This is a genomic window from Micromonospora sp. CB01531, from assembly GCF_001905095.1.
In the GTDB taxonomy this organism is placed as follows: Bacteria; Actinomycetota; Actinomycetes; order Mycobacteriales; family Micromonosporaceae; genus Micromonospora.
The window spans coordinates 57,672-98,903 of record NZ_LWLS01000059.1 but is presented as its reverse complement, the minus strand read 5'-3'; the positions used below and the strand labels follow the sequence as shown (position 1 = coordinate 98,903).

Below are 41,232 nucleotides of genomic sequence, written 5' to 3'. Positions count from 1 at the left end.
CGACAAGAATGACCATGACTCGCTGGGCCTGTTCCAGCAGCGCCCGAGCTCGGGTTGGGGTACGCCGGAGCAGATCACGGACCCGGAGTACGCGACCCTGGCGTTTGAGAAGGGTCTGAAGCAGGTCGACGGGTGGCAGGACATGCCGCTGACCAAGGCCGCGCAGACGGTGCAGGTGTCGGCCTACCCGGACGCCTACGCCCAGTGGGAGCAGCAGGCCGCTGACCTGGTCGCCCAGCACTGGAACAGCTGACCCAAACAGCCGAGCACCACAGCTGACAACCGAACAAGCACCAACGCCGCTGGCCGGCACCCCAAGACGGGTGCCGGCCAGCAGCGTCTCTGCATGCTGGTGTCTCCGGATCTTGGACTGTTGCCGTCAGCAGCAGAACAGAACACTGCCCAAGATCAGCATTCACTGCGGTGCGTACCAAAGGAAGACCGCGACGCACGGGCGGCCAGGGCGCACGACGGGGCTGGGGGCGACCGTGCCCGGCGGAGGGATCAAGCCTGACCGCCCGGAGCCGGGCACGGTCGCCCCCCAGCCCCCAACCGGAAGCACGGATCAAACCCCGGAGCCGGGCACGCTCGCCCCCAGCCCACAACCGGAACATGGGGCCGCCCACAGCCGTCAACCGCAGCCCTCAGCGGCCGGCTCAGGCCACCCAGGCGTAGCGGCGTTCAGGCCGGCCGGCCGCGCCGTACTTCAGGGTCACCTCGGCCCGCCCCGTCCCGGAGAAGTGCTCCAGGTAGCGACGGGCGCTGACCCGGGAGATGCCGACCCGGTCGGCGCACTCGCTGGCGGAGAGGGTCCCGGTGTGCCCGCGGAGGGCGCGTTCCACCAGCTCGGCGGTTTCCGGGCTGAGTCCGCGCGGCAGCGCCGGAGTGGTGGCCGTCGAGCCGCTGCGGGAGAGTACCCGGTCGACGTCGGCCTGGTCGGCGACCACCGCCGTACGCAGGGCGGCGCGGCGGGCGGCGTACTGCGCCAGCCGGGTGCGCAGCTCGTCGAAGCCGAACGGCTTGAGCAGGTAGTTAACCGCGCCGTAGCGGACGGCCCGGCGTACCGCCTCGGCCTCGCGGGCGGCGCTGATCACCAGGACGTCGCAGTCGTGCCGGGCGGCCCGGATCCGGGTCACCACGTCGAGGCCGAACATGTCGGGCAGGTAGAGGTCGAGCAGGACCAGGTCGGGCCGGAGCTCCTCGACCGCCGCCACCGCCTGCTCGCCGGTGCTGGCGGTGCCGACCACCCGGAAGCCGTCGATCCGTTCGACGAACCCGCGATGGATCCGGGCCACCATGAAGTCGTCGTCGACGACGAGCACGTCGATCATCGCGCCTCCTCCAACATGCTGGCCAGCACCGACATCCGCGCGGTGAACATGGCGCCCTCGGCGGTGTTCGTCACCGCCACCTCGCCGCCGCGACGGTGGCACACCAGGCGGGTGAGCGCCAGGCCGATGCCCCGCTCGCCGCTGTGGGCCGCCTTGGTGGTGAAGCCGTGGGTGAAGACCTCCTGCGCCAGTTCCGGCGCGACGCCGGGGCCGCAGTCGCGGACGACGATCTCCACCGAGGAGGCGTCCTGCCGCAGCTCGACCTCCACCCAGGCGGGCTGCTCCGCCGGGTCGCCGGCCGCCTCCCGGCCGCCCGCCACCGCCTCGACCGCGTTGTCGACCAGGTTGCCGAGCACCGTGGCGACGTCCGCCGACAGTTCCGCCGGCAGCCGGTCCAGCCCGGTCTGCTCGGAGATCCGCAGCTCCACCCGGCGTTCCGCGGCCACCGCCGACTTCGCCATGAGCAGCGCCGCGATCGCCGTGTCGTGGATCCGGCTGGTGACCGTCAGGTCGAGTGACGCCCGGTGACGGCTCAGCGCGTCCACGTACCGGACCACCTCGTCGTGCTCGCCGATCTGGATCAGCCCGGAGATGGTGTGCAACTGGTTGGCGAACTCGTGGGTCTGCGCCCGCAGCAGCTCGGTGGTGCTGCGGAACGAGCCGAGCTCCTGCTCAAGCCGGGCCAGCTCGGTACGGTCCCGCAGCGTGGTGACCGAGCCCAGCCGGCGGCCGTCCTTGCGGACCGTCATCCGGTTCATCACCAGCACCCGGCCGCGCCGGACCACCACCTGGTCCCGGGCGTCCGGGCCGCTGCCGGGTCCGGCCAGCACGTCCCGCAGCCGGCCGTTGATGCGCAGCTCGCGGAGGCTGCGGCCGAGGCACTCCTCGGGTAGGTCGAGCAGCCGCCGGCCCACCGCGTTCACCAGGGTGACGCGCTGCTGCGGGTCCAGCGCGATCACCCCCTCGGCGATGCCGTGCAGCAGCGCCTCCCGGTGCTCGGCCAGCCCGGCGATCTCCCGGGGCTCCAGGCCGAGGGTCTGCCGCTTGATCCGCCGGGCCAGCAGCCACGACCCGATCACCCCGAGCCCACAGGCGATGCCCAGGTAGGTGAGCAGGTACGAGGAGGCCCCGACCAGTCGTTCGGACCAGCTCGGCGACTTCTCACCGACGACCACCACGCCCAGGTACCGCCCGAGGTTTTCCTGCTTCCGGTCCCCGAGCACCGGCACCTGGGCCACCAGCTGCCGCGTGCCGTCGACCTCCAGTTCGCCGAACCAGCTACGCCCCTCCTGTGCCACCCGGGGGTCGCCGAGCACCACGGGGCTGCCGACCAGCGTCGGGTCCGTCGAGCTGACCACCCGGCCCCGCTCGTTGGCCACGGTCACGTGGGTCACCCCGGACCGGATCAGCGTGTTCTGCAGCAGCGGCGCGATCGCCTCGCCGGGTGCGGGCTGGTTGAGCCAGCCCCGGAGCAGGGTGTTGCCGGCCAGCTCTTCGCCGAGCGCGGCGACCCGGCGCCCCTCGACCCGGTTGAAGGTGGCCGCGGACTGGGCCAGCGAGACAGCGGCCACCGCCACCAGCACCACGACGATGATCGCGAGCTGGAGGACGAGCAACTGCCCGGCGAGCGTACGGCGCCGGGACGTGACCGCGACCACAAAGACCTCAACTTCCGCTGGTGACACAACGCAGACAGCTTGCCTGCTCGGAGGCCACCATCTTGCCGCCGGACTCATTCGAAACGGAAGAGAAACATGATGGCAACTAGGAGAAACGTGCTGGTCATGGGCGTGGCCGCCGCTACGGCGCTCGCCCTGGGGGCATGCGGTGCCACCGCCGACAAGGGTGGGGCCGGTGCCGCCGACGACGGCAAGCCGGTCAGCGGGCTGCGGATCATGGTCCCGAACACCCCCGGTGGCGGATACGACACCACGGCCCGTACCGCCGCGAAGGTGATGGAGGACGCCAAGATTGCCACCGGCGTGCAGGTGTTCAACCTGCCGGGCGCGGGCGGCACGGTCGGCCTCCAGCGGACCGTGAACGAGAAGGGCAACGGCAAGCTCGCCATGCAGATGGGGCTGGGCGTGGTCGGTGCCTCGTACACGTCGAAGTCGGCGGCGACGCTGACCCAGACCACGCCGCTGGCCAAGATGATCGAGGAGGCCGGCGCCATCGTGGTGCCGAAGGACTCCCCGTACAAGACCATCAACGACCTGGTCGCGGCGTGGAAGGCCAACCCGAAGGGCATCGCCGTCGGCGGCGGCTCCTCGCCCGGTGGCCCTGACCACCTGCTGCCCATGCAGCTCGCCAAGACCGTCGGCATCGACCCGCGCCAGGTCAACTTCGTCTCGTACGACGGCGGCGGCGAGCTGCTGCCGGCCGTGCTCGGTGGCAAGGTGGCCTTCGGCGCCAGCGGCTTCGGCGAGTTCCTCGACCAGGTCGAGGCCGGTCAGATCCGGGTCCTCGCGGTGACCAGCGAGGCGCCGATCGAGGCGCTCAAGGACGTGCCGACCCTGAAGTCCTCCGGCATCGACCTGGTCTTCACCAACTGGCGGGGCATCGTCGCGCCGCCTGGCATCAGCGACGCCGACAAGAAGGTCTGGATCGACGTGCTGACCAAGATGCACGACTCGGAGGAGTGGAAGGCCGAGCTGAAGAAGCGTGGCTGGACCGACGCGTTCATCACCGGTGACGAGTTCGGCACCTTCCTGACCGAGCAGGACAAGGCCGTGGCCGACGTGCTCAAGCAGCTCGGGCTGGCATGACCGGCATGACGACCCGACCGGACCGGGGCGGCGACCCGCCGTCCCGGCCGGCCGTACCCATCGTGCCGGACCAGGCGGCGCCGCCGGACCGGGAGACGGGCGCGCTGCCCCCCGCGCCCGCCCCGGTCGCGGACCCGCCGGCCGCCGACCCGGCGGGGCAACCCGCCGGGTCGGCGGCACCACCTGCGGACACCGGATCGGACGCCGACGGGACGGCGGCGGAGAGCCCAGCGCCCAAGCGGGACCGAGCGCAGTACGGCGTGTGCGCCTTCCTGGCACTGGTCGGCGGGCTGGTCATCTTCGACGCGACGACCCGGATCGGGAACGCGATCAACACGGCCGACCCCATCGGCCCCAAGGCGGTGCCGATCCTGCTCGGCGTGCTGCTGCTGATCATCGCGGCCATCTACGGGGTGGACGTGGCCCGCGGCGGCGCCGGCGAGCCGGAGGCCGGCGAGGACGTCGACCTGAGCACCCCGATCGACTGGCGCACGGTGCTGCTGCTGATCGGCGCGTTCCTGGTCAACGCCGTGCTCATCGACCGGCTCGGCTGGGTGATCAGCGGGACGATCCTCTTCTGGGGCTCGGCGTTCGCGCTCGGCAACCGCCACTACGTCCGGAACCTGCTGATCGCCGTCGCGATGTCGCTGATCACGTTCTACACCTTCGCCATCGGGCTCGGCGTCGACCTGCCCGCCGGCGTGCTGCAAGGGATCCTGTAGATGGACAACCTCGCCAACCTGCTCGACGGGTTCGCCAATGTGCTGACCCCGATGAACCTGCTGTTCGCGCTGCTCGGCGTGACCGTCGGCACCGCCGTGGGCGTGCTGCCCGGCATCGGTCCGGCGATGACCGTGGCGCTGCTGCTGCCGGTCACCTACGGGATGGAGCCGGCTCAGGCCTTCATCATGTTCGCCGGCATCTTCTACGGCGGCATGTACGGCGGATCGACCACCTCGATCCTGCTGAACACCCCCGGCGAGTCCTCGTCGGTGGTGACCGCGATCGAGGGCAACAAGATGGCCAAGGCGGGCCGGGCGGCGCAGGCCCTGGCCACCGCCGCGATCGGCTCGTTCGTCGCCGGCACCATCGCCACCGTGCTGTTGGTGGTGGTCACCCCGCCGGTGGTGCAGTTCGCGATCAGCCTCGGCGCGCCCGACTACTTCGCGCTGATGCTGCTGGCCTTCGTGTCCGTCACGGCGGTGCTCGGCGCGTCCCGGGTACGCGGCTTCGCGTCGCTGGTGCTCGGCCTGATGATCGGTGTGATCGGCATCGACCAGTCCGGTCAGCAGCGGCTCACCTTCGGGATCCCGCAGCTCGCCGACGGCATCGACGTGGTCGTGGTGGCGGTCGGCATCTTCGCCGTGGGCGAGGCGCTCTGGATCGCCGCGCACCTGCGTCGCAAGGCCGGCGAGGTGATCCCGGTGGGCCAGCCGTGGATGGGGAAGCAGGACTGGAAACGGTCCTGGAAGCCGTGGCTGCGCGGCACGGCGTTCGGGTTCCCGTTCGGCGCGGTGCCGGCCGGCGGGGCGGAGATCCCCACCTTCCTGTCGTACGTCACCGAGAAGAAGCTCTCGAAGCACAAGGAGGAGTTCGGCCGGGGCGCGATCGAGGGCGTCGCCGGGCCGGAGGCGGCCAACAACGCTTCGGCCGCCGGCACCCTGGTGCCGATGCTGGCCATCGGCCTGCCGACCAACGCCACCGCCGCGGTGATGCTGGCCGCCTTCCAGGGGTACGGCATCCAGCCCGGCCCGCTGCTCTTCACCCGGGAGTCCAGCCTGGTCTGGACGCTGATCGCCAGCCTCTTCATCGGCAACCTGCTGCTGCTGGTGCTCAACCTGCCGCTCGCCCCGGCCTGGGCGCGGCTGCTGCGGATCCCGCGCCCCTACCTCTACGCCGGGATCCTCTTCTTCGCCTCGATGGGCGCGTACGCGGTCAACGCCCAGCCGTTCGACCTGTACCTGCTGCTCGCGCTCGGCCTGCTCGGCTTCGGCATGCGGCGCTTCGGGCTGCCGATCCTGCCGCTGATCGTCGGCATCATCCTCGGCCCGCGTGCCGAGCTGCAGGGCCGGCGGGCGTTGCAGCTCTCCGGCGGTGAGCTGCACGGGCTGCTCGGCGGTTGGGTGTCCTGGCTGATCTACGCCGCGATCGCCGTGGTGCTCCTGTGGCCGCTGGTCGGCCGGTTCGTGGTCCGTCCGCTGCGTGGAAGGTTGGTGACCGGATGACCGTGCTGGTGGGCTACGTGCCGTCGCCGCTGGGCGAGGCGGCCCTGCGGGCGGCGATCGAGCAGGCGAGGTTCCGCGAGGAGCCGATCCTCGTGGTGAACACCTCCCGCGGCGACGCGTACGCCGACCCGCGCCTCGCGCAGGAGCCCGATCTGGAGCGGGTCACCCGCGAGCTGACCGCCGCCGGGGTGCCGCACAACGTGCGGCAACTCGTGCGGGGGCGGGACGCGGCCGAGGAGATCGAGGAGATCGTCGAGGCGGAGGACGTGTCGCTGGTGGTGATCGGCATCCGGCACCGCACCCCGGTGGGCAAGCTGATCATGGGGTCGACCGCGCAGGAGATCCTGCTCCGGGTGCCCTGCCCGGTCCTCGCCGTGAAGGCCGGCTGAGTGGCGCCCGGGAGCGTGACCGCTCCCGGGCGCGCCCAGACCGGCCTGCTGCTCGCGCACACCGTCGTGCTGCAGGCGGTGACCTTCATGCTCCGGCCAGCGTCCGCGTACCGGGCGTTGGAACTGGACGTGCCGGGGGCCTGGCTGGGCGTGCTCGGGGCCAGCTTCGCCGTCGTACCGCTGGTGCTGGCCGTGCCCAGCGGCCACGCGGTCGACCGGTTCGGCGAGCGTCGGGTGGCGCTCGCCGGGTCGGCCCTGCTCGCCGCCGCCGGACTCGGCTTCGTGCTGCTCGCCGGCTCGGTGGCCGGCCTGGTGCTGGCCAGCATGCTGCTCGGCACCGCGCATCTCTGCGCGGTGGTGGCCCAGCAGGCGCTGGTCGCCAACCGCACCCCGGCCAACCGGTACGACGCCGCCTTCGGCTACTACACCTTCGCCGCCTCCCTGGGGCAGGCGCTCGGACCCGGCCTGATCGTGGTCTTCGGTGGGGATCGGCCGATCCCGGACACCCGGGCCATCTTCCTCGGCGCCACCGTGCTGGCCGTGCCGCTCCTGGCCGCCGCCGCGTTCCTCCGCCCGTCCGCGCACCATCAGGCGGCGGCCGGGCCGGACGCCGGGGGGATGCGGGACCTGCTCCGCCAGCCCGGGCTGGTGCGCGCCCTCACGGTCAGCTGCGTGGTCCTGGCGGCGGTCGACATCACCCTGGTCTACCTGCCCGCCCTCGGCGCCGAGCGGAGCATCGCGGCCGGCGAGATCGGCGTACTGCTCGGGCTGCGCGCGGTCGCGTCGATGGTCTCGCGGCTGGGGCTCGGCCGGCTGGTCGCCGCGATCGGCCGGCGCTGGCTGCTGATCGGCACGGTCGCCCTCTCCGCCGCCGGGCTGGCGCTGCTGCTACCGCCGCTGCCGTTCTGGGCGATGGCCGTGGTCGTCACCGTCGCCGGCCTCGGGCTCGGCGCCGGGCAGCCACTCACCATGTCGTTCCTGGCCGAGTCGGCGCCGGCCGGGCTGCGCGGCCGGGCGATGTCGCTCCGACTCACCGGCAACCGGCTCGGCCAGGTGCTCATCCCCAGCGCCGCGGGCGTGCTGGCGGCCGGCGCTGGGGCGGCCGGCGTGCTCGCCTGCACCGCCGCGGGCCTGGCCGGCGCGGCTGTCGCCGCCACCGGCCTGCACCGTACTGATCCGAACCCCGACTGAAAGGACCACCATGGAGACGCCCACCACCGCCGACCTCTACGACCGGTACGGCGAGACCCTCGGCTCGTGCGACACCCAGCTGCGCCAGTTCGGCGGGGTGCCGGCCTTCGGCGGACCGGCCGTGACGGTGCGCTGCTTCGAGGACAACGCCCTGGTGAAGTCGATCGTCGCCGAACCGGGGGAGGGTCGCGTCCTGGTGGTGGACGGTGGCGGCTCGGTGCACACCGCCCTGATGGGTGACCTCATCGCCGGCACGGCTGCGGAAAACGGTTGGGCCGGCGTGGTGATCAACGGCGCGGTCCGGGACGTGGCCGCGCTGCGTACCCTCCCGATCGGCATCAAGGCGGTCGGCACGAACCCGCGCAAGAGCGCCAAGACCGGCGCGGGCGAGCGGGACGTGCCGGTGTTCTTCGGCAACTGCGTCTTCGCGCCGGGCGCGCACGTCTACAGCGACGACGACGGGGTGGTCGTCCTGCCCGTCGACGCGCCGGCGTAGCCGGGGTCAGCCCTCGCTGGCCGGATGGGGCGCGACCTGGCCCTGGCGCAGCCGGGCCGCGCACAGCTCCGCCAGCTTCGCGTACGCGGCTGCGCCGATCAGCGCGGTCAGCTCCGGGCCGTACGAGACGTACATCGGCTCGGCGCCGACGTGCGCGTCGGTGGAGGACGTGCACCACCAGTCCAGGTCGTGCCCGCCGGCGCCCCAGCCCCGCCGGTCGAACTCGGCGAGTGTGGAGATCAGCACCTTGGTGTTGTCCGGCCGCTTGTGCCAGTCCTGGTCCCGGCGGATGGGCAGCTGCCAGCAGACGTCCGGCTTGTATTCCAGCGGGTGCGCCCCGTCACGCAGCGCCTGGGCGTGCAGCGCGCAGCCGCCTCCGCCCGGGAAGTCAGCGTCGTTGAGGAACACGCACGGCGAGTCGGCGTCCCGGGTGGCGGTACGCCGGGCCGGGTTCTTCCCGTCGATGGTGTCGTTCTCGGTCCAGTTCTTGAAGCCCTTGCGGAAGTGCTGCCAGGTCTCCGGGGTGAGCCGCTTGACCGCGGCGCGGACCCGCTTCTCGTCGTCGGAGTCGGTGAAGAACGCCCCGTGCGAGCAGCAGCCGTCGGCGCCCCGGCCGGCGATGATGCCGTGGCAGCCCTTGCCGAAGATGCACGTCCAGCGGGAGAGCAGCCAGGTCAGGTCGGCGCGGACCACGTGCTTCTCGTCCGCCGGGTCGACGAACTCGATCCACTCGCGGGGGAAGTCCAGCTCCACCTCCCGGCTGCGCGGGTCGTCGGGGTCGTCCACCAGCACCTGCAGCTCGATCTGGCCTGTCACCCGGACCAGCGTACGCGTGGTCGGCCCGGCCGGCTGGCGAGCCGCCGAAACGTGTTGGCCCTAGGGTCGTCAGCATGCGACTGGGTGTCCTCGACGTCGGTTCGAACACGGTGCACCTGCTGGTGGTCGACGCCCACCACGGGGCGCACCCCTGGCCGGCGCACTCCGAGAAGGTGGTGCTCCGGCTGGCCGAGCAGATCGGCCCGGACGGCGCGCTGACCGAGGCGGGCGCGGACGCGCTGGTCAAGGCCGTCGGCATGGCTCGCGCGGCGGCGGCCGGGCTGGCGGTGGACGACCTGCTCGCCTTCGCCACCTCCGCGGTCCGGGAGGCCACCAACGCCGGCGATGTGCTGGCCCGGGTCCGCGACGAGACCGACGTACGGCTGGAGGTGCTCTCCGGCGCGGACGAGGCGCGGATGACCTTCCTCGCGGTCCGGCGGTGGTTCGGCTGGTCGGCCGGGCGGCTGCTGGTGCTGGACATCGGTGGCGGCTCGCTGGAGCTGGCGGCCGGCATCGACGAGGAGCCGGACGTGGCGGTGTCGCTGCCGCTCGGCGCCGGGCGGCTGAGCCGGGAACGGCTGCGGGTGGACCCGGCCGGGGCCGTGCCGCCGTCCGCCGAGGCGGTGGAGGAGCTGCGGGAGCACGTCCACACGCTGCTCGACCCGGTGGTGAAGCAGTTGGCCGAGGTGGGCTGGGAGCGGCCGGTCGCCACCTCGAAGACGTTCCGGACGCTGGCCCGGCTGGCCGGGGCCGCCCCGTCGGGCGCCGGGCTGTGGGCCCCGCGTAGCCTGACCCGGACCGGGCTGCGGCAGGTGCTCGGCTTCATCCGGCACATCCCGCCGGCCCAGCTGTCCGAGCTGGAGGGGGTGAGCGCGGGGCGGGCCCACCAGCTGCTGGCCGGCGCCGTGGTGGCCGAGGCGGTGCTGCGCCGGCTCGACGTGGACCGGTTGGACATCTGCCCGTGGGCGCTGCGGGAGGGGGTCATCCTCCGCCGGCTTGATCAGCTGGCACCGATGTGATCCGGGTCGTTCTGGGCGGTTTGCGGATGCTCGTCCTGATGGGCTGCGGCGGAGGCGGTTACCCTGAAGGGTGTGACAACCCGCGTGCCGGTGCTCCTCTCCAGTTCCTCGGTCTTCCCTGAGCGGACCGCGGCGGCGTTCCAGCTGGCCTCGGCGCTCGGGTACGACGGCGTCGAGGTGATGGTCTGGACCGACGTGGTGAGCCAGGACCCGGGCGCGCTGCGCGGCCTGGCCGACCACTACGGCGTCCCGGTCCTCTCGGTGCACGCCCCGTGCCTGCTGGTCACCCAGCGGGTGTGGAGCCCCGATCCGTGGGAGCGGCTGCGCAAGGCCGCCGAGCTGGCCGAGACGCTGGAGGCACCCACGGTCGTGGTGCACCCGCCGTTCACCTGGCAGCGGGACTACGCCCGCAACTTCGCCGACGGCCTCGACACGATCGCCGGGCAGTTCGGCGGGCTGCGCTTCGCGGTGGAGAACATGTATCCGGTGCGGATGGCCGGCCGGCAGTTCGTCCCGTACGTCCCGGGCTGGGACCCGACCGACACCGGCTACGCCGCGTACACCCTGGATCTCTCGCACTGCGCCGCCTCGCACACCGATGCCCTGACGATGGCCGACCGGATGGGGTCGGGCCTGGCCCACGTGCACCTGGGCGACGGCACCGGCGGGGGGCGCGACGAGCACCTGGTGCCCGGGCGTGGCGGCCAGCCCTGCGCGGAGCTGCTCCGTTCGCTGGCCGGCCGGGGCTTCACCGGCTCGGTGGCGGTGGAGGTCACCACCCGGGGCGCGAAGAGCCGCGCGGTGCGTGAGGCCGACCTCCGCGCGGCGCTCGAGTTCGCCCGCGCCAACCTCACCGCCCCGTCCCCGGTCGACGCCTGACCTTGGTGCGGGTCAGCTGACCGGGGCGAGCGGTTCCGACTGGGCCGGGACCGGCAGCTGGTCGCCGACGGCGGCCCGCTTCCGGGCCCGGTGGGCGGCCACATGCGAGCGGGTGGCGCAGCGTTCCGAGCAGAACCGCCGGCAGCAGTTCGACGAGGTGTCCAGGTAGACGTTGCCGCAGCGCTCGTCGGCGCAGACGCCGAACCGGGCGCTGCCGTACTCGCAGAGCCAGACCGACAGGCCCCAGACCGCGCCGGCCAGGTATTCCGACGAGACCGAGGCACCCCGGCTGGTCACGTGCATGTGCCAGTCGCTGGAGTCGTGGCCGGAGATGCGCGGCTGCACCGGGAACGCCTCCAGCAGCGTGTTCAGCTCCGCCACCGCCTCGGCGTCCCGGCCCGAGGTGCCGTACTCGAAGACGTCGCGCAGGCGCTTCTGCGCCCGCCGGAGGATCGCCAGGTCCCGCTCCGTGACCTCGTCGCGCATCCACGCGTTCTCGTCCGGGAAAAGGACCTGCAGGTCGTCGAGGTCGTCCAGACGGGTGTTGACGAGATCAACTCCGGTCCGGGCGTACGCGTCGAAGTTCACGAGACCAACGGTAGACGACTCACGGCGTTCGCGGCGCGTCGATGTAGTGGGGGAGGAACCGGGCGTAACTGTCGGTGATGAGGCTCGCGCTCTCGCGCACCCCGGCGCCGGCCGACTCGCCGTCGACGATCCAGCTTCCCAGCACCGTTCGATTGCCGGCGAAATCGGGCAACGCGCGGAACTCCTGGTAGCAGAAGCCCTCGTCGCCGTACCTTCCGGGATTGGTGATCTCGGTGCCTCGGGTGACGATGCGGACGGCCGCGCCCTCCCGGCCGAGCAGTGGCTTTGCCACGTACTCGGTCATCCCGCGCGGCGAGTCCAGGTATGCCGGCAGCAGGTACTCGTGGTCCAGGTACAGCTCCCAGAGCACCGCCAGCAGCGCCTTGTTCGACAGCAGCAGCTTCCACGCCGGCTCGATCCAGGTGGTCGGGGTGCCCGGTGCCAGCGCCGGCGGCCCGTACGGCTCGGCCAGCATCCACTCCCACGGGTAGAGCTTGAAACAGGTGGTGATCGGCCGGTCGGCGGCGTCCACGAAGCGCCGCCCGTCCCAGCCGATCTCCTGGATCGGCATGAGCGTGACGTCCAGCCCGGCCTGGCGGGCCGTCTCGGCGAGGTAGCCGGCGGTGATCTGGTCCTCGCCCGACTCCTCCTCCGCGGACCAGACCACGTGCACCCGCCGGTCGTGCAGGCCGGCACCGATCTTCGCCCACGCCCCGACCAGCCGCTCGTGCAGGCTGTTCCACTGGTCCGCTGCGGGCCGGATGTGCTCCAGCCAGTACCACTGGACGATGCTCGCCTCGACCAGCGCGGTCGGGGTGTCGGCGTTGTACTCCAGCAGCTTCGGCGGCCAGGACCCGTCGTACCAGAGGTCGAAGCGGCCGTAGAGGGTCGGCGGTGCCTCGCGCAGCGACCGGGCGACCGCCTCGGCGGCCCAGGCCGGGATGCCGAACTCCGCGTACCGGTTACGCGCCACCACGTGCTCGGCGGCGGCCACCGACATCCGGTGCAGCTCCTCGGTCGCCTCCTCCAGCCGGAGCACCTCGTCCAGCCCGAACGCGTACGCCGCGGTCTCATCCCAGTACGACATCACCCCGCCGTCGGGCAGCTCGGTGTCGACGTACACCAGACCTTGGGAGCGGATGGTGGCGTCCCAGCCGGGGCGCGGGACGCTGGCCTCGCGCCGCACCTCAGCCGCCGCAGGAGGCGAGGTGGGTGCCGAAGCCACCGCGCGCGGGCAGCGCCGCGGCGACCGGCGGGGACGTGTCCCGCGCGGCGGCGGGTGCCGGGGCCCGCAGTGCCAGCGCAACGTTGTCCCCGCCACCACCAGCCGGGCCGAGGGCGCAGTCGTCATCGTCGTCGGTCAGATTGCAGCCGGAGAGGGCGAGCGCCAGGGCGGTCAGCGCGCCGAGCTGCACGGTGGCCGACCGGAGGCGGCGTCGGGGGTGTCGTTCCACAAAATCCTTGTAGCCCATCCGCGCCAGCCCGTCTGCCCGGAGGGACCCCTTGACGCCGGGCGGCGACCGGGAGCCCTCGTTTCCCCTGGCCGGGACGGAGCGTGACGTAGGTGGCCGGCCCCGGGCGGGGGTCGGCGAGCGGGCGTTACGCTCAGCTCATGCTCCGTTCCGTCATCCTCGCCGCCTCCCGGTCATCCCAGGTCGAGCGGCTCGTTGCGACGGCCCCGTTCACCCGGGACGTCGTCCGCCGGTTCGTCGCCGGTGCCGGCACCGACGACGCGCTGCGCGCGACCCGCGTACTCGTCACCGACGGCCAGGCGGTCACCCTCGACTATCTCGGCGAGGACACCGTCACCCCCGAGCAGGCGAACGCCACCCGGGACGAATACCTCAAGCTGCTGCGGCTGCTCGCCGCCGCCGAGCTCACCCCGGCGGCCGAGGTGAGCGTGAAGCTGTCCGCCCTCGGGCAGAAGTTCGACGAGCAGCTCGCGTACGACAACGCGCGGGCGATCTGCGCGGCGGCCGACGCGGCGGGCACCACGGTCACCCTGGACATGGAGGACCACACCACCACCGACTCGACTCTGGAGATCCTCGCCAAGCTGCGCAAGGACTACCCGTCGACCGGCGCGGTGCTCCAGGCGTACCTGCGGCGTACCGAGTCGGACTGCCGGGAGCTGGCCGGTGCGGGGTCGCGGGTGCGGCTCTGCAAGGGCGCGTACAAGGAGCCGGAGTCGGTGGCCTACCAGTCCGCCCGCGAGGTGGACAAGTCGTACGTGCGGTGCCTGAACGTGCTGATGTCCGGGGACGGCTACCCGATGCTGGCCACCCACGATCCGCGGCTGATCGCCATCGGCGCGGACCGGGCCCGCTGGTTCGACCGCGAGCCGGAGCGTTTCGAGTTCCAGATGCTGTTCGGCATCCGCCCCGAGGAGCAGGCCCGCCTCGTCGGTGAGGGCTACACGGTGCGCACCTACGTGCCCTATGGCGACGAGTGGTACGGCTACCTGATGCGGCGGCTGGCCGAGCGCCCGGCCAACCTGATGTTCTTCGGGCGCGCACTGATCTCGAAGAAGTGAGCTGACCGACGGCGGAACGGGCCGGTGGGACCCCTGTCCCGCCGGCCGTTCCTCGTTCCTGGGCACCCTTGACGGTAGAAGCTAATGGTATTAGCTTCTTGGCTATGACTGTTAGCCAGGTGCCGCGGGACGGCGGAGCCATCGCGTACGAGGTGCACGGGGAGGGCCCGCTGGTGGTCCTCTCGCACGGTATGGGGGAGAACCGGGCGGCCTTCCGGCACCTGGTGCCCCGGCTGGTGGCTGCGGGCTACCGGGTGGCCTCGGTCGACGTCCGGGGGCACGGCGACTCCAGCGCCCGCTGGCCCACGTACGCCCCGGCGGAGGTGGGCGCCGACCTGCTCGCCGTGGTCCGGGCGCTCGGCGGCCCGGCCACCCTGGTCGGCAGCTCGTCCAGCGCGGCGGCCGTCGTCTTCGCCGCTGCCGACGCGCCCGAGCTGGTCAACGGCATCGTGCAGGTCAGCCCCTTCGTCGCCCCGCCGAACCCTAACCCGGTCATGCGCCTGGCGCAGGCGGTCGTCCTGCGCAGCCCCCGACTGTTCGGGATGTTCCACCGCACGCTCTTCCCGTGCGGGCGGCCGGACGACGACGCCGCGTACCGGAAGGAACTGGTCGCCAAGCTGCGCGGCCGGATGGCCGCGGTGCGCGGCGTGATCGCGTCGGTCGAGCCGCACTGGACCGCGCGGGCCCGGGACGTGTGGCAGCCGGTGCTGGTGCTGATGGGTACGAAGGACCCGGACTTCCCGGATCCGGGCACCGAGGCACGGGCCGCCCGGCGGCTGTTCGCCACCGCCGAGGCGCGCATGATCGCCGACTCCGGTCACTACCCGCATGCCGACCAGCCCGACGCCACCGCCGCCGATCTGGTCGAGTTCCTGGCGGTGACGTTCCGTGCCTAGGGCCGGCCTCACTCCGGCGGCCGTGGTCCGGGAAGCGGCCGTGCTCGCCGACGAGGTCGGCTACGACCGGCTCACCCTGGCCGCGCTCGCCGGCCGGCTCGGGGTCGCGCTGCCCAGCCTCTACAAGCACGTCAAGGGCGTGGACGACCTGCACCGGAAGCTGGCCGTGCTGGCGACCGCCGAGATCGCCACCGAGCTGACCGCCGCCGCCGCGGGCCGGGCCGGCGACGACGCGCTCCGCGCGGTGGCCACGGCGTACCGGGGGTACGCCCGCCGGCACCCCGGCCGCTACCCGGCCATCCAGCGGGCGCCGGATCCCGCCGACCCCGAGCATGTCGCCGCAGCCGAGCGGGCCGTGGGCGCGATCTACGCGATCCTGCGCGGGTACGACCTCACCGGCGACGCGGCCGTCGACGCCACCAGGATGTTCCGGGCCGCGGTGCACGGCTTCATCACCCTCGAGGCGGCCGGTGGGTTCGGCCTGCCCCGGGACGTCGACCGCTCCTTCGACCAGATGGTGGCCGCGCTGGACACCGCGTTCCGGGGCTGGCGGTCCTGATGAAGGCACCACTGCTGGCACTCCTCTTCCTGCTGGAGTTGGCGCTGCTCGTCGCCGCCGGCTGGTGGGGCTTCACCCGTGACGCCGGCTGGCCGACCCGGCTGCTCGCCGGCCTCGTCGCGCCGCTGCTGATTGCCGTGGTGTGGGGCCTGTTCTGCTCGCCGAAGGCCACCGTGTCGCTCCCCGCGGCGGCCAAGCTCACCGTGCAGGCCGCCTGCTTCGGCACCGGGGGGCTGCTGCTCGCGTCGGCCGGGCGGCCGGTACCCGGGGCCCTGCTGGTCGCCCTCTGGGCGGCGGACAAGGCGCTGCTCACGTTCTCCGGCGACCCGGTCTGAGCCGGCCCGCACGCTGCCCGCTGCCGGCGCGCCTCGCGGGCGGGCCCTGCGCCCGGCAGCACCATCGGCCCCGCACCGCGGTCTCGCGTGGTGGCTGGCTCGCGCCGAGCGGGGCGTGACCGAGCCGGCGGATGCCCGGCGGAGCGGGACGACACCTTCGGGTGCCTACAGAGTTGATGTCGAAAACGACTCACGCGCGGGTCCGTCGGGCGCGGTCACTCCGGCCGCGGGTGAATCGTCTGCGACATCAAGTTCGTAGGTGCCGGTGACACTTCGTTCGGGCGGACGGGAGTGGGGCGGAACCTTGCCGACGCACGGGCCTCTGGCCGGATCGCCCGATTGGTCGTACCCTTCGCCGGTGACCGACGGTGACGAGCAGGGCTCGGGCCCGGCGGCGAGCGGCGGCGACCAGCCCGACCCGGCCGTCGTGGCGAGCGGTGGCGCGCCGCGTCGTCGTCGGGGCTGGCCGCTCTGGACCGCGCTGGCGCTGGTGCTCGCCCTGGTGGCGTGCGGTGTTCCGGGCGTACTCCTGCTGGGGCTGGTGGGGGATGCGGCCGGGCGGCCGGCGGCGGGCCGGGACGACGATCCGGCCGCGGCGGCGGCGCGGCAGCTCGGCATGCGGATGACGGCGCAGCTCGACCGCCAGGCGAGCGCGCTGCTCGGCGGCGACCGGACGGGCTTCCTCGCCGTCGCCGAGCCGGCCGCCCGCCCCGACCTCAGCCGCCGGTACGCCGCGCTGCACGCGCTGCGGGTCACCGTGTGGCAGCCGGCGGCGGACGGGGTGCCGGCGGCGGTCGAGGGCCGACCGGGGGAGTGGCGGCTGGCGGTGACGGTCCGCTACTGCTTCGTGGTGCCCGGCTGCACCCCGAGCACCGTGGAGATCGGCACCCGGTGGCAGTTGGTCGGGGAGGAGCCCCGACTGCTCGCCGTCGAGGAGTCCCGGGCGAAGCCCGCCGGTGCCCGGCCCTGGGAGGTGAGTGACCTGGCCGTGGCGGTCGGGAAGCGGACCGTCGTCGCCACCACGCCGGCGCTGCGGGCCAAGCTTCCCGGGCTGCTCGCCCAGGCCGAGGCCGCCGCGACGGTCGCCGACCGGTACGCGGTCACCGGCACCACACCGGACCGCTATCTGGTCTTCTACGCCGGCCGGGCGGAGTGGCAGCGCTGGTACGGCGGTGGCCGCCCGAAGTGGACCGCCGGGTACGCGGTCGGCGTCGGCGGTGGACACCAGGACGTCGTGCTGAACGCGCAGAGCCTCACCTCGGCCGGGGTCGACGACCTGCTCCGGCACGAGTTGACCCACGCCGCGTCCCTGCCCGACCACGGCTACTCCGACCGGTCCCGCTGGTGGCTGGTGGAGGGGCTGGCCGAGTACGCGGGTGCGGACGGCCAGCCGGTGGGCCGCTACGAGGGCCTGGCCGAGGTGCGCACGCTCGTCCACGGTGGGTGGAACGGCCGGCTCGATTCGCTGGCCCCCGCCGACGACGCGGCCGACGACCGGGTCGGCGGCAGCTACGGCGTCGGCTACCTGGCCGTACGCCACCTGGTCGACCGGTACGGAGAGCAGCGGGTGCTCGACTTCTTCCGGGCGGTGGTGCACGAGCACCGCTCCCTGGGCGACGCCGCGGACCAGGTGTTCGGTGAGCGGTGGTCCGCCCTGCACGACGACTGCGTCGCCTACGTCCGCGCCGTGGCGGGTTGAGCGGCGGGTCGACGGTCGACGTCGGCTCGTAGCATGGGCCGGTGGCCCGCCCCGACCCGCCGCGGCTGCCCGCGGCCACCCGCCCCCGCCTCGTCACCGCCCTGCTCGCCGTCGTCGTCCTGACCGGCACCACCGCCGCCTCGTGCGGCGACGACAACTCCCCGATCGCGGTGGCCCAGGTGGGTCGGTCCCCGGTCGCCGAGGTGATCGACGCGCCGGCCACCGTGACCGCCCGGGCCGCCGCCACGCTCACCGCGCCCGCCGACGGCACCCTGGCCAGCCTGCGCGTCCAACCCGGGCAGCGGGTCCGCCGCGGCCAGGTGCTCGCCGTGATCGACTCGCCGTCCGCGCAGGACCGGCTCCGGCAGGCCCGCGCGGCGCTGCGCGCGGCGAAGCAGGCCGGCCGGGGCGTGGGCGTCGGTGACCTGGGCGGCAGCCGGCGCGGCACCGACCGCGCCGCCGCCGAGGCGTTCGACGCCGCGCGCCGGGCGGCCGGGAAGATCGGCGATCCGCAGCTGCGGTCCGCGCTGCTGCTTCAGGTCGAGTCCGCCCAGCGGCAGTACGAGTCGGCCGCCCGCGCCGCCGACCGGGCGGTCGCCGCCGTGCAGCGCGGGATGGCTGGGCTGAACAGCGCCGTCGGCGCCCTGTCGACCGCGCAGCGCCTCCAGGCCCAGCAGGCGTACGACCTGGCGAAGGCGACCGTCGACGCGTTGACGCTGCGTGCCCCGATCGCCGGGGTGGTGCAGCCGGGCGGCACCCGGACGGCGGCCCCGACCGACCTCACCGGCCTGCTCGGGGCGGCCGGAGGCGGCGCGGCGGGGATCGACCCGTCGGCGTTCGGGTCCGCCGGGCAGGGCGGCCCGCCGGCGGGCGTGGACGACGCGGTGCCGGCGGGCGGCCGGGTCACCGCCGGCACGCCGGTCCTCACCATCGTGGACACCGGGCAGCTCGGCCTGCTCGCCGAGGTCGACGAGACCGACGTGCTGCTGGTCCGGGCCGGTCTCACCGCCGCGGTGGAGCTGGACGCGGTCACCGGGGCGACGTACGACGCCACCGTCCGATCGGTGGATGTGCTCCCCACCAGCTCAGCCCGCGGCGGCGTCACCTACCGGGTCCGCCTCGGCCTCGGCGTCGGGCGGCTCGGCGAGGGCGAGTCGGCGCCCACGCCCCGCCCCGGCATGAACGCCGTGGTGCACCTCCGGGTCCGCGAGGCCGCCGACGCGGTGGCCGTACCCGCCTCGGCGGTCTTCTCCGCCGACGGCCGGGACGCGGTCTGGGTGCTGCGGGACGGCCGGGCCGACCGGGTGCCGGTGACCGTCGGCGTGCAGGGGCCGGATCTGGTGCAGATTGTCCGTGGGGTGCAGGCCGGCGACCGGATCGTGGTACGCGGGACCGACCAGGTCCGCGACGGCCAGGAACTGAAATGACCCTGCCCGTCGGGGTGCCGGCCATCGAGGCGGTCGACGTGTCCAGGACGTACCAGCTCGACGGGGTCTCCGTGCCCGCGCTGCGCGGGGTGTCGTTCACCATCGACTCCGGCGAGTACGTGGCGGTGGTCGGGCCGTCCGGCTCGCGCAAGTCGACGCTGATGCACCTGCTCGGCGGGCTGGACCGGCCCACCGACGGCCGGCTGGTGATCGGCGGCCGGGACGTCGCCACGCTCTCCGCGCCCGAGCTGGCCACGCTGCGCAACGAGACCATCGGCTTCGTCTTCCAGGCGTTCCACCTGCTGCCCCGGACGTCCGCGGTGGACAACGTGGCGCTGCCCCTGGTCTATCGGGGGATCGGGGCGCGGCAACGGCGCGACCGCGCCGCGGCGACGCTCGGCCGGGTCGGGCTCGGGCACCGGCTGCACCACCGGCCCAGCCAGCTCTCGGGCGGTGAGCAGCAGCGGGTGGCGATCGCCCGCGCCCTGGTCACCGACCCGGCGGTGCTGCTCGCCGACGAGCCCACCGGCAACCTGGACAGCGCCACCGGGGAGGCGGTGCTGGAGCTGCTCGAACGGTTGAACGCCGAGTCCGGGGTGGCTCTGGTGATGGTGACCCACGACCAGGAGGTGGCCGCCCGGGCCCGCCGGCAGATCGCCGTACGCGACGGCCGGGTGCGGTCGGACGCCATTCATGATCGACCGCTGTCCGGTGCCGTCGGTCGACCTGCGACACTGGATGGCGCTCCCAGCGCGGAGCCCCGGTCCGTGTCCGGAAGCGGCCCGGGGCACCCGTCCGGTGGCTCCGGTGGCGCCGCCGGAGCCACCGGACGCCTTTCCCGCCCGCCCTCGGGCCGTACCGCCGAGGGCGTCGGCGGCGACGAACCCCAGGCTGGGGGCGGGTCGTGAGGCTCGCCGAGGCGTGGCGGGTGGCGCTGGACGCGCTGCGGGCCAACCGGATGCGCAGCGCGCTGACCATGCTCGGGGTGATCATCGGCGTCGCGTCGGTGGTGCTGCTCGTGGCCATCGGCACCGGCACCAAGCAGAAGGTCGAACAGCAGGTGGAGGGGCTCGGCTCGAATCTGCTCCTGGTGGTCCCCGGCAAGCTCGACGTCGGCACCGCCCCGGTGGTCTCGCCGCTGACCCTCAAGGACGTGGACGCGGTCTCCCGGGTGGTGGGCGACCCGGGACGGGTGGCCGTCACCATCGCCTCCGGCGCGACCGCCCGAGCCGGCGCCCGCTCCGACTTCACCACTGTGCAGGGCGTGCTGGAGACCACCCCGACCGTCTTCACCCGCTCGCTGGCCCGGGGCCGCTACCTCACCGGCGCCGACGTGGACACCAGCCGCCGGGTCGCGGTGCTGGGGGCGTCGGTGGCCCGCGCGCTCTTCCCTGACCGGGACCCGCTCGGCCAGCAGATCGCCCTGGCCGGGGTCCGGTTCCGGGTGATCGGCGTCTTCACCCCGCTCGGCCAGAGCCTCGGGGTGGACCGGGACGACGAGGTGCACATCCCGGTGACCGCCGCGCAGCGGCTCTGGGGCACCCAGCGGGTCGACGGCATCGCGGTCAAGGCCCCCGACCGGGAGCGGATCGACCAACTCGGCGACCGGATCGTCGCCGAGCTGTCCCGCCGGCACCCGGACACCGAGTTCAGCGCCGTGACCCAGCAGCAGATCCTCGGCGTGCTCGGCGACATCCTCGGCGTGCTGACCGGCGTACTGGCCGCCATCGCCGGCATCTCGCTGCTGGTCGGCGGCGTCGGGGTCTCCAACATCATGCTCGTCTCGGTACGCGAGCGGACCCGCGAGATCGGCCTGCGCAAGGCGGTCGGCGCCCGGCCCCGGGACATCGGGGTGCAGTTCCTGCTGGAGGCGGTGCTGCTCACCTCCATCGGTGGGTTGACCGGGATGGGGCTCGGCGTGGGCACCGCGCTCCTGGTCGACACGGTCTCGCCGATCCCGGCCGCGATCACCTGGTGGTCGCTGGCGCTCGCCTTCGGGGTCTCGGCGGCGGTCGGCATCGTCTTCGGGGTGGTCCCGGCCCAGCGGGCCGGCCGGCTGGATCCGGTGGTGGCGCTGCGGGCCGAGTGACGCGTGCGGCGTCCCGGCCGCGGGGCTGGCTGCCAGGAACCGGACGTGACACCCGTACGGGCGGAAAACGGCAGGTCAGCGGCGGTAAAACGGCGAGCGGCCCATGATCAAACGGAGGAAGGGATCGCGCCGGTCACAGCCGTCCCGCTACCGTACTGGTAACACGCGCGTCGCTCGCCCGGCCGGATCAACCGGCCCGGCGGCACGCGCCGGGCATGGGATTGGTCGGTGAGCCATGGCCGGGTCGCAGTCCGACGGTCGGCTGTCGGATGTCAGGTTCCTGACCGTCGCCGAGGTGGCGACGGTGATGCGGGTGTCCAAGATGACGGTCTATCGCCTCGTGCACAGCGGTGAGCTGACCGCGGTCCGGGTCGGCCGGTCGTTCCGGGTGCCCGAGCACGCGGTGCACGAGTACCTCCGCGGCGCGTTCCAGGAGAGCGCCTGACCGCGGCGCCGGCCGTGCCGCCGAGTGCGACGTAACGGGCATCGACGGGGGCGCGTTGGTCCTGCTGACGCACTCCGGCTACCCTGGACCCCGACCGTGACCGCACCCTGGTGTGCCCTGCCCACCACGCTGGTCCGGTCCATTGTCCGCAAGCGGTCACCGACGCCACCCGCGGTGGTGTCACCCGGTCCGCCCCGCACGTTGCATCGAAAGGCTGTCGTATGGGCTCGGTGGTCAAGAAGCGCCGCAAGCGCATGGCTAAGAAGAAGCACCGCAAGCTGCTGCGCAAGACCCGCGTCCAGCGTCGCCGTCTCGGCAAGTGACCGGGGCCGGGCCCCGGCCCGGCGCTCGGCAGCACTTGCCAACTGTCGACCCTCGGAGGCTCAGGTGATCAGGCCGTGGATGTCCCGGCTCGATCCCGCCTGCCGCGCAAGGCGCACGACATGACCCCCGGTGGCACCTCGGGTGCTCCGGGGGCCGTCGTCGTGACCGGGGTCGGCCGCTACCTCGGCGCGCACGTGGCCGCCCGCCTCGCCGCCGACCCCCGCATCGACCGCGTGATCGGGGTCGACCCAACCCCCAACCCCGAGTTCGCCGACCTGCTCGACGGCGTCGAACGGATCCGTCTCGACCTCGACTCCCTCGGCGGTCTCCTCGCCGACCTCGACGTGGACGCGGTCGTGCACCTGGCGCTGGCCACCGCCCCTGACCCGCAGCACGGCGGCCGGGCGGCGATGAAGGAACAGAACGTCATCGGCACCATGCAGCTGCTCGCCGCCTGCCAGCGGGCGCCCAGGCTGCGCAAGCTGGTGGTCCGGTCGTCGACCGCCGCGTACGGCGCGTCGTTCCGCGACCCGGCGGTCTTCACCGAGGAGACCGAGCCGCGTGAGGTGCCGCGCGGCGGGTTCGGCCGCGACATCCTCGACATCGAGGGGTACGTCCGCGGGTTCCGCCGCCGCCGGCCCGACGTCACCGCGACCGTGCTGCGGTTCGCGCCGTTCATCGGCTCCACCGCGGACACCACCCTCACCCGTTACTTCGCGCAGCCGGTCGTGCCCACGGTCTTCGGCCGGGACCCGCGGCTCCAGTTCGTCCACATCGACGACGCGCTGGAGGTGCTGCACCGGTCGGTCGCCGAGGAGCACCCGGGGACCTACAACGTCGCCGGGCCGGGGGTGCTCTCCCTCACCCAGGCCATCCGGCGGGCCGGCCGGGTGGCCGTACCGGTGCTGGAGCCCGGCCTCTCCGGGGCTGCCGCGATCGCCCGCAGCCTGGGCTTCGGCCGGTACGGGTTGGACCAGGTCGACCTCTTCGTGCACGGTCGGGTGGTGGACACCAGCCGCCTGGAGCGCGAGTACGGCTTCACGCCCCGCTCGACCGCTGCCGCCTTCGACGACTTCATCCGCGCGCACCACGGCGGCGTCGTGGTGACCCGGGCCCAGCTCGCCGCGGCCGAGGAGTTGGTGCTGGAGAGCATCCGGCAGGTCCGGTCCGCCGTTCGGGAGCGGTCATGAGCGAGCGAACCATCAGGCTCAGCGCGTTGAGCGAGCGGAGCGCGCAAACCGCCAGGCTCAGTAGCGCGGCGCCTCGCGCCGCCGCGGAGCAGAGCGAGGCCGCGGCGTGAGCGGCGCCGAGGAGCGGGGCGAGTCCCGCTACGACGTACCGCTGACCGTGCCGAGGCCGGACGGGGAGCCCGCACGGCGCAACGGGCACCGGCGCTCGACGACGGCCGCCACCGACCCGGCGTCGCTGGACGAGCCGGACACCTCCGCCGACGAGCCGGCCGCCGCCGGGCCGGGCGAGGGGGCCGGGGCGGTCGCGAGGCCGGGGCCGGCCGTGGCGGACCGGCCCGGGGACCACTGGGACCGGAAGGTCGCCAAGGGGCTCGCCTTCCTGCGGCGGCGGCTCTCCGGCGACTACGAGGTGGACGAGTTCGGCTTCGACCCGCACCTGACCGACGCGGTCTTCCACCCGCTGCTGCGGGTGCTCTATCGGGACTGGTTCCGCACCGAGGTCAGCGGTGTCGAGCACGTGCCGGACGCCGGCGCCGGCCTGGTGGTCGGCAACCACTCCGGCACGGTGGCGCTGGACGCGCTGGTGCTGTCCGCCGCTCTGCACGACCGGCACCCGGCGCACCGCTACCTGCGGCTGCTCGGGGCCGACCTGGTCTTCCGGATGCCGGTGGTCTCCGAGATCGCCCGCAAGACCGGCGGCACGGTGGCGTGCAACCCGGACGCCGAACGGCTGCTCGGCAACGGCGAGTTGGTCGGCGTCTTTCCGGAGGGCTTCAAGGGGGTCGGCAAGCTCTACGCCGACCGCTACAAGCTGCAACGGTTCGGCCGGGGCGGCTTCGTCTCGGCGGCGCTGCGTACCGGCACGCCGATCGTGCCGGTGGCGATCGTCGGCGGCGAGGAGATCTACCCGATGCTCGCCGACATCAAGCCGCTCGCCCGGCTGCTCAAGCTGCCGTACTTCCCGGTGACCCCGACCTTCCCCTGGCTGGGTCCGCTGGGCATGCTGCCGCTGCCGAGCAAGTGGCTGATCGAGTTCTGCCCGCCCATCCCCACCGCGCACCTGCGCGAGTCGGCCGACGACCCGCTGGTCGTGTTCAACCTCGCCGACCAGGTGCGGGAGACCATCCAGCAGACCCTGCACAAGCTGCTCGAACGCCGCCCCGATCCGTTCGGTCCCTGAGCTGGCGGGTTCAGCCGGCGCGGTGGCGGCGGCGGTGCAGCGCCAGGCCGGCCGTGACCGCGCCGGCGACCAGCCCGGCGGCGGCCGTCGACGGTACGGCGATCTTGACTGCCCGGCGCCCGGTGCGGAAGTCGCGGACGGCCCAACCACGCTGGCGGGCCTGCCGCAGCAGCGCCGGGTCCGGGTTGACCGCCACCGGGTGCCCCACGACGGACAGCATCGGCAGGTCGTTGGCGGAGTCGCTGTAGGCGGTACAGCGGTCCAGGTCCAGCCCCTCGACCCCGGCGAGTTGCGTGATCGCCTCGGCCTTGGCCGGACCGTGCATGAGGTCGCCGACCAGGCGGCCCGTGTACGCCCCGTCGACCACCTCGGCGACCGTGCCGATCGCCCCGGTCAGCCCGAGCCGGGCCGCGATCACCCGGCCGATCTCCACCGGGGCGGCACTGACCAGCCACACCCGCTCACCGGCGTCGAGGTGCCGCTGGGCCAGCCGGCGGGTGCCGGCCCAGATCCGCGGGGCCATCAGCTCGTCGAAGATCTCCTCGGCGAGCCGTTCCACGTCGTCGACCCGCCAGCCTTGGACGAAGGCGAGCGCCGCCTCCTTCGCCTGGGACATGTCCCCGGCGTGTTCGGTGGCGAGCAGCCGGAACTTCGCCTGCTGCCAGGCGAACCGGGCCAGGTCACCGGTGGTGAAGTACTTCCGGGCGGCCAGCCCCCGGGCGAACCAGTAGATCGACGCGCCCTGCATCATCGTGTTGTCCACGTCGAAGAAGGCGGCGGCGGTGGGGTCGGACGTCGGGGTGGCCGGGGGCGCCCCCCGGGTCTCCGACCAGCCGGCGGTGTGGCCGTGGACGTCGGTGCTGATCGTCACCTTCCGGGTCCGGGCCATGGCGACCTCCCTCCCGTCGGCGACCGCGAACGTGTTCCCCGGCGAGCCTATCCGGCGCGCTGGAACGGCCGGGTGTTCGCTTGGCGAAGTGTGGCGCGAGCGGCTCCGGCCTCCACACGGGAGCGCGGACGGCGCAGCGCGGCGCGGTCGGCTCAGCGCGGTGGCGCGGTCGGCTCGCTGCGGTAGGCGCGAGACGGCTCCGCGGAGGAGCGAACGGCTCGGTGCGGCGGCGCGAACGGTTGCCGCCGCCGCGCCGGCCCGGCGGCCGGCGGTCAGCGGTCGCCGGGGCAGCTGACCGGGGCGGGGCCCAGCGCGTCGCTGGCGGCCGGTGCCGGTAGCCCGCAGGCGATCGCCGCGCGGAGCCCGTCAGCGCGCCGGCCCACCACGTCGAGCAGGGCGAGCGACCGGCGGGTGCGGTCCTGGTAGGTGTGATCCACCCGGTCGAGCAGGCCACTGACCGCGTGCCGCTGGCCGGTCAGGAACGCGTCGATCGCGTCCAGCGGGGCCGGGTCGGAGCGTTGCGCGGCCACTGTGGTCAGCAGGCGGATGCCCTGCCGGGTGTCGGCGTCCATGTCGTCCAGGACGGTGCCGAAGCCGAACCGGTCACCGTGGACGGTGGCCGCCTCGTCGAGCCGGGTCCGGGCGAAGTCGAGGAAGAGCTGTCCGCGGCTGATGTCCGAGCTGGTCAGGGCGAGCTGAGCGCGCTCGGTCGAGCGCTTCATGCCGTAGAGGGCGTCGCCGGGCAGCGCGTTCTCGCTGGCGAAGGAGATGCCCGAGAGGGCGACCGCCCCGGCGGCCACGCCGACCAGGATGGCCCCGCGGGCGCGGACCCGCCGGCCGGTCGCCGCCGGCAGCAGGGAGCCGCGGGCGCCGGTGCTTCCCGTGGCGGTCGCGGCCTGCGCCGGGGTGCCCACGCCCTCCCGCTCGACGGTGGCGACGAGCATCGCGCGCAGCCCGGCGCGGAAGTCCGGGTCGACCGCCACGGCCGGCCGGTCGGTGGCGAGCCGCTGGCCCACCGCGACGAGTGGGGCGAGTTCGTCGTCGGCCCGGGAACGGACGTGGTGCCGCCGGCCGCCGTTGGCCTCGTCGAGGAGCTGCGCGAAACGCTCGGCCCGCCGGCGGGAGAAGAGGTTGCTGTCCACCGCAGGCACCCCCTCTCACTGGTCACGGCCGGACGGCCGTCGTCGTCACCAGCGACCGGTGGCAGCGAACGCTGACGGCTGGCCCGGACGGCCGACCGTGCGCACCGGACCGGGTGGCCCGGGGGACGCCGGACAACCACTGGTCGCACCCGGAGAAACGGACCGCGCCGGTCGGCGGTTACGGGGCGGCCGGTGGCGAAATCACAAAGCGTGATCGTCGTCACGGGTAGCGGAGCCCGCGGCGAGGCGGTCCCGCCGGAGCGGGGGAGCGGTGTGGATCAGGGCTGGAAGCCGTCGGGCAGCAGCCGGGCCAGGGCGCGCACCGCCCGGTACTGCAACGCCTTGATGGCGCCCTCGTTCTTGCCCATGGCCCGGGCGGTCTCGGCCACCGAGAAGCCCTGGAGGAAGCGGAGCACGATGCACTCCTGCTGCTCCGGGTTGAGCTGCTTCACCGCGCTGAGCAGCGCGACGTTGGTGATGTGCTCGACGACCGCGGCCTCCGGGCTGCCCTCCGGCCCCCGGTCCTCCCGGTCGGCGTCGAGCACGTCCCCGGTGGTGACCTCCAGCCGGTAGCGGCCGGACTTGAAGTGGTCGGCGACCAGGTTGCGGGCGATGGTGACCAGCCAGGCGCCGAGGTCGCGCCCCTGCCAGGTGAAGCTGCCGATCCGCTTGAGCGCGCGGAGGAACGTGTCCGAGGTGAGGTCCTCGGCGAGCTGGCGGTTGCCGACCCGGAAGTAGACGAAGCGGAAGACCGTGTCGACGTACCGGTCGTAGATCAGGCCGAACGCCTCGGCCTCGCCGGCCTGCGCCCGCTCGACCAAAGCCCAGACCTCGGTGGCCGGGTCGGACGGGTCGGGGCGGCTCGGGTAGCCGGTGGCCGGGGCCGCGGTGGCGGGCACCGCGGGCAGCACCGCGGTGTCGGCGGCCGGCACCGCCGGCAGGATGGCGGTCTCCCCGGCCGACGGGTCGGCGGTGGCCGGGCCGTCGCCCGGGCGCCGGCCCTGCGCCGGCATGGTCGGCCGGGACGGGGCGCCGAGCCGGCTGGCGGCCGGCTTCGCGTTGCCGCCGGGCACCGCCGGGCGCGGCGGCGCCTCGTTGTGGTGGGAGCGGTTGCGGACCCGCCGGGCCCCCTCGCCCCGCACCGCGAGGCCCCATCCGTCGGACGCGGTGCGCGGGGCCTGTGACAACTCCAGCTCGGCGCGCCGGACGCCGCGCGGCGACCGGGCGTCGTCGGGCTCCAGCCGCTCGTTGACCGGGATCCGCTGGGTCGGGCCGGTCACCCCGGTCGGCCGTTCCGCGTAGCCGAAGGTGGTCACCGCGCCTCCCCGATCCAGGCGGGGCACGGCCGCACCGGCCGCCGCGGCGTCGCGGCGGGACCGGGTACGCCCCGGCCGGGCAGGGCCGTCCCGGGACGTGCCGACGGGCGGCAGATCCCCTTGAGGTGCTGGTCCAATGCGCTCACAGGCACGGGGGCCTCCTCGGGCTGAGGGGTGTCGACTCACGGCAAATCGGGTGAGCCGACCCGAGTGATGATAGGGCCAACGTCACCCACGCGTGGCAAGTCCGTTACACAGGGCGGAAGTATTTCCGCTCGTGTCGCACCGATGGCGGACCCGTTGTCCGTCGTGTGCGGTTGACTTTCGCATCGGAACCTGGTTCTGAGTGGAAAGTCCTGGTCGGAGCGGTTTTCATACCGCCCTCGGCGTGTCGCGGCGGCCGTCCGGAGGGGACGGCCGCCGCATGCCCGGAGAGCGGGCCGGACGGGCCACCGCGCGGTCTCGTCCGCAGGACCGGGTGGGCGGGGCGGCACAACCGGCGTTCGGGGCGTGGCCGCGTGGACGTGGCTGTGCCAGACTCAGCCACCGTGCAGGACGCAGTCGACAGTTCCGCGCCGAACCTCGCCGACCGGCTCCGCCGGGCGGCCGTCGCTCATGGTGACCGCCCCGCGCTGCACTGGCGCGACCGGACCCTGACCTGGTCCCAACTGGACGCGGCGGTCACCGCCACCGCCCGGGCACTGGTCGGGGCGGCGCGGCCGGCGGCCGGCGACGAGCACCCGCCCCGGGTCGCGATCGCCTTCGGCAACACCCCGGACTTCGTGGTCGCCTACCTCGCCGCGCTCCGGGCCGGCCTGGTGGCGGTGCCGGTCAACCCGGGCTTCACCGCCCGGGAACTGCGGTACGTGCTCGCCGACTCCGGGGCCGCCGTGCTGGTCTGCGCGGCCGAGGTCCGCGACCGGGTGAACCCCGCCGACCTGCCCGCGCTGGCCGCCGTGTACACCGCCCCGCCGGTCACCGACGGTGACGGCCCGGTCGACCTCCCCGCCCGGGGCGGGGACGAGCTCGCCGTCCTGCTCTATACCTCCGGCACCGAGGGCCGGCCCAAGGGCGCCATGCTGTCGCACCGCGCCCTGGCCGCCAACCACGGGCAGGTCGGCCGGATCGACCCACCGGTGGTCGGCCCCGACGACACCGTGCTGCTCGCCCTGCCGCTGTTCCACGCGTACGGCCTGAACTCCGGGCTCGGGGCCGTGCTGCACCACGGGGCGACCGGGGTGCTGGTCGACGAGCTGGGCCCGGACGGGGCGCTCGCCGACCTCGCCCGGCACCGGGTCAGCGTGCTGGTCGGCGTACCGTCGATGTTCCTGACCTGGGCCGAGGCGGGCGCGGCGGGGGCCGCGGCGCTGGCCTCGGTGCGGGTGGCGGTGTGCGGGGCGGCCCCGCTGCCGCCGGCGGTCGCGGCACGCTTCACCGAGACCACCGGGCACCGGGTGCACGTCGGGTACGGCCTCACCGAGACCGCCCCGGTGCTCACCTCCACGCTGGTCGCCGGCCAGGTCAAGGCCGGGTCCATCGGCCGCCCGCTGCCCGGCGTGGGGCTGCGCCTGGTCGGGCCGGACGGCGCGGACCTGTGGCGGGACGGCGTGCCCACCGTCGAGGAGGACGCCGACGAGCTCGACCTCGCCGACGACGCGGAGGGCGCCGACCCGGGGCAGATCGTGGTCCGGGGCGACAACCTGTTCGCCGGCTACTGGCCGGACGGGCGGGGCGGGCCGGACGCGGACGGCTGGTGGGCCACCGGCGACGTGGCGTACGCCGACGCCGACGGGGACCTGTTCCTGGTCGACCGGCTCGGCGAGTTGATCCTGGTCAACGGCTTCAACGTCTACCCCCACGAGGTGGAGTCGGTACTCCAGGCGCATCCCGGGGTGGCCGAGTCGGCCGTCCTCGGGGTGCCGCACCCGCGGACCGGCGAGACTGTCCGGGCGTACGTGGTGCGGGCGGCCGGCTCGACGGCGACGGCGGAGGAGCTGCTCCACCACTGCGCGCGTAACCTGGCCCGGTTCAAGTGCCCGACCGCCGTCGAGTTCGTCGACAGCCTGCCTTACTCGGCGATCGGCAAGGTACGCAAGACCGAGCTCCGCCCGGCGGCGCCCCCGGTGCCGTCACCGGCCCCGCCGACCGAGATCCGCACGGAGGTACCCGATGTCCAGCCGTGACGCCCGGCTCACCCTGATCACCCGGCCTGGCTGCCACCTCTGCGAGGACGCGAAGGCGGCGCTCGACCGGGTGGTGGCCGTCACCGGCGACCGCTGGATCGAGAGGGACGTCACCGACGACATCGAGCTGGAACGCGAGTACGGCGACCGGCTGCCGGTGGTGCTGCTCGACGGCAGGGAGCACGGCTACTGGCGGGTCGAGGAGGATCGCCTGCTGCGGGACCTGACCACCCCGCAGCTCTGACCGGCCGCCTATCGTGCAGCGATGACCTCGACGCGCGGCCACCTGGTGTGGGACTGGAACGGCACCCTCCTCGACGACCTCGACCTGGTGGTCCAGGCCACCAACGTGGCCTTCGCCAGCGCCGGCGGTCGGGCGGTCACCGCGGACGAGCACCGGGTGCGGTTCCGCCGGCCGATCGCCGACTACTACGCCGAGATGCTGGGGCGGGCGATCGACGACGAGGCGTTCGGCCGGCTCGACCGAATCTTCCACGACGCGTACCGGGCCGGGCTGACCAGCTGCGTGCTGGCCACCGACGCCACCACCGCGATCGCCGCCTGGCCGGGCAGCCAGTCCCTGCTGTCCATGTGGTTCCACGACGAGCTGGTCCCGACGGTGCACACGTACGGGCTGACCCCGCACTTCACCCGGGTGGACGGGCTGCGGTCCGCGGTGGGCGGGGGCCGCAAGGCCGAGTGGCTGGAGAAGCACCTGGCCGAGCTCGGGCTCGCCGGCCGCGAGGTGGTGCTGATCGGCGACTCGCTGGACGACGCCGACGCGGCGCTCTCGGTGGGCGCCCGCTGCGTCCTCTACACCGGCGGCCTCTCCGATCCCGCCCGCCTCCGCGCCTCCGGCCACCCCGTGGCCGACACCCTCACCCAGGCGGTAACCCTCGCCCGCACCCTCCCCTAACCCGACCCCTCCCTCCCGGACCGGCCGACCCCTGTTGATCATGACGTTGGCGGCGCGACACGCCCGTGTGGCCGCCGCTAACCCCATGATCAACGCATCGGGCGGGGGGAGGGGCAGGGGGAGGGGTTAGTCCTTGTCGCCTCTGGCGGGCGGCCCGTTCCGGGCTGAAAATCGGCGGTGGTCGCTCGCTGACGTCGTCGCTCCTTGGTCCGTGCGAGGTCGTGGGTTAGTCGGATGCTGGTGGCTGCGTTATGGGCCCTTCACTGTTGCTTTGAGCACGCGAGTTAGATTCACCCGTTTTGTAGCTGCCGCGATCGACCACCGTGGTGTTTGTGCTGGTGGGAGGGTGTGTTGCTGGAGCAGACGCAAGACCGGGAAGAGATCCTTGCACGGGTTGCTGCGCTGGACATCGGCAAGGCGTCGCTGGTGTGCTGTGTGCGGGTGCCGGACGGGGCCAGGCCGGGACGGCGGCTGCAGGAGGTGCAGACGTACTCCACGATGACTCGTTCGTTGGCCGGGATGGCCGAGCGGCTGCGGGGACTTGGGGTCACCCGGGTGGTGATGGAGGCGACCAGCGACTACTGGAAACCGGCGTTCTACCTGCTGGAGGCGTACGGGTTCGAGGTGTGGCTGGTCAACGCCCGCGACGTTAAACGCCTGCCGGGCCGACCCAAGACCGACAAGCTGGACGCGGTGTGGCTGTGCAAGGTCGCCGAGCGGCAGATGATCCGACCCAGTTTCGTTCCACCGCCACCGATCCGGATGCTGCGGGATCTGACCCGCTACCGGGTCGATCTGGTGGCCCAGGCCGGCGCCGAACGCAACCGCGTCGAGAAGCTGCTCGAAGACGCCCAGATCAAGCTGTCGGTCGTGGTCAGTGACCTGTTCGGGGTGTCCGGGCGGGCGATGATGGCCGCGCTGATCGCCGGGCGGCGTGATCCCAGGTCGCTGGCCCAGATGGCGCGCTCCAGCCTGCGCCGCAAGATCCCTGCCTTGGAGGAGGCGCTGACCGGGCACTTCAGCGACCATCACGCGTTCCTGTTGGGCAAGATGATCGCCCGGGTGGAGGCGATCGAGGCCGACATCGCCGAGGTCGACGCTCGGATCGAGGCGCAGCTTGCCCCTTTCGCCGAAGCGGCGGCCCGGCTGGGTGAGATCCCCGGAGTCGGCGCGGCCGCCGCGGCTGCGATCATCGCCGAGATCGGCGTGGACATGAGCCGATTCCCGACCCCGGCTCACCTGGCCGGATGGGCCCGCTTCGCCCCCGGCATCAAGGAATCGGCCGGACGCAAGAAAGGCAGCGGATCGACCGGCCACGGCAACCCCTACCTGGCCCGTGTCCTGGGCCAGATCGCCGTGTCCGCCGCCCGGACCAACACGTTCCTCGGCGAACGCTACCGGCGTATCGCTCGAAGACGCGGCGCCAAACGCGCCATCGTCGCCGTGGGCCGTTCCGTCCTGACCATCATCTGGCACCTGCTGACCGACCCCGAAACCCACTTCCATGACCCCGGGGTCCACTTCTACCTCAGCCGCACCGACACAGAACGCCGCAAACGCAACCACGTCAGCCAGCTCGAAGCCCTCGGCTACCGAGTCGCCCTCGAACTAGCCGCATAGCCAACCGCTCGCAAGGCAAGCCCCCATCCCGCTCCGCTTCGCTATGCGGGATGCTGCCGCGCGTTTACGTACGGTTCGATTTTCGAGTTAGGCGCGGAGGTGGGTTAGGACGGCCAGGACGCGGCGGTGGTGGTTCGTCGCGTCCTGGGGGAGGTCGAGCTTGGTGAAGATGTTGCGGACGTGCTTCTCCACCGCGCCGTCGCTCACCACCAGCGTCCGGGCGATCGCGGTGTTGGAGCGGCCCTCGGCCATCAGGGCGAGCACCTCCCGCTCGCGCGGCGTCAGCGCGGCCAGCGGATCGTCGCGCCGCCGCCGGACCAGCAGTTGGCTGATCACCTCGGGGTCGAGCACCGTGCCGCCGGCAGCCACCCGGCCCAGCGCCTCCAGGAACTCGTCGATTGCGGCCACCCGGTCCTTGAGCAGGTAGCCGATCCCGCCGCCACCGGCGCCGCCGGTGGTGGCCAGCAGGTCGTCGGCGTACGACACCTCGACGTACTGGGAGAGCACCAGGACCGGCGTACGGGGCACCCGGCGGCGCGCCTCCACGGCCGCCCGGAGCCCCTCGTCCGTGTGCGAGGGCGGCATCCGCACGTCCACCACCGAGATGTCCGGTCGGTGCGCCACCACCGCCTCGACCAGGGCGTCGCCGTCGCCGACGGCCGCCACCACCTCGTGTCCCGACTCGGTCAGCAGCCGGACCAGCCCCTCCCGGAGCAGTACGGCGTCATCCGCGATCACCACCCGCATGGGTCCGCTGTCTATCACGTCCTCGGTCACCGGTCCGCCCTCCGGGGCCCCGTCAGCGGGGCAGTTCGGCGTGGACGAGGGTGGGACCGCCGGCCGGGCTGGACACGTCGAGCACTCCGCCGGCCGCCCGCACCCGGTCGGCGATGCCGCTCAGGCCGTGCCCCTTGGCCAGGTGGGCGCCGCCCACCCCGTCATCCGCCACGCCGATCTCCAGCCGGCCGAGCCGGCTGGCCACCTCCACCCGGCAGGCCGTGGCCTGGCTGTGCTTGGCGACGTTGGTCAGCGCCTCGGCCACCACGAAGTACGCGGTGCTCTCCACCGCCGGGTCGAGCCGGCCGCCGGGCGTACCCAGGTCGTCGTTGACCAGCAGCTCGGTGGGGACCAGGGCGCGCGCGGCAAGGGCGGCCAGGGCGCTCGGCAGGCCCCGGTCGACCAGGATCGGCGGGGCGATCCCCCGGGAGAGGGCGCGCAGCTCGTCGAGGGTCTCCCGGGTCTGGGTGACCGCCTCGTCCAGGGTCCGGCGGGCCGCCTCCGGGTCGACGGCGAGCTGCTGGCGGGCCCGGCTGAGGTCCATGGCGAGGCGGACCAGCCGCTGCTGCGGGCCGTCGTGGATGTCCCGTTCCAGCCGGCGTAGCGCGGACGCCTCGGCGGAGGCGGCGGCCCGCTTCTGCTCCTCCAGCGTGGTGATCCGGTGTCGCATCTCGGCCACCCCGGTGAGCAGGGAGCGGGCCAGTCCGGCCTGGAGCCGGGCGCAGCCCCGGGCCACCAGCGGCAGGGTGAGCAGGCAGAACAGCCCGAACGAGGTGTTCAGCGCGATCCGCGGGACGGGTCCGACGCCCATCCCGAGCAGTTCGCTGAGGTCCTGCTGGCCGGGGCCGTGCGGGATCGCCCAGTCGTACGTGAAGTAGAGCGTGCCGCCGACCGCCACCGCCCACCAGACCAGCACGATCACGAAGGTGGGCAGCGTCACCAGCAGCTTGACGAAGGCGTGCAGCAGGTCGAGCCAGGACTGGGCGTCGCGCATCGGCACCAGGAGCCGCCGCCAGTAGCCCGCCCCGGGCGCGGGAGTCAGGTAGACGGGGCGGACCCGGGGTTGGCGGAGCACGGCGGGCAGCCGGAGCCGCTCGAGATCGGCCAGCGCGCGGGCCGCGTACAGGGTGCCGGCGAGCACGGGCAGACCGAGGGTGGTGACCAGCAACCCGGCGGTGAGGGAGATGCCCACCACGGCCAGCACGAAGCCGACCAGCGCCAGCGGCAGGCCGGCCAGCACGTAGCCGGAGTCGCGCAGGAGCCGCCGGCCGAGCCCGGGGGCGGGTGTGGTGGGAGTGGGTGCGGTGGCCAGCGGTACGGCGGTCATGCCCCGAGGCTATGGGCCGGCGCCCGCAGGACCCATCCCGCGCACCGGCCTCTCCGGGGTGGGGTTGTCCCTACCCCGGGCGGGGAAATCGCCGCGTCGTCCGTGACACAGCGCAACCGGGCGCGTGCGATTGGTCAGAGAAGTCGGGATTGAGCAATAATCGCCGTGCGGCGCCTACCGAGCGCGGTCAATCGATCTTGTGAAATGGAGGGGCAGGTGGAGGCACCTCGCGGGCCAGCAAGATCGCGATTTGTGCACCCCTTCACAAGCGCCTACTCTGTAGTTCCGACGCGCCCTGCTAGCACAGCCGGCACCATCGGTCGCCAGCGGGAGTCCCGAAACGACCGGCCGCCGACGCTGGTCGAGGATCGCACCGCACGGAGTCTCATGAGTCAGCACCGTCACCCTGGCGCGCCCGGTCGCGCTGGTGCCGTACCGGCGCTCCCGGACCTGCCCGAGGCGACCGTCGCTCGGCTCCCGGAATACCTCCGTGCCCTGCACAATCTCGCCGAAACCGGCCACGAGACGGTGTCCAGCGAGGGGCTGGCCAACGCCGCCGGGGTGAATTCGGCGAAGCTGCGCAAGGACCTCTCCCACCTCGGCTCGTACGGCACCCGCGGCGTCGGCTACGACGTCGGGCTGCTGATCGACCAGATCGAGTTCGTGCTCGGGCTCACCCAGCGCCGGGCGGTCGCCCTGGTCGGCGTGGGTAATCTCGGTCACGCCCTGGCCGGCTACGACGGCTTCGCGAGCCGCGGCTTCCGGATCGCCGCGCTCTTCGACGCGGACCCGTCCCGGGTCGGCGAGGAGATCAGTGGCCTGACCGTCCGGCACGTCGACGAGCTGCCCCGGGTCGCCGCCGAGGAGTCGATCTCGATCGGCGTGATCGCCACCCCGGCGTCCGCCGCGCAGGCGGTGGCCGACCAGCTCGTCGCTGTCGGCGTGACGAGCATCCTCAACTTCGCGCCGTGCGTACTCTCAGTTCCGGAAGGGGTCGACGTGCGCAAGGTCGACCTCGCGATCGAGCTGCAGATCCTGTCCTTCCACGAGCACCGCAAGGCGTCGCTGACCGCACTCCCCGCCTCCGGCGGGTCCGCCCTCACCGCCCTGCCCGGCGGGCTCGCGGCCACCGACACCCAGGAGGCGATCGGCACGTGAAACTGCTCGTCGTCGGCGCGTCCTACCGCACCGCCCCGGTTGCCACGCTGGAGCAGCTGGCGGTCCCGCCCGCCGATCTCACCCGCACCCTGGACCGCCTGGTCGCCCAGCCGTACGTCGCCGAGGCCGTGCTCGTCTCCACCTGCAACCGGGTGGAGGTGTACGCAGCCGTCTCCGGCTTCCACGGCGGCCTCAGCGACATCTGTGCGGTCCTGGCCGAGCAGGCCGGCTGCCCGCCGGCGGCGCTCGCCAACCACCTCTACGTGCACTACGACGCCGCCGCCGTCGACCACGTCTTCCGGGTCGCCGCCGGGCTGGACTCGATGGTGGTCGGCGAGGCGCAGATCCTCGGCCAGCTCCGGGACGCCTACCACTCGGCCAGCGGCACCGACTCGGCCGGCCGGCTGCTGCACGAGCTGATGCAGCAGGCGCTGCGGGTGGGCAAGCGCGCGCACGCCGAGACCAACATCGACCGGGCCGGTCAGAGCGTCGTCACCGCCGCCCTGGATCTGGCCGCCGACGTGCTCGACGGCGACCTGGCCGGCCGGCCCGCCATGGTGGTCGGCGCGGGTGCGATGGGCTCGCTCGGCGTGGCCACCCTGTCCCGGCTGGGCGCCGGACCGCTGACCGTGACCAACCGGGGCGCCGACCGGGCCGTCCGGCTGGCCGAATCGTACGGTGCGAACGCCGTGCCGATGGCCGAGCTGGTCGACGCGCTTTCCACAGTGGACATCGTAGTGGCCGCCACGGCGGCCACCGAACCGGTCCTCACCCGCGACGTGGTGGCCCGGGCGACGGCCCGGCGGGACGCCGGCCGGTGCCCGCTGGTCCTGCTCGACCTGGCCGTCCCGCGCGACGTCGAGGAGGGCGTCGCCGCGCTGCCCGGCGTCGAGGTGATCGACATCGACCGGATGGCGGCCATCCTCGCCGACGGTCCCGCCGCCGCCGACGCCGCCGAGGTGACCCGGATCGTCGGCGGCGAGGTCGAGGCGTTCCTCAGCTGGCTGCGCGGCGCGGACGTGGCGCCCACCGTGGCCGCGCTGCGCGGACGCGCCGACGACGTGGTCACCGCCGAGCTGCGCCGGCTCGCCCAGCGCCGCCCCGACTTCACCGACGACCAGCGCGCCGAGGTCGCCCGCACCGTGCACCGGGTGGTGCAGCGGCTGCTGCACCAGCCGACCGTACGGGTGCGCCAGCTCGCCGCCGAGCCGGGCGGTGACCAGTACGCCGCCCTGCTGCGCGAGCTGTTCGACCTGGAGGTGCCGCAGACCTCCCCGGTCGACAACGTGCCCGACGTGGTGGCGACCGACACCGACGGCCGCTCGTCGTTCGACGCCCTGGACTTCCCGCCCACCGGAGGTGCGCGATGACCGCTCCCCTGCGCCTCGGCACCCGGGGCAGCGCCCTGGCGATGGCCCAGTCGGGCCATGTCGCCGCGGCCCTCACCGCGGCCACCGGCCGTGAGGTCGAGCTGGTCGAGGTGGTGACCGCCGGCGACCGCTCCGCCGCGCCGGTGCACCGGCTCGGCGTCGGGGTCTTCGTCTCCGCGCTGCGGGACGCGTTGACCGCCGGCGTCATCGACTTCGCCGTTCACTCGTACAAGGACCTGCCCACGGCGGAGGCCCCCGGCCTGCACATCGCGGCGGTGCCGCCCCGGCAGGACCCGCGCGACGCGCTGGTCGCCCGGGACGGCCGTACGCTCGCCGAACTGCCGCCCGGCGCGCGGGTCGGCACCGGTGCGCTGCGCCGCATCGCCCAGCTACACGCGCTGGGGATGCAGCTCGAGGTCACCTCGATCCGGGGCAACGTGGACACTCGGCTGGGCCGGGTGCTCGGCCCGGACGCCGACCTGGACGCCGTCGTCCTGGCGCGGGCCGGGCTCGCCCGGCTGGACCGGACCGACGTGATCACCGAGACGCTCGACCCGATGCTGATGCTGCCGGCGCCCGCTCAGGGCGCGTTGGCGGTGGAGTGCCGGGTCGACGACCAGGACCTGATCGAGCTGCTCGCACTGCTCGATCACGCACCGTCCCGCGCCGTGGTCGTCGCGGAGCGGGCACTGCTGGCCACCCTGGAGGCCGGGTGCAGCGCGCCCGTCGCCGCCTACGGCGTCGTCGCCGAAGGCGAGCCAACCGGCTCAACCGCCGAGGGCGATGTTGTCCAGGAGATCTACCTGCGCGGGGCGGTGATCAGCCCGGACGGTTCCCGTGACATCCGGCTGTCCCGCACCGGAACGCCCGCCGACGCGGCGGAGATCGGCAAGGCACTCGCCGCCGAACTCCTCGAACTCGGCGCCGACACGATCCTCGGCCAAGAAGGACACGCCGGTCCGGGGACCCAGCAAATTGGGAGCACAGAATGACCCGCACCCGTAAGCCCGCAGGCCGTATCGCGTTCGTCGGGGCCGGACCCGGCGACCCGGGCCTGCTGACCCGCCGGGCGCACGACGCCCTGGTCGACGCCGATCAGGTGGTGTACGACCGGGGAATCCCCGAGTCGCTGCTCGAGCACGTCCGCGCCCAGGCCAAGTCCGACGCCCAGTTCAGCCCGACCGAGGGCGTACCGGGGGATGTGGCGAAGGTGCTGATCTCCGCGGCCCGCTCCGGGCAGAACGCGGTGCACCTGGTCGCCGGCGACCCGTTCGGTCACGACTCGGTGGTCAAGGAGGTGCAGGCGGTGGCGCGTACCGCCGCGCACTTCGAGGTGGTCCCGGGCGTCGGCCAGGCCGAGGGGGTGGCCACCTACGCGGGTGTGCCGCTGCCGGGGGTGCGGACCGTGGCGGACGTCGAGGACGTCACCGCGCTGGACTTCGACGCGCTGGCCGCGGCCGTCAGCCGGGGCTCGCTGGCCCTGGCCGTGGACGCCGGTGACCTGGCCGCCATCCGGGACGGCCTGCTGGCCGCCGGGGTGGCCGGCACCACCGCCGTCGGGGTGACCGGCGACGGCACCGGCGAGACGCAGTACACCACCACGTCGAGCGTGGACTCGTTCGTCGCGGCGGCGCTCGGTTTCACCGGGCGGGTCGTGCTCACCGTCGGGGAGAGCGTCAGCCAGCGGGACAAGCTGAGCTGGTGGGAGAACCGGCCGCTGTACGGCTGGAAGGTGCTCGTCCCCCGGACCAAGGAGCAGGCCGGCGTGATGAGCGCGCGGCTGCGCGCGTACGGGGCGATCCCGTGCGAGGTGCCGACCATCGCGGTCGAGCCGCCGCGTACCCCCGCCCAGATGGAGCGGGCGGTCAAGGGCCTGGTCGACGGCCGGTACGCCTGGGTGATCTTCACCTCGGTGAACGCGGTCCGGGCGGTCTGGGAGAAGTTCGCCGAGCACGGACTGGACGCCCGGCACTTCGGCGGCGTCAAGATCGCCTGCATCGGCGAGGCCACTGCGGAGGCGGTACGGGCGTTCGGCATCCAGCCGGAGCTGGTGCCCTCGGGCGAGCAGTCCTCGGAGGGACTGCTGGCCGAGTTCTCGCCGCACGACGAGATCCTCGACCCGGTCGGGCGGGTGCTGCTGCCGCGCGCCGACATCGCCACCGAGACCCTCGCCGCGGGGCTCACCGAGCGCGGCTGGGAGGTCGACGACGTGACCGCGTACCGGACCGTCCGAGCGGCGCCGCCGCCGGCCGAGATCCGCGACGCGATCAAGTCGGGCGGGTTCGACGCGGTGCTCTTCACCTCGTCCTCCACGGTCCGGAATCTGGTCGGCATCGCCGGGAAGCCGCACGCGCGTACCGTGGTTGCTGTCATCGGGCCCAAGACGGCGGAGACCGCCACGGAGTTCGGCCTGCGGGTGGACGTGCAGCCTGCGCACGCCTCGGTGCCCGATTTGGTGGAGGCGCTCGCCGCCTACGCCGTCGAGCTGCGCGAGAAGCTCGCCGCCATGCCGGCCAAGCAGCGCCGGGGCTCGAAGGTGCAGGGGCCGACCGCCCTGAGGTTCCGCTGACAGGAGGCTCCCGTGCCGTACCCCGAGATCCGGCCCCGCCGGCTGCGCCGTAGCGCAGCCGTGCGGCGGCTGGTCTCCGAGACCCGCGTCGACCCGGCCGAGCTGGTGCTGCCGATGTTCGTCCGAGAGGGGCTGACCGAGCCACGAGCGGTCGCGTCCCTCCCGGGGGTGCTCCAGCACTCCCGGGACTCGCTGCGCAAGGCCGCCGTCGAGGCGGTCCAGGCCGGCGTGGGCGGGCTGATGCTCTTCGGGGTGCCCGCCGAGCGGGACGCCACCGGCTCGGGCGGCCTCGACCCCGACGGCATCCTCAACGTCGCCATCCGGGACGTCGTCGCCGAGGTCGGCGACGCCGTCGTGGTGATGAGTGACCTCTGCCTGGACGAGTTCACCTCGCACGGGCACTGCGGCCTGCTCGCTCCGGACGGCGCCGTGGACAACGACGCCACGTTGGAGGCGTACGCCCGGATGGCGGTCGCGCAGGCCGACGCCGGGATCCACATGGTCGGTCCGTCCGGGATGATGGACGGCCAGGTCGGCGTGGTCCGCCGGGCCCTGGACGCCGCCGGCCACCAGGACGTGGCGGTGCTCGCGTACGCGGTCAAGTACGCCTCCGCGTTCTTCGGCCCGTTCCGGGACGCCGTCGAGTCGGCGCTGGAGGGCGACCGGCGCGCTTACCAGCAGGACCCGGCGAACCTGCGGGAGTCCCTGCGCGAGGTCGAGCTGGACGTGGCCGAGGGCGCCGACCTGGTGATGGTCAAGCCAGCCCTGCCGTACCTCGACGTGGTGTCGGCGGTCCGGGCCGCGGTGGACGTCCCGGTCGCCGCCTACCAGGTCTCCGGCGAGTACGCGATGGTCGAGGCGGCCGCCGCGAACGGCTGGGTCGACCGGGAGCGGGTGATGCTGGAGACGCTCACCTCGATCCGTCGGGCCGGCGCGCAGGTCATCCTCACCTACTGGGCCGTCGAGGCGGCCAAGCTGCTCCGCGAGCGCTACTGAAAAGCGACTGGGTTTCTTCCCAGGCTGTTACGACGCGGTACGACCGGGCGGCCGGGCGCGCCCCGACCGGGGACGTTTTCGCGGGACGCCATCGCTGCCGGCACCGCCGCTCTGGGCGGCGTCTCCGGGGCCCGAGGGGCCATCTCCGGGGCCAGCGCGTCAGTGGCACGAGCCGCCCGGCTCGGAGAATCGGCCCGGAGAGTGGACGGTGTCGCGGCCGAGCGGGTCGTCACCCTCAGTACTGGTCTCCGTGCTCCCTGACCCCCCATTCGCTCACTTTGCTCTGCAGCCATCCACGCAGCAAGCAACGCACCGTGTCCGATGCGTAGGTGGCTGCAGAGCAAAGGGTGGATGGGGTGGTTCGGCGCGGGTGCGCCGGCGGGAATATTTGTCCGATCTGGAGTTTCTGCGGGCGATGGCTGAGGTGGTTCAGGCCTCTGGCGGCCTGGGTGGTGTCACCCAGCGTCATGTTCACGTGGAGTGACGACCAGTTGGCACATCGGCCCATCGGCCGGCTCGGTCAGCGCACCAGCACGGGCCACCGGCGCGGTCGCGGGTTGTCCACAGGCGCCTTGGTTGTCCACAGCCGAGCG

Annotated in this window: 40 protein-coding genes and 1 pseudogene; 30 read left to right on the top strand and 11 right to left on the bottom strand. The window is 73.6% G+C overall.

What is annotated here, in order from left to right:
- Positions 1-253 (top strand): annotated as a pseudogene (locus A6A27_RS45825) (hypothetical protein); the annotation flags it as partial.
- 403 nt (positions 254-656) lie between these two features.
- On the opposite strand, the gene A6A27_RS10890 reads toward A6A27_RS45825, so the two are convergent.
- Together A6A27_RS10890 and A6A27_RS10885 are read right to left on the bottom strand one after the other, a co-directional pair.
- Positions 657-1,331, bottom strand: coding sequence for a response regulator (locus A6A27_RS10890; RefSeq protein WP_073834449.1), 675 nt, complete (start codon positions 1,329-1,331; stop codon positions 657-659).
- Positions 1,328-3,016 (bottom strand): sensor histidine kinase, encoded by a 1,689-nt coding sequence (locus tag A6A27_RS10885; RefSeq protein WP_241825223.1) that lies wholly within the window; start codon positions 3,014-3,016, stop codon positions 1,328-1,330. Before A6A27_RS10885 ends, A6A27_RS10890 begins: the two co-directional genes overlap by 4 nt.
- Positions 3,017-3,088: 72 nt before the next feature.
- Here A6A27_RS10885 and A6A27_RS10880 point away from each other — a divergent pair, with 72 nt between their 5' ends.
- From A6A27_RS10880 to rraA, 6 genes are read left to right on the top strand one after another with little or no spacing between them, the layout of a single operon-like run.
- Positions 3,089-4,096, top strand: a complete 1,008-nt coding sequence (locus tag A6A27_RS10880; protein ID WP_241825222.1) for a Bug family tripartite tricarboxylate transporter substrate binding protein — start codon at positions 3,089-3,091, stop codon at positions 4,094-4,096.
- A 5-nt stretch (positions 4,097-4,101) separates the two neighbouring features.
- The gene (locus A6A27_RS10875; protein ID WP_241825221.1) at positions 4,102-4,818 is read left to right on the top strand and encodes a tripartite tricarboxylate transporter TctB family protein; all 717 of its coding nucleotides are present in this window, start codon (positions 4,102-4,104) and stop codon (positions 4,816-4,818) included.
- On the top strand, positions 4,819-6,321 hold the full coding sequence (locus tag A6A27_RS10870) for a tripartite tricarboxylate transporter permease (protein ID WP_073834445.1): 1,503 nt from the start codon (positions 4,819-4,821) through the stop codon (positions 6,319-6,321).
- A complete protein-coding gene (locus A6A27_RS10865) occupies positions 6,318-6,710 on the top strand; it encodes a universal stress protein (protein ID WP_073834444.1) in 393 nt (130 codons plus the stop codon). The genes A6A27_RS10870 and A6A27_RS10865 overlap by 4 nt, the downstream gene beginning before the upstream one ends.
- 15 nt (positions 6,711-6,725) lie before the next feature.
- Positions 6,726-7,901, top strand: coding sequence for an MFS transporter (locus A6A27_RS10860; RefSeq protein WP_073834443.1), 1,176 nt, complete (start codon positions 6,726-6,728; stop codon positions 7,899-7,901).
- Between the two features lie 10 nt (positions 7,902-7,911).
- Positions 7,912-8,397, top strand: coding sequence for a ribonuclease E activity regulator RraA (rraA, locus tag A6A27_RS10855; RefSeq protein ID WP_073834442.1), 486 nt, complete (start codon positions 7,912-7,914; stop codon positions 8,395-8,397).
- A gap of 6 nt (positions 8,398-8,403) precedes the next feature.
- Here the strand turns inward: rraA and A6A27_RS10850 are convergent, their stop codons facing one another.
- Positions 8,404-9,213, bottom strand: coding sequence for a hypothetical protein (locus A6A27_RS10850; protein ID WP_073834441.1), 810 nt, complete (start codon positions 9,211-9,213; stop codon positions 8,404-8,406).
- Positions 9,214-9,287: 74 nt separating this feature from the next.
- Here A6A27_RS10850 and A6A27_RS10845 point away from each other — a divergent pair, with 74 nt between their 5' ends.
- Together A6A27_RS10845 and A6A27_RS10840 are read left to right on the top strand one after the other, a co-directional pair.
- Complete coding sequence (locus tag A6A27_RS10845) at positions 9,288-10,232, top strand: Ppx/GppA phosphatase family protein (RefSeq protein ID WP_073834440.1); 945 nt, start codon at positions 9,288-9,290, stop codon at positions 10,230-10,232.
- Between the two features lie 72 nt (positions 10,233-10,304).
- Complete coding sequence (locus tag A6A27_RS10840; RefSeq protein ID WP_198940263.1) at positions 10,305-11,111, top strand: sugar phosphate isomerase/epimerase family protein; 807 nt, start codon at positions 10,305-10,307, stop codon at positions 11,109-11,111.
- 12 nt (positions 11,112-11,123) lie between these two features.
- Here the strand turns inward: A6A27_RS10840 and A6A27_RS10835 are convergent, their stop codons facing one another.
- Genes A6A27_RS10835 through A6A27_RS10825 form a run of 3 tightly spaced genes read right to left on the bottom strand, consistent with a single transcriptional unit; the run spans position 11,124 to position 13,171 of the window.
- Complete coding sequence (locus A6A27_RS10835) at positions 11,124-11,699, bottom strand: CGNR zinc finger domain-containing protein (RefSeq protein WP_073834439.1); 576 nt, start codon at positions 11,697-11,699, stop codon at positions 11,124-11,126.
- Positions 11,700-11,718: 19 nt separating this feature from the next.
- Entirely contained in the window at positions 11,719-12,885 is a 1,167-nt protein-coding gene (locus A6A27_RS10830) for a glutathionylspermidine synthase family protein (protein WP_073834438.1), read from the bottom strand.
- A 1-nt stretch (position 12,886) separates the two neighbouring features.
- Positions 12,887-13,171 (bottom strand): hypothetical protein, encoded by a 285-nt coding sequence (locus A6A27_RS10825; protein ID WP_241825220.1) that lies wholly within the window; start codon positions 13,169-13,171, stop codon positions 12,887-12,889.
- A gap of 140 nt (positions 13,172-13,311) precedes the next feature.
- Between A6A27_RS10825 and A6A27_RS10820 the strand changes: the two genes are divergently transcribed.
- From A6A27_RS10820 to A6A27_RS10765, 12 genes are all read left to right on the top strand, one after another.
- Positions 13,312-14,232 carry a proline dehydrogenase family protein gene (locus A6A27_RS10820; RefSeq protein WP_073834437.1) on the top strand — a complete coding sequence of 307 codons (921 nt, stop codon included), beginning with the start codon at positions 13,312-13,314 and terminating at the stop codon, positions 14,230-14,232.
- 104 nt (positions 14,233-14,336) lie between these two features.
- On the top strand, positions 14,337-15,128 hold the full coding sequence (locus A6A27_RS10815; protein ID WP_073834436.1) for an alpha/beta fold hydrolase: 792 nt from the start codon (positions 14,337-14,339) through the stop codon (positions 15,126-15,128).
- Entirely contained in the window at positions 15,121-15,687 is a 567-nt protein-coding gene (locus tag A6A27_RS10810; protein WP_073834435.1) for a TetR/AcrR family transcriptional regulator, read from the top strand. Before A6A27_RS10815 ends, A6A27_RS10810 begins: the two co-directional genes overlap by 8 nt.
- The gene (locus A6A27_RS10805; RefSeq protein WP_073834434.1) at positions 15,687-16,022 is read left to right on the top strand and encodes a YrdB family protein; all 336 of its coding nucleotides are present in this window, start codon (positions 15,687-15,689) and stop codon (positions 16,020-16,022) included. The genes A6A27_RS10810 and A6A27_RS10805 overlap by 1 nt, the downstream gene beginning before the upstream one ends.
- A 358-nt stretch (positions 16,023-16,380) precedes the next feature.
- Entirely contained in the window at positions 16,381-17,721 is a 1,341-nt protein-coding gene (locus A6A27_RS10800; protein WP_073834433.1) for a hypothetical protein, read from the top strand.
- A 41-nt stretch (positions 17,722-17,762) separates the two neighbouring features.
- A complete protein-coding gene (locus A6A27_RS10795) occupies positions 17,763-19,148 on the top strand; it encodes an efflux RND transporter periplasmic adaptor subunit (RefSeq protein ID WP_073834432.1) in 1,386 nt (461 codons plus the stop codon).
- Entirely contained in the window at positions 19,145-20,056 is a 912-nt protein-coding gene (locus A6A27_RS10790) for an ABC transporter ATP-binding protein (protein ID WP_073834431.1), read from the top strand. Before A6A27_RS10795 ends, A6A27_RS10790 begins: the two co-directional genes overlap by 4 nt.
- Complete coding sequence (locus tag A6A27_RS10785; RefSeq protein ID WP_073834430.1) at positions 20,053-21,237, top strand: ABC transporter permease; 1,185 nt, start codon at positions 20,053-20,055, stop codon at positions 21,235-21,237. The genes A6A27_RS10790 and A6A27_RS10785 overlap by 4 nt, the downstream gene beginning before the upstream one ends.
- A gap of 235 nt (positions 21,238-21,472) precedes the next feature.
- Entirely contained in the window at positions 21,473-21,682 is a 210-nt protein-coding gene (locus A6A27_RS10780; protein ID WP_073834429.1) for a helix-turn-helix domain-containing protein, read from the top strand.
- A 221-nt stretch (positions 21,683-21,903) separates the two neighbouring features.
- Positions 21,904-22,005 carry a 30S ribosomal protein bS22 gene (locus A6A27_RS10775; RefSeq protein WP_007465623.1) on the top strand — a complete coding sequence of 34 codons (102 nt, stop codon included), beginning with the start codon at positions 21,904-21,906 and terminating at the stop codon, positions 22,003-22,005.
- Positions 22,006-22,125: 120 nt separating this feature from the next.
- Complete coding sequence (locus tag A6A27_RS10770; protein ID WP_073834428.1) at positions 22,126-23,196, top strand: NAD-dependent epimerase/dehydratase family protein; 1,071 nt, start codon at positions 22,126-22,128, stop codon at positions 23,194-23,196.
- A 322-nt stretch (positions 23,197-23,518) separates the two neighbouring features.
- A complete protein-coding gene (locus A6A27_RS10765; RefSeq protein WP_073834496.1) occupies positions 23,519-24,376 on the top strand; it encodes a lysophospholipid acyltransferase family protein in 858 nt (285 codons plus the stop codon).
- A gap of 10 nt (positions 24,377-24,386) precedes the next feature.
- Here the strand turns inward: A6A27_RS10765 and A6A27_RS10760 are convergent, their stop codons facing one another.
- The 3 genes from A6A27_RS10760 to A6A27_RS10750 form a co-directional block, all read right to left on the bottom strand.
- Positions 24,387-25,265: an HAD family hydrolase gene (locus A6A27_RS10760; RefSeq protein WP_073834427.1), complete on the bottom strand. Its 879-nt coding sequence runs from the start codon at positions 25,263-25,265 to the stop codon at positions 24,387-24,389.
- A 272-nt stretch (positions 25,266-25,537) separates the two neighbouring features.
- Complete coding sequence (locus A6A27_RS10755) at positions 25,538-26,407, bottom strand: DUF5667 domain-containing protein (protein WP_073834495.1); 870 nt, start codon at positions 26,405-26,407, stop codon at positions 25,538-25,540.
- A gap of 278 nt (positions 26,408-26,685) precedes the next feature.
- Positions 26,686-27,723, bottom strand: a complete 1,038-nt coding sequence (locus tag A6A27_RS10750) for an ECF subfamily RNA polymerase sigma factor, BldN family (RefSeq protein ID WP_073834426.1) — start codon at positions 27,721-27,723, stop codon at positions 26,686-26,688.
- A gap of 548 nt (positions 27,724-28,271) precedes the next feature.
- On the opposite strand from A6A27_RS10750, the gene A6A27_RS10745 reads away from it, so the two are divergent.
- The 4 genes from A6A27_RS10745 to A6A27_RS10730 all read left to right on the top strand — a co-directional run bounded on the left by A6A27_RS10745 (position 28,272) and on the right by A6A27_RS10730 (position 32,442).
- Positions 28,272-29,906: an AMP-binding protein gene (locus A6A27_RS10745; protein WP_241825219.1), complete on the top strand. Its 1,635-nt coding sequence runs from the start codon at positions 28,272-28,274 to the stop codon at positions 29,904-29,906.
- Positions 29,893-30,150 (top strand): glutaredoxin family protein, encoded by a 258-nt coding sequence (locus tag A6A27_RS10740; protein WP_073834424.1) that lies wholly within the window; start codon positions 29,893-29,895, stop codon positions 30,148-30,150. The genes A6A27_RS10745 and A6A27_RS10740 overlap by 14 nt, the downstream gene beginning before the upstream one ends.
- A 21-nt stretch (positions 30,151-30,171) precedes the next feature.
- Positions 30,172-30,822, top strand: a complete 651-nt coding sequence (locus A6A27_RS10735; RefSeq protein WP_073834423.1) for an HAD family hydrolase — start codon at positions 30,172-30,174, stop codon at positions 30,820-30,822.
- 351 nt (positions 30,823-31,173) lie between these two features.
- Positions 31,174-32,442: an IS110 family transposase gene (locus A6A27_RS10730; protein WP_143193969.1), complete on the top strand. Its 1,269-nt coding sequence runs from the start codon at positions 31,174-31,176 to the stop codon at positions 32,440-32,442.
- An 87-nt stretch (positions 32,443-32,529) separates the two neighbouring features.
- Here the strand turns inward: A6A27_RS10730 and A6A27_RS10725 are convergent, their stop codons facing one another.
- Positions 32,530-33,189: a response regulator gene (locus A6A27_RS10725; RefSeq protein ID WP_073834421.1), complete on the bottom strand. Its 660-nt coding sequence runs from the start codon at positions 33,187-33,189 to the stop codon at positions 32,530-32,532.
- A 52-nt stretch (positions 33,190-33,241) separates the two neighbouring features.
- On the bottom strand, positions 33,242-34,546 hold the full coding sequence (locus A6A27_RS10720; protein WP_073834420.1) for a sensor histidine kinase: 1,305 nt from the start codon (positions 34,544-34,546) through the stop codon (positions 33,242-33,244).
- A gap of 387 nt (positions 34,547-34,933) precedes the next feature.
- Between A6A27_RS10720 and A6A27_RS10715 the strand changes: the two genes are divergently transcribed.
- The 5 genes from A6A27_RS10715 to hemB are packed head-to-tail and all read left to right on the top strand — an operon-like array spanning position 34,934 to position 40,639.
- Positions 34,934-35,704 carry a redox-sensing transcriptional repressor Rex gene (locus tag A6A27_RS10715; RefSeq protein WP_073834419.1) on the top strand — a complete coding sequence of 257 codons (771 nt, stop codon included), beginning with the start codon at positions 34,934-34,936 and terminating at the stop codon, positions 35,702-35,704.
- Complete coding sequence (locus tag A6A27_RS10710; RefSeq protein WP_073834418.1) at positions 35,701-37,074, top strand: glutamyl-tRNA reductase; 1,374 nt, start codon at positions 35,701-35,703, stop codon at positions 37,072-37,074. The genes A6A27_RS10715 and A6A27_RS10710 overlap by 4 nt, the downstream gene beginning before the upstream one ends.
- Entirely contained in the window at positions 37,071-38,066 is a 996-nt protein-coding gene (gene hemC / locus A6A27_RS10705; RefSeq protein ID WP_073834417.1) for a hydroxymethylbilane synthase, read from the top strand. The genes A6A27_RS10710 and hemC overlap by 4 nt, the downstream gene beginning before the upstream one ends.
- Positions 38,063-39,643, top strand: coding sequence for a uroporphyrinogen-III synthase (locus A6A27_RS10700; protein ID WP_073834416.1), 1,581 nt, complete (start codon positions 38,063-38,065; stop codon positions 39,641-39,643). The genes hemC and A6A27_RS10700 overlap by 4 nt, the downstream gene beginning before the upstream one ends.
- A gap of 12 nt (positions 39,644-39,655) precedes the next feature.
- Positions 39,656-40,639 carry a porphobilinogen synthase gene (hemB, locus tag A6A27_RS10695; protein ID WP_073834415.1) on the top strand — a complete coding sequence of 328 codons (984 nt, stop codon included), beginning with the start codon at positions 39,656-39,658 and terminating at the stop codon, positions 40,637-40,639.
- Positions 40,640-41,232: the final 593 nt, after the last annotated feature.

Excerpts from the sequence above, each read along its gene's own strand:
- A6A27_RS10890 (WP_073834449.1), bottom strand. The coding sequence starts at position 1,331 with ATGATCGACGTGCTCGTCGTCGACGACGACTTCATGGTGGCCCGGATC.
- A6A27_RS10880 (WP_241825222.1), top strand. The coding sequence starts at position 3,089 with ATGGCAACTAGGAGAAACGTGCTGGTCATGGGCGTGGCCGCCGCTACG.
- A6A27_RS10875 (WP_241825221.1), top strand. The coding sequence starts at position 4,102 with ATGACGACCCGACCGGACCGGGGCGGCGACCCGCCGTCCCGGCCGGCC.
- A6A27_RS10870 (WP_073834445.1), top strand. The coding sequence starts at position 4,819 with ATGGACAACCTCGCCAACCTGCTCGACGGGTTCGCCAATGTGCTGACC.
- A6A27_RS10865 (WP_073834444.1), top strand. The coding sequence starts at position 6,318 with ATGACCGTGCTGGTGGGCTACGTGCCGTCGCCGCTGGGCGAGGCGGCC.
- rraA (WP_073834442.1), top strand. The coding sequence starts at position 7,912 with ATGGAGACGCCCACCACCGCCGACCTCTACGACCGGTACGGCGAGACC.
- A6A27_RS10845 (WP_073834440.1), top strand. The coding sequence starts at position 9,288 with ATGCGACTGGGTGTCCTCGACGTCGGTTCGAACACGGTGCACCTGCTG.
- A6A27_RS10825 (WP_241825220.1), bottom strand. The coding sequence starts at position 13,171 with ATGGGCTACAAGGATTTTGTGGAACGACACCCCCGACGCCGCCTCCGG.
- A6A27_RS10820 (WP_073834437.1), top strand. The coding sequence starts at position 13,312 with ATGCTCCGTTCCGTCATCCTCGCCGCCTCCCGGTCATCCCAGGTCGAG.
- A6A27_RS10815 (WP_073834436.1), top strand. The coding sequence starts at position 14,337 with ATGACTGTTAGCCAGGTGCCGCGGGACGGCGGAGCCATCGCGTACGAG.
- A6A27_RS10805 (WP_073834434.1), top strand. The coding sequence starts at position 15,687 with ATGAAGGCACCACTGCTGGCACTCCTCTTCCTGCTGGAGTTGGCGCTG.
- A6A27_RS10790 (WP_073834431.1), top strand. The coding sequence starts at position 19,145 with ATGACCCTGCCCGTCGGGGTGCCGGCCATCGAGGCGGTCGACGTGTCC.
- A6A27_RS10780 (WP_073834429.1), top strand. The coding sequence starts at position 21,473 with ATGGCCGGGTCGCAGTCCGACGGTCGGCTGTCGGATGTCAGGTTCCTG.
- A6A27_RS10775 (WP_007465623.1), top strand. The coding sequence starts at position 21,904 with ATGGGCTCGGTGGTCAAGAAGCGCCGCAAGCGCATGGCTAAGAAGAAG.
- A6A27_RS10770 (WP_073834428.1), top strand. The coding sequence starts at position 22,126 with ATGACCCCCGGTGGCACCTCGGGTGCTCCGGGGGCCGTCGTCGTGACC.
- A6A27_RS10760 (WP_073834427.1), bottom strand. The coding sequence starts at position 25,265 with ATGGCCCGGACCCGGAAGGTGACGATCAGCACCGACGTCCACGGCCAC.
- A6A27_RS10740 (WP_073834424.1), top strand. The coding sequence starts at position 29,893 with ATGTCCAGCCGTGACGCCCGGCTCACCCTGATCACCCGGCCTGGCTGC.
- A6A27_RS10735 (WP_073834423.1), top strand. The coding sequence starts at position 30,172 with ATGACCTCGACGCGCGGCCACCTGGTGTGGGACTGGAACGGCACCCTC.
- A6A27_RS10725 (WP_073834421.1), bottom strand. The coding sequence starts at position 33,189 with ATGCGGGTGGTGATCGCGGATGACGCCGTACTGCTCCGGGAGGGGCTG.
- A6A27_RS10720 (WP_073834420.1), bottom strand. The coding sequence starts at position 34,546 with ATGACCGCCGTACCGCTGGCCACCGCACCCACTCCCACCACACCCGCC.
- A6A27_RS10715 (WP_073834419.1), top strand. The coding sequence starts at position 34,934 with ATGAGTCAGCACCGTCACCCTGGCGCGCCCGGTCGCGCTGGTGCCGTA.
- hemC (WP_073834417.1), top strand. The coding sequence starts at position 37,071 with ATGACCGCTCCCCTGCGCCTCGGCACCCGGGGCAGCGCCCTGGCGATG.
- A6A27_RS10700 (WP_073834416.1), top strand. The coding sequence starts at position 38,063 with ATGACCCGCACCCGTAAGCCCGCAGGCCGTATCGCGTTCGTCGGGGCC.